The sequence below is a fragment of the Aeromonas sp. R4-2 genome (assembly GCF_040908295.1).
Classification (GTDB): domain Bacteria; phylum Pseudomonadota; class Gammaproteobacteria; order Enterobacterales; family Aeromonadaceae; genus Aeromonas; species Aeromonas veronii.
In genome coordinates, this window is the sequence record NZ_JBFODL010000004.1 from 1 (window position 1) to 56,346 (window position 56,346).

The window sequence follows — 56,346 nt, forward strand, 5'->3', positions numbered from 1 at the left end:
TGGCGGTGAGGGAGGGATTCGAACCCTCGATACGTTGCCGTATACACACTTTCCAGGCGTGCTCCTTCAGCCACTCGGACACCTCACCAAATTTTTGCTCACTGCTTTATGTGCTTGAGCTGCACATTCGCTTGCGAACCATGCCGCGTCGACGGGGCGTAATGTAAGGGATACGATGGCTTTTGGTCAATGCAATTTTTTACTTTTTGCGTTCGTTTGCTCAATATCCGAACCAAGTGACCAAAAATATGCCATTTCGTATCCCTTTCAATCAATTTACTGCCGCTTCGTGCAAATGTTCACCTTTGAGCGCCTCTTCCAGCGAGCCGTAGAATTCCAGCTTGCCGGGCTGCGGCCGCACCTTGGCGCGTGCCAGAGTCTTGAGCGGTTGGAACTGCAACTCGGCCACCCGCAACTCGACCCCGGCTTTGGCCATCTGCTTGCCAAAGTGGAGGAAGGCAGACAGGCCGCCCGCATCGAGGATGGAGACCGCCTCCATCTGCAACACCAGCACCTTGTGCCCTTTCACTTGCGCTTCCAGCTCGGCAAAGACCCGTTCGGCCGCAGCGAAGAAGAGCGGGCCGTTGATCTTGTAGAGCAGGCAATTGTTCGGCACCTCATGGGCATAGCGTTTGTGCTCGGCCAAGTCGTGCAGTTTGGTCATCTTGGCGATTTCGCGCATAAAGAGCAGGGATGCCAGGATCACCCCGAAGGTGATGGCGATGACCATGTCGAAGATAACGGTGAGCGACAGGCAGACCAGCAGCACCAGCACATCGGATTTGGGCGCGCGGCGGATCAGCTCCACCACCTTGTGCGCTTCACTCATGTTCCAGGCCACGATGAGCAGCAAGGCAGCCATGGCCGAGAGCGGCAACCAGGAGAGCCAAGGGGCCAGCACCAGAATGGCGGCCAGCACCACCAGCGCATGGACGATCCCCGAGACGGGGGACGTAGCGCCGGCACGCACGTTGGCGGCAGAGCGGGCGATGGCGGCGGTAGCGGTAATGCCGCCAAAGAAAGGAGCGAAGATGTTGCCAAGCCCCTGCCCCACCAGTTCGGCGTTGGAGCTGTGTTTGCGACCGGTCATGCCATCGAGCACCACAGCGCAGAGCAGCGACTCGATCGCCCCCAGCATCGCCATGGAGAAGGCGGCAGGCAGCAGCCGCTCAACAGCCGCCAGGTTCCATTCAACTGGCAAGCCATCAGGTCCGGGCAAGGCCCAGGGCATCACCAGGGTCGGTGCGATGGGCGGGATCCCCATCCCCTGGGTGCCATCGGCCAGGGTATAGCTGAATTTGCTGCCGATGGTGGCCACATCCACCCCAAAGTAATGGAGGCCAAAACCCAGACCCACCCCGACCAGCACCGCGGGCAGGTGGCCGGGCACCGGCAGACGCAGGCGCGGCCAGAGCAGCAGCACGGCCAGTGTTGCGACCCCCACCAGGGTATCGCCCCACTGCCAGCTTGGCAGGGCGGCGGCCAGCGCTTCGACCTTGCCCAGATAGGTTTCCGGCATCTCGGGCACGCTCAGTCCAAAGAAGTCCTTGATCTGCAAGGTGGCGATCACGATGGCGATACCACCGGTAAAGCCCAGCGTCACTGACGGGGGAATGTACTCGATAAGGCGGCCAAGACGGGCCATCCCCATCGCCACCAGAAAGAGGCCGGAGATGAGCGTTGCCATCAACAGACCACCGACCCCGAACTGCTGGGCGACCGGATAGAGGATCACTACAAAGGCAGCGGTCGGGCCGGAGATGGAGTAACGGGAACCACCGGTCACGGCGATCACGATACCGGCGATGATGGCGGTATAGAGACCGTGTTGCGGCGGTACACCGCTGGCAATGGCCAGCGCCATGGCGAGCGGGATGGCGATGATGCCCACCGTCACACCGGCAATAAGATCACGGCCGAAGCGGGCCATGCTATAGGGTTCATCAATACAGGACTGGCGTAAGGCTATGGCGAGCTTCACGCTATTTAAAGAGGCTTGCTTGTGCATGTATATCGTAATACCAGAAGAGGGAGATAAAGGCCGGAGAGATCCGGCGCCCGATCATCATCAAGGGCCGGCAGGGCTGTCGACGCGGCGATGGTATCCTGCGTAACCTTACTCCAGACGGGCCATTTTTTCGATGGGCAGGATCAATGAAACGCGCGCTCACCCATTATTTGGCCTATTTGCCGCCAAATCGCCGATCTTGACTCCAGCTCTCCCCCTTTTAGCCACAAAGATTACCATTTGAGCCTCACCAGATTGCCAGCACGTTCGCGACATCATGCTGGCATCATCAGGTTGATGCGAACCGAACCAATGCCCCCTGGGCCGGTTGGGGGCGGTGATGGCAAGAGACTGATTGTGCTGAAAATAAACCGCAAAGCGCAACTTTTGGGCAAACAGTCCGAAAATCCGGTTTTCGGGGAGTTCGCGGGTTGACACCCGCCGCCCTGGTCATTAATATTCGCCCCGTCTTAACGAGACAGGCAATTCCTCCTTAGTTCAGTCGGTAGAACGGCGGACTGTTAATCCGTATGTCACTGGTTCAAGTCCAGTAGGAGGAGCCAATTCCCTCGTAGTTCAGTCGGTAGAACGGCGGACTGTTAATCCGTATGTCACAGGTTCAAGTCCTGTCGAGGGAGCCAAATTCTAAAGCCCAGCCTTTTGGCTGGGCTTTTTCGTATCTGCTGTTCGCCTCCTTCCCTGTCACGCGCGCCCTTCAAATGCCCTCTGTCATAACGCCTCTTGCCTGCATGTGATGACCAACCTGCATACAGCTTGAATTGTCTATTGAGCGCCATCCCATAAACAAAGAGCTGGATTGACCAGCCCCTTTGTATGCACCTCATCTCACCGCCGGATGCCGGGATCAGAAACGGTAGAGTAGACCCGTGGTGATGCTGGTGGCGCGAATATCGTAAAAGTCGATCCCGGAGTCTGCATTGGCGTAGCTGGCGCTCAGGAGTGCAGAGAGCGGCGCAATGCCAAACAGCTGGTGCCAGAAGAGGGTGGCATCGATAGCCATGTCGCGGCTGTCGGCACGCAGGCCAAACAGCGGATTGGCCTCGTCATAGTCGCGCTTGCCCAGATAGAGGTTGCTGACGAACGACCAGCGAGGTGAGGTTTTGGCGTAGGTGAGCTGCAACCCCTTGCTCACATAAGACTCGGCGCTACCTGCCAGATCAGCCTTCTCATAGCGCAATGCTGGCTCGAGGAACTGATCGTCTGTTAGCCGGAACTGGTAGGAGACCTCGGCGGAGTTGACCCGGCCATTGCGATCCAGCATATCCATCACAGCGCGACCATATTGCTCGCCGCTGGACTCCCCATCCACCTTGACGTCGCGGCTGGTGATGCTGCCACTGAGCGCACTGCCCCAGATGTTGTCCCACGCCAGACGGGCGCCGCGGGATCGCACGTCACTCTGCTCGCGTTCCACACCCACAGCAAAGGGATCGCGCCAGACCTTGACCGGGGTGGCATTGAACACCAGCGAACCGGCCACGATCCCCTTGTCCCCCAGCTGCTGGCGCAGCCCGAACTGCTGGGTACCGTCGCCACGAATGGCATCCTGAATGAGGTTGCCCAGGAACAACTGGCTACCGGTGGAGGCAAAGGTGTAGCGCAGATCGCCGTTGATCACCGGATCAAGGTGGCGCTGCTGCGCCGCAGCACCCAAAGTGTCAATCCGCTCGCTACCTGCACTCCCCGTTGCAAAATTGGACTTGGTCTCGCCAACGCTGGCCCCCGCCAGCACACTGCCGGAAAAACCAGACTCCCCGGGAATGGCCCCCAGCTCTTGTGCCTGAACCCCGCTTGCAACCAGCATCCCCATACTCAACAGCAGACCAATACGCATCGCAACACTCCTGGCAAGCGGCCACAAGAGTGGGCCGAGCCTGATAAATAGGAGGGAGGCAGTCGCCCCCCAGTATCGAGAAGCGGCATGTTACGGCAGGGAAAAATCACAAATAAGACAGCGGGATGCGGTTTTATTTTTTATGATGGCTTTTTATTTTTTTATAGGCGCAAGCAGGGGGCGACCCGGCATAATCAGTCCCTACAGTCGTGCACGCTGTGGGCTGCTCGCGCCATACTCACTCTATTTACCCCTGTTCCCAACATCGGAGTTCTCATGCGTCGATTCAATTTCATGCTCAATGGCAGCAGATTGATGATGTTCCCATTCTACATTGGCATCCTCATCTGCGTGGTATTGCTGATGGTGAAGTTTGCTATGCAGCTCTATCAGCTTTCTGTAAACATTTTCGAGATCCCCTATCTGGACCTCATTACCGGCGTGCTGACCCTGGTGGACTTTATACTGGTGGCCCAGATGCTGATCCTGGTTGCTATCTGTGGCTATGTGCAATTTATTCAGACGGAAGAGCAGCGCGCCTCCCTGAGCAGCAACTGGCTTAGCAAGATCAACTTTGCCTCCCTCAAGCTCATCGTCATCAACTCGCTGGTGACTATTGCCGGAGTGGAGGTACTCAAAGCCTTCCTCGAAGATGGCATCATCAATGAAGTCGATATGAAGTGGTCCGTGGTGGTATTTCTCGCCTTCTCGCTGGCCGCGCTCATCTATGCGGTGACCGAGCGGATGGCGGAGCATAAATAGTCGAGCCTGATCACTGTGCTTGTTCAGCCTTGATTCACCAGCAATACAATTGATAACACTTTTCATTATTTTTACTGCGTTATAAACTTGCTCCCCCCGGGCTGCCCGCCCGGGTGCTGGAGCCTTTATGACAAGCCTTTCTCTCTCACCCCGACAATTCTGGCAGTGGCTGGCCTACCACCATCAGGCCGCCGAGGGCACCCTCTATCTGATGTTCTTCTCCGGCCTGCTGCTGTGGGAGCCGCTGACCCCGCTCTGGTCGCTGGCACGCTGGAATCTGTTTTTCCATGTGATGCTCTCGCTCACCCTGTTCCCGCTGCTGTTTGGCGCCTTCTGGCTCTCCCATCGCAGCTTGTTGAACCGCAGCAACAAACCCTTTTTACGCACCACGGGGCGGATTATCGAAGCCCTGCTGCTGATCTGTCTGGCCAGCGGCCTGCTGCTGGTGCTGCACGGCACTCCGGGCGATGCCACGGGCAACCTCGCCAGCTGGGCCCACTGGCTGAGCGCATTGGCGTTAACTCCTCTGGTGCTGCGCCACGCCTGGCGCTGGACCATCTTGAAATGGCGCTCCTGATCCCATGTTGAAGTCATCTCTTTGTGCATGTTTGTCACCCCTGTTGGCACTCGTCCTGCTGCTGGCCAGCCCCTTCGCGTTTGCCCAGCAGATGAGTTCAGGGATGCTCGCCTATGAGGAGGGAAGCGCCCCGCGCCTCGTCACCGCCAACCTGAGCGCAGGCTCGGTCACCCTGCTTGAGCGCGATAGCGGCAAGCGGCTCAAAGAGGTGCCGCTGGGCGGCGATCTGCGCCAGCTGGCCCGCGCCGATGATGGCACTCTGCTGGTCACCGACTACAGCGGCGATCGCCTGCTGCTGCTGGATGATGATCTCGATCTGGAAAAGGCGATCCCCACCGGCCATAGACCCTATGGGGTCATCTTCGATGCCAAACGGCAGTGGTTCTGGGTCACGCTGTTCGAATCCGCTCGCCTGCAAGCCTACGACACCGCGGGCAACCTCCAGCTGGATGCAGAAACCGCCGAGACTCCCCGCGGGCTGGCATTGACCAACGACGATCGCCTGCTGCTCACCCACGCCATGACCGGCCAGCTCGCCATCTATGATCTCGCCAAGCTTGGCAATGGCGCCAAGGGAGCTTCGCTTCCCAAGCCCAAGCTCATCACCCTGGCCGAGACCCATAGCGACACGCCGAGCGACTCTCAGGGATTGCCGCGCCTGCTCGATGGCATCGCCCTCTCCCCCGATGGCAGCGAGGCCTGGCTGCCCCATGTGCTGTGGAGCTTCAGCCACCCCTTCCAGTTTCAGAGCACCGTCTTTCCGGCCGTCTCCATCATCGATCTCGATGAGGAGAAAGAGCGGGTCGATGAAAGAAAACAGCTCTTTTTGCAGATCAACCTGCCAAGCGTCGGCAACCGCAGCCAGATCGTCTCCAACCCGTTTGCTGCGCGCTTCGCCGCCGACGGCAAGCGGGTCTACCTGACGCTGGCGGGCTCGGAAGATCTGCTGGTGTTCGACCTGTCGCGCAGCGGCAAATCCAACAACAACCGCCACCGCCGCAAGAAGTTTCAGGGGGGCGCCAAGGCGACCCAGCTATTGCGTCACCTGCCGGGCCAGAATCCGCGGGATCTGCTGATCGACGGTGACCATATTCTAGTGCACAACGCCATGGGGCAGGATCTTACCCGCCTCAATAGTGGCGGCAGCGGCCCGTTTGCCCGAGTCACCGTCGATGTGCCCCACTTTGCCAGGCTGGTAGAGACGGATCCGCGCCCCGAGCCGCTTCAGCGCGGCGAGCGGCTGTTCAACCTTGGTAACACAGCGTCCAACTCACGCTTCCCCATGGCGGGGGACAACTGGATGAGCTGCAACTCCTGCCATCTGGACGGGTTCAACTTCACCAACCGCTATCTGATGGCGGCCCATCGCCAGAAGAGCGGCGACAACGCCATAAACGGCCACGCCAACCTCACCAACATGGTGGCGGGGGATTTTGTCGGCGAATACCTGCGCATGACCCAGCAGACCCAGGGCGGCATGGGGCACGACCCCCGCGATGGGGCCGAGGCAGTTGACCCCGCGAGGCCCCAGCCGGAAGTGAAAGCGATGATGGAAGATCTGCACGCCTTCGTCACCGCCGATGGCAACCTCCCCTATCTCGCCAACTGGCTGCGGCTCGATGCCCCGCGCCCTGACCTTGACAATCAGCCCGCCAAGGCGCCGACCTCCCACCCCAGGGAGTGGCTCAACTCCGCCTCCTGCCAGAACTGCCACAGCCAAGCGTTCAAGGATTGGAGCGAGAGCAACCACCGGCTGATGGGCAACTCCCACCCCTACTACAAGGTGGTGCAGGCGCTGGCCCGCGAAACCGAGGGGGAAGCGTTCGGCCAGTGGTGCCAAGGCTGCCATATGCCCCAGCAGGTGATGACCGGCCAGATGGAACTGCCCAAGGGCTCCCACATGTTCGAGCAGGGCGGCGCCACGCTGATTGCCGCCCACAAGACGGGCGAGCCGGTGGTTGAGGAAGGTACCGGCTGTGTGCTCTGCCATCGCATCACCAAGCTCGAGGATGCGGGCGGTAACAGCGCCTTTACGGTGAATTTGAAAGACCGCGAGAGCTATGTGTTCGAGGATGCCCCGGGTGGCAGCCTCCAGCACTGGCTGGCGGAGCGGCAGATCAACGCCCGTCCGGCGGCCCACAAAGCCTCCTATCAGAAGGATTTCTACCGCGACGCGGCCCTGTGCAAGTCGTGCCACAACGAGTTTGCCCCGGGCACAGGTGCCAATATCGTCAACACCTGGGACGAGTGGGAAAAATCCAGCTTCGCGAACGCGGAGGATCCCGCCAAGCGGCGCACCTGTATCGACTGCCATATGAACCCGGAGCCGGGCAATGGCGGTGCGCCGGTGGCGGGCCAGTCCACCGAAAACGGCACCATGAAAGCGCGGCTCTATCGCCACAACTTTACCGGCGCCCAGCACCAACTGGTGGGGCTGCGCAATCCTGAACTCGAGCAGGAAAGTCTGGCCCTGCTGCGCTCCGGCGCTACCCTCTCCGCCCGTATCGAACAGACTGCCGATAGTCAGCGGTTGGTGGTGCGGGTCGCCAATACCGGCGCGGGCCATGCCCTGCCCACCGGGGTGGCCGATTTTCGTGAACTCTGGCTGGAGCTGACCGTCACCGACGCCAGCGGCAAGCTGGTGCTTGCCAGCGGCCAACCGGTGGATGGTGCTGTCCCTGAGGATGCGCGACTGTTCAGAAAAGTATTCGGCGATGCCGAGGGCAAGCCGGTGGGGCTCAAGTTCTGGCGCTACGCCAAGCTCTTGGAAGATACCCGCATTCCGGCCGATGGCTGGCGCGATGAAGCCTGGCCGCTACCCGCAGATGCCCAAGGGCCCTTCAAGGCCGATATCAAACTCAATTTCCGCACCTACCCCAAGTGGGTCAATGATGCGGTGCGCGCCGCCGAGCCGAGCTTGCCGGAGCCACCCATAGTGCAGCTAAATCGGTTGCAACTTGCCTTGCAGCCTCTCCCCGTCACGCCCGCTACGGAGCCTCAATCCTGATGTTTGCAAGTTTTCTCATTACCCTGCGCGAGGGGCTGGAAGCCTTCCTGCTGGTCGGCATCTGCCTCTCCTACCTCGCCAAGCTGGGGGCGAGCCGCTACAACAAATTCATCTATCTGGGGGTGGGGCTCGGCCTTATCGCCTCCCTGATCGTCGCCTTCCTGTTCCAGGTGGTGGTGAGCCAGTTCGAGAGCGAGCGTTACAACCACCTCTTGATGGCGGGGATCCTCATCTTCGCCACTCTGGTGCTCACCTATATGGCGATCTGGATGCAAAAGCAGGCAAAATCCCAGGTGGGGGCCATGACAGCGCGCATCGATGCGGCCATCGATGGCGGCAACCTGTTTGGTCTGGTGCTGCTCGCCTTCCTCGCGGTGATGCGCGAAGGGTTTGAAACCGTGCTCTTCTTCTCCGCCCTGCTCTATTCGGGGCAAGGGGTGGATCTGCAATCTGGCCTGATGGGCGCGCTGGCGGGGCTGCTGGTATCCATCGCGCTGGTATGGGGGCTGCTGCGCTCCACCCGCAAGGTGGCGCTGGCCCCCTTCTTCCGCTGGACTGGCCTGCTCATCATCATCATCGCCGCAGGCTTGCTCTCGTCTGCCGTCAACATGTTGCAGGCGGCAGATATCATCACCTTCTGGACCACGCCGGTGTTCGACATCAGCCACATTCTCGACGATCAGGGGGTATTTGGTACCTTCCTGCGCGCCCTGTTTGGCTACAATGCCTCACCCGCTGGCTTGCAGCTGCTGACCTGGGCCCTCTATCTGGCGATCTTCGTTACCCTCTGGCAGCGCAGCTATCGCCCGCAGGTAAGTGCCGCGACTGGCAAGGGCTGAGCCAACACGCCCTGTGGTAGCAAGGCTACGGGGTAACAACACCATTCGGGAGCCGCGCCTTGGCGCGGTTTCCTTATCTATCAAGCAGTTTCGGAATAGGTCATGAGCGATAACAACAAGAAAAGCATTGCAGTGCTGGGCGCTGGCCCCGCCGGTTTGATGGCGGCCTGGCGCCTGCGCTGCGCCGGTTTTGCAGTCACCCTGTTCGAGCAGGAGCCGGTGGTCGGCGGCATGTGTGCCACCCAGACCTTCCAGGGGCGCGATGGTGAGTATCGCTTCGACTACGGCGGCCACCGCTTTATCACCAAGAACCCCGAGCTGCTCGCCTTTATCGACGAGCTGATGGGGGACGATCTGCTCCACGCCGAGCGCAAGAGCGTGATCCGCTTTGGCGGGCGCACCTATGACTACCCATTGAACCTGCCCAACCTGCTCAAGACGGCTCCGTTGGCCCTGATGGCCGGGGCGGTGAAAGACTTGCTGCTGTTGCCATTTAGCAAGAAGCCGGACGATTTTACCAAGGCAAGCTTTGCCGAGTGGATCCAGAGCCACTTTGGTCGCACCCTCTACCGCCAGTTCTTCGAGGGCTACACCGGCAAACTGTGGGGCATCAACCCGGACAAGCTCTCCGCCGACTGGGCCGGTCAGCGCATCAGCCTGATCGATTTGAAAGACGTGGCGCGCCGTCTGCTGCCAAGACGCAACGGCAGTATCTCGGTACGCACCTATGCCCGCAAATACCGCTACCCCAAATACGGCTTCGGCCAGATCTTCACCACTCTGGGGGAGCGGCTGGTGGCCGAAGGGGTGGAGCTGAAAACCGGCGCCACCATCACCCGCCTTGAGCAGGCCGATGGCCGCATCGAACAGGTTTATTGGAAACAAGATGACGTTGAGCAGAGTGCCGCCTTCGATCAGGTGATCTCCACCCTGCCGCTGCCGCTCACCTGCCAGCATCTGGGCTTACCGTGCGATCTGCACTACCGGTCGCTTCGCTTCGTCAATATGCCGCTCAAACAGGAGAACCTGTCGGATAACACCTGGCAGTACCTCTCCGACCCCCATATTCTGGCCACCCGTCTGCAGGAGCCGCGCCGCCGCAGCCCCTTTATGGCGCCCCAGGGCCAGACCTCGGTGATGCTGGAGATCCCCTGCAATCCGGGGGATGCCACCTGGCAGGCACCGCTCTCTGATCTGCGCGGTCGGGTCACCGCTGATCTGGCGAGCCTTGGCGTCGATACCGCCAAGCTTGGCGATGAAACTTTTGAAGCCCGCAGCGAATACGCCTATCCGCTGATGGATCTCGGCTATCAGGCGCGCCGCAACGAAGCCATCAAGGCACTGATGCCCATCACCAACCTCATCATGACCGGCCGACAGGGGACATTCCGTTATATCTTCACCGACACCGCCATGGAGATGGGGATGATGGCTGCCGACATGGTGATCGACGGGGTGGACAGACGCCACGCCATCTTTAACCATCGCAACGAAAACACCGTGATCGAAACCCAGAGCGTGGCGTGAGGCTTGTCGGTGTCCAACAGGTAGACAGACGCCGCAACACCTTTAACCATCGCAACGAAAATACCGTGATTGAAACCCAGAGCGTGGCCTGAGTGCCGCGCCATTGGCATAAGTAAGGAGAACAGGATGACCATCCGCCCGGGTTTACTCGCCCTCACCCTGCTGCTGACCCTGAGCGGGCAGGCGCAGGCTTACTCCTACGCCGCCGCCGGCAAGGAGCCGCTGATCGACGCCCGCGAAGCGCTGCTTGGCGCCGCCACTGGCGGCAAGGATGCCAGCACCACCTTGAGCGAGATTGCCGACGAACTGACCTATCTGGAGCAGCACCACAAGGTGGAGCTGCAAGGGCCGCTGGCCGCCGCCATCAAAGCCAAAGACGCAGCAGCCACCGCGGCCCTGCTCAACCGCGCCTACAAGGCGGAGATCGAGCGCCGCCTCGAAGGGGCCTGCCAGAATCTTGGCGACTACCAGACCGCCAAGGTGCTGGTGGTCAAGAGCAAGCGCTTCCTCGATCTGATCCTCCCCTCCCTTAGCGAGGGGGATCGCAAGGCAGCGGAACAGGCGCTGGCCAAGGTGCTGGATGCCATCGGCAACCCGGGGGTATTCGGGGTGGGCGCCAAGCCCGCCGATGCCGCAGCCTTTAGCGATGCAGAAAAAGCGCTGATGGCCGTGCTGGCGCCGCTTTGATGGCCTCTCATTGATGATGACAGCCCCCCTCATCCCCAACCCTTCTCCCGCAAGGGGAGAAGGGGGGCGTCACCACGGCCGATTACGCTTCGCTAATCGACGCTACTTGCTGATCCTGCTGCAACTGGCCTGGCTTGGCTGGCTGCTGGCCTTCCCGGTGGCGCTCGATTCCGACGATGCCCTCAATTTCGCCCACGGGGTGACGCGCTTTAGCGTGCTGGAGTTCTCCCCCCACTTTCCGGGCTACCCCGCATTTATCTGGCTGGCGCGGCTCATCAATCTGCTGGTGGACGACCCGGCCCGTGCGGTGCAGTGGGCAAGCCTGTTGGGCACAGCCCTGCTGGCGCCGCTCGCCGCCTTGCTGGCGGTCAGATTGTGGCAACGGCCAAACCTGCTCGCCCCCGTCTGGCTGCTGGTATTGGCACTGCCGCTCACCCCGACGCTGGCGCTCTCCAGCCTCTCGGACGGGCCGGCGCTCGCCGCCTGGCTTGGAACGCTCTTGGCCTTGCAGCCGCGCAGAATTGCGCTGGCGGGTCTACTGCTAGGCCTCATGCTGGCGCTGCGACCCTCCTATTTTGTGTTGGCGCTGCTGCCCCTTTGGCTCGGGATGGCGCAGCAGGGCACCCGCATCAGGTTTGTGCTCCCCATCATGCTGGTGGGGCTTATCAGCCTGCTGTTTGTCTGGCAAGCCGATGGCTGGGCCTATTTCAGCGAGGGGCGCCGCTTTACCGACGGCCACTTTACCCTGTGGGGCAACACGGCGGCAGCCCATGGCGATCGACTGCTGAGCTGGGCGCGCACCTTCAACGATCAGCTCACCCCGCTTTGGCCCTTGGCTGTTGGGGCGCTGCTGGTACTGCCGCTTTGGCAAAGAGCAAAAAACCACCCTGCCGCCCTCTCCCCACTCTGGACACTCTACTGGCTCGCCCTGCTGCTCTGGACCCTGTTTGGCCAGAACCCTGACAATCCCCGCCATCTGACCCCCGTCACCCTGCTCGGTATTGTGCTGCTGGCAGGCTGGCTGCCACGTCGTGGCGAGTGGGTGGTCGCGGTGGCCGGATTGCTGCTGCTCGGCGCGACCTTCACCCTGCCCCGTCCGCCCGCCATGATGCAGGCGGCAAGGCTCGCAGAAAAAGCGTGTCCGGCATTGGTAACCCAGTGGGGCGTGCGGCTGCTGCGGGAGAACACGGCACTGCCGGTGACCGATGGCTGGTACAAGGGAGATGCGGCGCTGGCGCTCTCTCGGGGAGCCTGTCGCCTCAGTCGCCGCCCCATCGCTGCGAGCGAGATGCCCACTGCAGTGCGCCAGCACTGGTTTGCCCCGCGCTTTGCCGCCGAGCCCGGCCTCTGGCTCGCCATTCCCTCGCTGCAGACAACCCATGAGAAAGTGACAAAAAACACAGAAAGAACACAAAAAACCGCCAAGGCAACTAAAAAAGAGGGGAACAACTCGGGTACACTCACTGCGCATCCATAACAGACGAGTCTCCTTATGCGTGTAACCAGAGAGTGGCTGTGGGTTTTGTCGGTGCTGACCGGTGCCTGTGTCCTCCTGTTGCTGCCATTCTGGCTGCGCGGCGGTAGCCAAGGCCATGATCTGTTTCACCACCTGCTCTCCGGTCACTTCTTTGCCGTGCAACTGTGGCAAGGTGAGCTCTATCCGCGCTGGTTGATGGAGATGAACGGCGCCTTTGGCAGCCCGGTCTTTTTCTTCTATCCCCCCCTGCCCTACTATGTGAGCGCCCTGTTCGCCGGCCCTACCCCACTGGCCCACGAGGCGATGACGCCGCTGCTCTGGAGCAGCAGCGTGGCACTCTGGCTCTCCGGCCTGTTTGCCTATCTCTGGTTGCGCCCCTTTGCCGGCCACGGACGGGCGCTGGCGGCCAGTCTGCTCTATATGGCCCTGCCCTATCATCTGGCCATCGATATCTACGCCCGCTTTGCCCTGGCAGAGAGCTGGGCCTTCGTCTGGGCGCCGCTGGCACTGCTGGCTCAGGATCGCCTCTGCCGCGGCGCCCCCTTTGCGCTACTGCTGCTCGCACTGGCCGTCTCCATGCTGACGCTTTCCCATCTACCAAGCACCCTGCTCATTCTGGGCTTGCTCACCCTGCGCAGCCTGCTGCTGGTCTGGCGCTACAAGGGGAGCACAGCGCTTGTCAGTGTCCCTATCACCGCCTCCCCGCTTATCGGCACCCTGCTGGGCCAGCTCTGGGGGTTGGCGATGGCCAGCCTGTTGCTGCTGCCCGCTCTGCTGGATCAGGGGGGGATCTCCATGGAGCAGATGCGCACCGGCATGTTCGAATTTCAGCGCAACTTTCTCGATCGTTTGCCCCAAAGCCGTGATGACTGGCGCTTTCGCGGCCATCTCACCTGGCTGACGCTGCTCACCCTGGCTCTGCTACTGGTAGCTTGGGCGGCTGCCCGCGAGCCGCGCCATCCCGAGTTGCTGCTCTGGGGGGTCATTGGCACCCTGAGCTTTCTGATGATGCTGCCACCAAGCGAGCCCCTGTGGCGCCTGCTCACTCCGTTGCAACTGGTGCAATTTCCCTGGCGCCTAAATCTGCTGCTGGTCATCGCTACCGTCGCCGTGGTGGCGCTGGGTACCCCCACCTATCGCCCGTGGCAGTGGGTCTGGTGGCTACTGCTTGCCCTCACCCTGCTCTCGCAGGGACTCTATGTACGCGAGGCGCCGCTCACCCAGGCTCCCGTAAAGAGTCAGCTCGACGGGGAGTTCGACAGCAAGCGCAGCGCCCGCGAATACCGACCAAAGCAGGTGCCACGCGGCATGTTTGCCCCCACCCTGCTGGCCTGGAAAGAGGAATTCCAGCCCGCCATCACCAGCGACCATCAGGGGGTGAACTGGCAGATCCAGCGCTGGCAGCCGCGTCATATCGAATTGACGGTGGATGCCCCGGCACCCGCCAAGCTGGTCCTGCACCAGTTTGATTACCCGGGCTGGCAGGCAAGGCTCGACCAGCGCCTGCCGCTGAGCGTCAGCAGCACCCGCAACGGCCTGGTGCAGGTCTGGGTGCCTGCCGGACAACACAGCCTCACCTTTACCCTCACCGCCCGCTGGCCGGAGCGGCTCGGGTACGCCATCTCGTCGCTGGCCTGGCTGCTCTGGCTGGGGGGGGTGATCCGCGCAGCGCGCCCGCATGACCGCAAGCGTGATTCCCAAGGTGCCTGAGCGGCCGGGCACCTCCCCCTTTTGAGGGGGCAGGAACGTCATGCCGAGCGGGGGCAAACCTGATAGACTCGCCCTTCTCCCTTTTTCAACCAAGGTTCACCAGCGGATACCCTATGCCCCAATCGCCAACAGCTCAGGCTGCCGCCCTCTCCCCCCGTTTCCTGTTTATCCTGCTGGGCGCCCTGGCGGGTTTGACCCCGCTGGCGGTGGATATGTATCTGCCCGCCATTCCGGCCATCGCCCGGGATCTGGCCACCAGCATCGACGGCGCCCAGCTCACCATCAGCGCCTTTCTGGGCGGCTTTGCCATCGGCCAACTCTTCTACGGCCCGCTGGCCGACAGCTATGGCCGCAAGCCGGTGATCCTGGCGGGGCTGGTGATGTTTGCCATCGCCTCGGTGGGCTGCGCCATGGCGGACTCCCTGCCCGAATTGCTGGCCTATCGGATGTTGCAGGCGGCAGGCGGCGCGGCGGGTTCTGTGGTGGTCAATGCCCTGCTGCGCGATCTGTTCGAGAAGGATGCATTTTCTCGCGCCATGTCGTTCGTCATTCTGGTGATGACGCTCGCGCCGCTGGTAGCGCCGGTGGTGGGCGGCTATATCAGTGCCCACGCCGACTGGCGGGTGATCTTCTGGCTGCTGGTGGGGATCAGCCTGCTGATCTGTCTGGTGATGCAGTGGAAAATTCAGGAAACCCTGAAACCGGAGCACCGTCAGCCGCTCAAGATCGGCCAGATCCTCAAGAACTACTGGGGGGTGCTCTCCCATCGCGGCGCCATGGGTTATGTGCTGTGCGGCTCCCTCTCCAGCTCCGGCATGTTCGCTTTCTTAAGCGGATCCCCTTACGTCTATATCGAGTATTTCAAGGTGCCGACCGAGCACTACGGCTGGCTGTTTGGCCTCAATATTCTGCTGATGATGGTGGTCACCTTCGTCAACAGCCGACTGGTGAAAGGGGTGGGCGCCGAGCGGATGCTGCAATATGGTCTGCTGGTGCTGCCCTGCGCGGGCGCCCTGCTGGTCTATAACGCCTGGAGCCAGACCGGCGGCCTGTGGGGTATCGTCATTCCGGTGGTACTGTTTGTCGGCCATATCAGTCTGGTGGGCGCCAACGCCATGACCGGCCTGATGGGCCACTTCCCGCAATCTGCGGGCACTGCATCGGCACTGGCGGGCACCCTGCGCTTTGGCATCGGCGCCCTGGTCGGCATTCTGGTCAACCTCAATCCGCCCCACTCGCCACTGCCGATGGCCATCGCCATCGCCTGCTGCGGCGTAGGCTCCACCCTGAGTTACTGGCTGCTGACCGGCAAGCGAGGCGATTGATCCCCCTCCCTCCTGTCAGGAAAACGAAAGAGGCTTCCGTCAACGGAAGCCTCTTTTCGTACTGGCGCCCAGACGTTCAGAACTGGGCACTGTTGAGCCAGAGGTGCGCCCCTATGCTCACCAGATAACCGAGCAAGATGGCTGGCAGCCACTTCAGGTGGCCAAAAAAGGTATACATGCCGTGGGCCTGTCCCATCAGGGCCACCCCGGCCGCAGAGCCGATGGAGAGCAGGCTGCCACCCACTCCGGCGGTCAGGGTCACCAGCAGCCACTGCCCCAGCGCCATGTCCGGGTTCATCGACAGCACGGCAAACATCACAGGAATGTTGTCGATGACGGAGGACAAGACCCCGATAAAAACGTTGGCCATGGTGGGATCCGTACCGTCATACAACCAGTGTGATACCAGCTCCAGATACCCCATAAAGCCCAGCCCACCGACACACATCACCACCCCGTAGAAGAAGAGCAGGGTATCCCACTCCGCCTTGGCCACCTTGTTGAACACGTCAAATGGCACCACAGAACCCAGACTGCGCAACCGCACCTCATCGCCATTGCGTTCATAGAGCGCACGCTTGCGGGCAAGGGATCGCGGCAGCGATTTGCGCAGATAAAACCCGAAAAACTGCAGATAACCGAGCCCCAGCATCATGCCCAGTACGGGTGGCAGATGGAGGAAACTGTGGCATAGCACCGCCGTGATGATGGTCAGCAAGAACAGCGCGACGATGCGGCGGGCCCCCCGCTTGAGATCGACCACCTCGTTATCAGCCTCCGGCACATGACGCGGCACCATCAGGCTCATCAGGATGGCCGGGACCAGAAAATTGAGCAGAGAGGGAATAAGCAGGGTGAAGAACTGGCCAAATTGCACCTTGCCCGCCTGCCACACCATCAGGGTGGTGATATCGCCAAAGGGACTGAACGCCCCTCCGGCGTTGGCGGCGATCACTATGTTGATGCAGGCAAGATTGACAAAACGCCGATCACCGTTGGCCACCTTCAACACCACGGCGCACATCAAGAGCGCTGTGGTCAGGTTGTCTGCCACTGGCGAGATACAAAAAGCAAGCCCGCCGGTCAACCAGAACAGGGTGCGTAAGTGAAAGCCGGATCGCACCAGCCAGGCGCGCAGGGCATCGAACAGCCGCCGATCCTCCATGGCGTTGATATAGGTCATCGCCACCAGCAGGAACAGCATCAGCTCGGCATATTCCAGCAAGGTATGGCGGAAGGCCTGCTCGGCGACAGGGCTCATCCCCTGCTGTGCATAGGCGATACCGATCAGGATCCAGATCACCCCGGCGGCCACCAGCACGGGTTTGGACTTGCGCAGTTGCAGATACTCTTCAGCCATCACCAGGGCGTAGGCCAACACAAACAATCCGACACAAAAAAGTCCGACTGAAGAGGATGTCAACAGAACAGGGCCACTACTGGCATGGGCGGAAGGGATAAACAGGGACAGCAGCAAAATAACAGGGGTGAGCGCAGACATGGTCTCTTCCTTTTAGAACCGTCTGGCAATCATGCTAGCACCTGGATGAAAAGAAAAATTCATCCAGGTCAATTAACGCTTAATTGGTTTGCTGTCGAAACGCGGGATTATTTCTTGCCGAAACCCGACCGCTTGAGGGTATAGCCTGCGCTGTTTTGCCAGGCATCCAGACCGCTGCGGTTATTGCCCGCCACCAGACTGGCGGCCAGACTCGGGCTGTTGAACAGCTGATCGGCGGTAAAGACAAAGCCGCCCTGACTGCGGGGCACTATGACCCCCTTCTCCAGCAGTTCGTGACGCAGCTCGATCACCGCTTCGCGCAGAGAGGCTGCATCCTCGCCATTGGCAGTGGAACCGGCCAGCACCATAAAGCCCGGATTTTGCCGCTTGCCCACCGGATAACCGTGGGCCTCGGCCCCTTTGCCGTTGAAGTGGTAGAGCTCGCGCTCCCCCGGCCGGTTGTCGGAGAGTGCCTTTTGCAGGGTCATCAGCTCGTTGTAGATCTCGATGGGGACGACGGCAGCCTGCTTGTTGCCCTTGCTATCGATGATAAAACTGACTTGCTTGTGTAACATCCTTGCTCATCCTGTGACCCATGGAAGCCCCTATTCTAACCACCTCGGGCAAGCGGGATCCAGCGAGGATCCACTGCTCTTTTGCCGCCTTGATCACTAACTGGCACTCTTGATCAACCGTAAGGGGTGTTGATCAATGCTGGCCGTGCTAGCGTACCAAGCATGATGAAAGCCATTGACCATCAAACGGTTATCCCATGCTGACCCTGCGCAACCTCTGCAAGAGCTTCGATAACGGCAGTGAACGACTGCCGCTGTTCCACCATCTCGATCTCGCCCTCCCCGCTGGCGAGATCACCCTGCTGCTGGGCCAAAGCGGCTGCGGCAAATCCACCCTGCTTAATCTGATCGCCGGGCTGATTGCACCGGACGAAGGGGAGATCTGGCTGGGGGAGACCCGGATCGACACCCGATCCCCCGACGAGCGGGCGCGCCTGCGGGGCCGCCATTTCGGCATCGTCTATCAGGATTTCAACCTGCTGCCGACCCTGACGGTGGCCGAGAATCTGGCCCTGCCGCTGGCCATCAACGGGCTGCCACCGGATGAGACAAAGATTGACCAGTTGCTGCACCGGCTCGATATGAGCCACAAGCGCCATGCCTGGCCGGAGCAGCTCTCCGGCGGTCAGCGACAGCGGGTGGCGCTGGCCCGCGCCCTTATCCATCAACCCCAGTGGCTGCTCGCTGACGAACCCACCGGCAGCCTCGATGAGCACAATGCCGAACAGGTGATGGCGTTGATGGTGGCGGCAGTGCGGGACACAGGCGCAGGCTTGCTGCTGGTGAGCCACAACCCCGCCTATGCCGAGCTGGCCGACAGGGTGCTGCGCCTCGAAGGGGGTCAACTTATCGAGCTCAAGGGGCCCCGTCATGACTAAACGGCGACTGCGTCTGTCGGGGGCTCGCTGATGCTGCCACTCAAAGCGCTGCTGCGTCTCTATCGCAGCCACCCCTGGTTGCTGCTGATGAGTCTGGCCGGGCTGGTATTGGGGGTATCGCTGGTGGTGGCCATCGAGCTGCTCAATCACAGTGCCCGCACCAATTTTGTCGCCGCCCGCAGCCAGCTGGCAGGGGAAGCCAACTACCGGCTGGCCCCCACTGGCGGGCTGGATGAGCAGCTTTACGTGCAGTTGGTCACCAGCCAGCCCGCCCTCGATGCCATGCCCCAGCTCCATGGCTGGCTCAAAGATGAGCAGGGGCGCAGCTTTCAACTGCTGGGAATGGATCTCTTCAACCCCGGCCCGCTGCGCCAGCTGTTTGGCGCCCAACCCGCAAGCGAGCCCGCCTTTTCCTTGAACCGTGCCGACAGCATCTGGCTGGCGGCCCCCGAAGCGGAGCGCCTTGGCTGGCAAGCGGGCCAGAGCCGCCGCTTTGTATTGGGCGGCAGCGATGGCGTCAGCGCCCGCCCCCTGATCCTGACGCTGGCGGGCACCTTCGAGCCGGGCGCCGTGCCCATGGAGCGACTGCTGATAACCGACATCGGCCTCGCCCAGCCCTTGCTGGGCAAAGCGGGTCGGCTCGATCGCATCGTCTTCAAGCTAAGCGAATCAGAAGCTCGCACCCTGCAGGCCACCCTGCAAACCGATTACCCGAACCGGCCCTTGTGGCTTGAGCCCATCAGCCCGGCGCTCGATGCCAGCCAGCTTGGCGATGCGCTGGCCCTTAACCTGACGGCGCTGTCATTGCTCGCCATGGCGGTAGGATTGTTTCTGGTGTTCAACGCCCAGCGCTTCGTGCAGAGCGTGCGTCGCCCCCAGCTGGCCCAGTTGATCATTCTGGGAATGGGGCCGAGTCGGATGCTCCGCTGGCTCATTCTGGAGCTGCTTATTCTCGCCACCATCGGCACCCTGCTCGGGGTGCTGCTCGGCAGCCTGTTGGCCCTCGCCCTGATGGGACAACTGACCCAGGCGCTGGCCGATCTCTATGGGCCCAACCCCATCGATCTTCTTCGCCTCTCCCCTGTGAGCCTGCTCAAGGCACTGTTGATCGGGCTGTTCGGCACGCTGGCCGCCAACCTGCCCGGCTGGTGGCAACTGCTGCGCCAATCCCCCCTCGAACTGCGCGCCGGCAGCAGCCGTCCCCCCGCTCACCCGTGGCGACGGCGCGTGCTGGCCATCGCCATCTTGCTGCTGTGCGTCCTCTGCCTGTGGCTGCCACAAACCGGTTTGACCGGCTCCCTCTTTATCGCCGGCGGCTGGCTGCTGGCCATGGCGCTCTGGCTGCCCGATGCCCTGCGCGGCCTGCTTGGCTGGTTGAGACGGCGCGCGGGCGGCCCCCTCACCGCCCGGCTCGGGGTGGCCGAGACTCTCTATCACCTCGATCGCACCGCCATCGCTGTGATGGCGTTGCAGCTGGCCATCGCGGCGGCCATCGGCATCGGGGTCATGGTGTCGAGTTTTCGCTCCAGCGTGGAGATCTGGCTCGGCCAGCGTCTGGCCGCCGATCTCTATGTCACCGCCCCCAAGGGGGTGGCGGGCAACAAGGACACTTTGAGCGACACAACCCTTAAGACCCTGCTCGCCAATCCGCTGGTAAGCGCCGCCTCGCGCCGCTCGGTTCACCCAGCCCGCTGGCAGGGGCAGCCCATCGAGTGGGCGCAGATGGACTTGATCCCCCAGCTTAAAGCGGCCTATCCGCTGCTGGCCGGACGCTGGCCGACCCGCCCAGACGAAGTGCTGGCGAGCGAGCCGCTGACGGTGCGCCTCGGGGTCAAGGTGGGCCAGACATTGGCGATCAGCGGCGAGCAGGGGCCAAGGCAGTTCACCGTCACCGGCGTCTATCAGGATTACGGCAGCGACAAGGGGCAGATCCTGCACGCCTTCGAGGCTGGGGCGGTGCAATCCCTCGCCCTCTTTGGCAACCATCCCGAGCAGCTGGCCGACCACCTGCGCGAGCGCTTTGGCGAGCAGCTCAATCTGCTCTCCGCCCCCGCCATTCACAGCGCGGCCCTCAAGGTGTTTGACCAGACCTTTGTGGTGACCGAGCTATTGAAACTGCTGATCCTCGGCATCGCCTTTGTCGGCATAGGCTCGGCCTTTATGGTGCTGGGGCTGGCGCGCCGTGGCGAGCTGCAGATCTTGCAGAGTCTGGGCTTGAGCCCCCGCCACTGCCGCCAGCTGCTGGTGTGGCAAGGGGCTGGATTGGGGCTGCTTACCGCCCTGCTGGCTCTGCCGGTGGGGTATGGCCTCGCCTGGGTGCTGATCGAGGTGGTCAACCCTCGCGCCTTTGGCTGGCGCCTCGCCTTCGAGGCCGCCCCCCTTCATGCGGTCACCGCCCTGTTGCTGGCGCCGGTCTGTGGCGCACTGGCATCCTGGTATGCAGCAAGGAGAGTGGTATGAGCCAACAACCGCGAGATACGCCAGCATGCTGGCTCTCACACCTGATACGCGGCGCACTGGCATCCTGGTATGCGGCAAGGAGAGTGGTATGAAACAGATCAAAGGGTGGCCGCTGGCGCTGGGTATGCTCTGGACGCTCTATAGCGGAGCTATCGCTGCCAGCGATCTGGGCGCCCTGCTCGGCGGCGGCAACGACAGCTTTAAAAAGGTGCTGCCGGGGCAAACCATCACACTGCCGGAGGATCACGCCGCTCACCCCGATTACCGCTCCGAGTGGTGGTATCTCACCGGCAATCTCAAGGATGAGCAGGGGCGCGAATATGGCATGCAGTGGACCCTGTTTCGCCAAGGGATCGAGCAAGAACTCCGCACCGGCAACCCCTGGCTCACGCCCCAACTCTGGCTGGCCCAGTTTGCCATCACGGATCTCGACCGTGGCAGCCACCAGCAAGATGAACGGGCCAGTCGGCAGGGGCCGGGACTGGCGGGGGCCAGCGGCGGTCAATATTGGCTCAGGGAGTGGCGGCTTGCCTCGCAAGGGGCAGCGCTGTTCCCCGCAACCCTCAAGGTACAGAGCAAGATTGGCGAGCTGAACCTCACCGTCACTGCCGCCAAGCCGCTAGTGCTGCAAGGCAAGGCCGGTTACAGCGAGAAGAGCCCGGGCAACGCCTCCTTTTACTACTCCTACCCGCGCCTGCAGCTGAGCGGCACCCTGACTCGTGATGGTGAGACCCGCACCGTCACCGGCCAAGGCTGGTTTGATCACGAGTGGAGCAGCTCGGTATTGGCCGAATGGCAATCGGGTTGGGACTGGTTTTCCCTGCAACTGGCCGATGGCCGCGAACTGATGCTGTTTCGCCTGCGCACCAAGCCGGGCCGCGCAGAGCCTGAGAACCGCTACGGCATCCTGATTGAGCGGGACGGCAGCAGCCGGGTGCTCGCCCCCGACGCGATTCGCCTTACCCCGGGCAACACCTGGCGCGGCCCCAAGGGGCAGGATTACCCCGTTGAGTGGCAGCTAAATGCCGCCGGAATGAACCTCACCATCAAAGCTCGTCAGCCCAATCAGGCCATGACAGGTCGCTTTGAATACTGGGAGGGGGCGGTCTCTGTCTCGGGGGATGCCAAGGGGGTCGGCTATCTGGAGATGACCGGCTACTGAACCCCCTCGACAAACGTGGCAGGTCTGCTCGATGACCCGAAACCCATAGCCCTTATAACAGGGCATCACAGTGATATTGCCCAGACACTTCTGTCAGTTGGCGCCAGTAGCCAAGGATGCCTTATCTGTTTATTTATCAAACACCCTCACCCACTCACCCCGCTGCCAACTTGGCTCAAGCCTGATCCCAGTCAAAAAACCTTTCAAAATCCGAGCGATAACTAACTTTTTGCTCACTTTAATTGGTCGGTGTTTGATACCTTACTCATCCGGCCCTCACAGCCCCAAAAGCAGCCGAGGTCAGCCCATGATTTACCCATTTTCAATCTGGTTAAAAGCAGCACTCGGGGAGCTGTAACCCCGTGCGGTAGCTATCTTTTTTAAAAAAATATATACACAAATAAACTAGGTTTATAAATAGCCTATATATTATCCACATATGGTAACTAACGTGATAATACTATGGAACTAAGACTAATCCCTGCAAGTATAATATTCACTGGTTCATATTTACCTTTGAGCATGATTCTTTTATCTCAAGATTTTAAATATGATATGATGAAAACCAACTTTTGTTCGCAACCCATCACTCAGATTAGCAAGTGTGAAATCCCATTTTCTAACCCAACTTTATCAATCGGTTTTTTCCTCATATGTTTAATTTGCTTCATCATAACGGTTATCACGTTAAAGATTAAAACTCCATCACAAAAAATTCTAATTAAAGAAGTAAAGCACATACCAACTGATCTAATGAACTATGTATTACCGTACATCGTCTCTTTCATGAGCATTCAATATTCAGAGACAAGTAAGTTTATTGGATTTCTTATATTCCTTATCTGGCTTTTCTGGTTATCATACAAGTCAGGCCAAATAATACTCAACCCAATACTGATTGCACTTGGATGGAAGCTATACGAAGTAAAATACAGCTTCATAGGTAGTTCTAACGACTTAGTAGGTAAGGCCCTAGGGTGTGTAGAATTTGAAACAAATAAGATCAGTGAAATAGAAACAATTCAAGACATAATTATCAAAAAGGTATAGCCCGTGGCAAATATTAATGATTTTCATAGTTTTGACATTCAAAACTCTCAAGTCAATTTATGGGTTTTCAAAAAATCAACTACTGGACAGCCCCCTCAAATAAAACTCAGTAGTTACTGGGTTAGTTTAAGCGACAATGTTATCACCAAATTAAAAGATACAGCTAATATTTGTCGCCAGGCCATCACTGAAACTATAGAATATAGTTTGCTGGCTCAAAACAATGAGGGCAGCGCTTTACGAATTCCGACTATCGAAACACATGCGGATATAATTATCTCAGAGTCGTTGGATCAAACACCAGCAAAGCAAGTTACAAACATTAAAAAAATGCAAAATGCAGCTTTTTATGCAGTAAAGTTTTCTTGTCCGACCGGCAATCTCTACTGTGTAAAGAAATCTGATGACAGCTGGAAAACAAAGAAACGCAGTGGAGCAATTAACACCCTTTTCAGGTCTAATATTTTAGAAATTGATGATTCGCCAACTTTTAATTTGGCAAAAAACTTTGACTTTTTCATTTGTAACGACCATCTTTTTATCTCTAATAAACGTCATTTTGAGTCTATAGTTAATTACAAGGCTGCGCATACAGCTGATTTTTCAGACCTACTTTCAGAGTCGACATTTAGTGATATTTTCACTAGCGTGGATATATTAAAAACATACGTCGGAAATAATGCTATTCAACTTCGCCGGGCATCTGCAATTCGACAAAAACAAAACTATTTAGACCCTGTTTTTATGAATAATCTAAGGGCGGAATATTCAAACTTCGGATTGAACATAAATATTGATAGTAACGGCAAAATTACACCGACTATCGAAACATGCCCCGATATATTTAAAGCCTTACTCGACCACAGATTAAAATCTCACTTTTCAGGTAGAATTTACGATGTCCAGAGCACGGAAAGCATAACTACATCTCCCTAGAAAAGTAATCATTATTAAATTGATAAGTTATTACTGATGACAAGTGAAATTTCAACATTTTTATAAGTATATGATAAAGGCATCATAAAGCAATTACTGTCGTCATTGGAATGATGTATACATTGGCTAACATCTAGTTTAGAAGCAGTGTATACCCACCTATTTATTATCAACGACTGAACAATTACTTACCCATTTATATATCACATAACAACATTTGGAAAAATATGTCCACTACTACATTTTTTGAAGATGATTTTTATCCTGCTAATGACGACGGCCGAGCAGATAAATCCAAACCACAAACAAGTCTAGAACTATTTCGTACAAATTACTTTGGTGACGATCAAATATTTCTAAGAATAGAACTCCAAGAAGGTCATAAAAATACAATCCATTTAACTAAACAACAAGCCAAAGAATTGGCTGAAGCATTATTGAATGTAGTTTCATATATTGGTTATGATAATCGATAGTTAGATAAAAAAACAAATAGCACCTTGATTTTTTATCATAAAATAAGTCCCCAGTACAATTCACACCTTTGGGGACTTATTTAGTCTGCCCCCCAAGGAATCATAGAAATAGATTATTTCTTCACACCCAGCGATTGAATAAACGCCAGCGTACGACGATTAAACTGCTCCGGCTGCTCCACATTGCAGACATGCCCACACTGTTCGATCACCGCCAGTGAGGAGCTGGCATCGCGGGCCACCTGTTCGCGCACTGGCGCCAGAAACATATGATCCTCCTCCCCCATCACATAGAGGGTGGGAATGGGCAGGGAGCGTTCGCGAAAATAACGCATCAGCGGGTTAACCTCGGTGGCGAGGCGGAACCAGCGTTTGAACTCCTTCTGGCAGAGCTTGCGGGCTTCGCGCACAAAGAGGTTGCGTGACTCCTGATGGTGCTGGCGCGGCATGATGATGAAGGCAAACAGCCGGTAGAGCCACATATAGGGCAGGAAGTGCTGGCCGAGTCGGCCCAGCTGCACAAGCACCCGCGAGCGGATATCGAGCCGCAAAATGGCGCCCCCCAGTACCATGCTTTTTACCCGCTCCGGGCAGAGCTCGGCCAGATGGCGAATAAGGATGGTGCCAAGGGAGATGCCGACAAAGTGGGCACGGCGGATATCGAGATGATCGAGCAGCCGAACGATATCTTCGGTCACTTCCCGAAAGCTGTAGTGACCCTTGACCACCTGTTGCAGCTGGTGGGACTGGCCGTGGCCGCGCAAGTCCAGCAGCAGCACATTGAAGTGCTCGCGATAGGCGCGCAGCTGCTTGAACCAGATGGAGGAGCTGCCACCGGCGCCGTGGACAAACACCACCCAATCCCGCTCGGGACCCAGTTCGAAAGTCTTGTGATACAACATCCAATAGGCTCCCTTGGTGATGGGGGGTATACTCGGCTGCGCGCATATTAACAGAACAGGCCCGCCGATAGATATGCGCCTGACATGACCCGGATCACCCCTTGCGCGAGAACTTTCCATGGATTTGACCCGTTTGCGCCACTTTCTGCTGACCCTGCCGGGCGCCACCGAAGATACCCCGTTTGGCCCGGAGATCCTGGTCTACCGCATCGCGGGCAAGATGTTCGCGCTGGTGGATTGGCAGGCCGAGCCGCTCACCATCAACCTCAAATGCGAGCCTGAACTGGCGTTGCTGCTGCGCGAGATCCACCCCGAGGTCAAACCGGGCTGGCATATGAACAAGTTACATTGTCAATAATACGCGAGAAGGATCTCACCTCTCGAATCATTCGCCATTTAGAGGAAAATAGTGTAGAAAGTGCGACACTGTCTATCCATACAGGTTTCTTAGTTCGATGCCAAATCGTCACCAGTCCACATCAATCTCAGCCGAATCACTATCCAATCGAGTCGATGATATCCGACTTAAAGCGAATCCCCTACTCGACGAGTCTACTAGAGGAGAGAAAGGGCAGTTCATGACCCCTGCCTCCGTGGCTCGTCTTCTGGCATCGATGTTTTCTAACCTAGATGGTGAGCTACACGTCTTAGACGCTGGAGCTGGCGTCGGCTCACTTAGTGCCGCGCTGATCGAACGTGCTATCGAAAAATTTCAACCGTCTTCAATTACCACACATGCTTGGGAAATTGAAGACGTTTTAGTTGAACATCAAAAGCTTTCTATCTCTGAATGTGCTAGTGATTGTCAAAATCAAAACGTAGAACTGGATTGGCTAATTCATAAAGAAGACTTTATCTCTGCTGCGGTGAGCATAATCAATGCAAGATCACGAGGACAGGATACGCCTAAATTTAACAAAGCGATCCTCAACCCCCCGTACCTCAAAATTGCTGCAAATAGTGACGAAAGAGCGGCATTGCGAAATGTTGGTGTTGAGACAGGAAATCTCTACTCATGCTTTGTGAGCTTGGCATTAATGCTTTTGGACGATGGTGGAGAGCTGGTTGCGATTACGCCAAGAAGTTTTTGTAATGGCCCATACTTTAAAGATTTCAGGCGAGTGCTTTTAGATGGCAACGCACTTTGCAAAATTCACGTCTTTGACAGCAGAAACAAAGCATTCAAAGGTGATAAAGTTCTTCAAGAAAATGTGATTTTTCACATTAAAAAAGGTCAACCGCAACAGAGCGTTGATATCTCGTCAAGTTCTTGTGCTGATGATGATAACATTAGAGTCAGAACCGCTTCTTTTGATGAAGTTGTACAGCCAGAGAACCCTGAACGGTTCATTCATATCGTGACAAGCGATGATGAAGCTGAAATAGCGAAGTTCATCGGTAACATGCCATGTTCATTGGATGACCTTGAAATACAAGTAAGCACAGGTAAGGTTGTAGATTTCAGAACTAAAGAAAACCTTAGAATGGAATTGGACAGTGATTCAGTACCATTGATCTACCCTATGCACTTCAATAACTCAGCGATCGAATTCCCGATTTCTGATAGTAAAAAGCCAAATGCTATCGCTTTAAATGATTCAACTATGTCTCTGATGGTTCCCAATGGGACATATGTTTTAACAAAACGCCTTACAGCTAAAGAAGAAAATAGAAGAGTCGTTGCATCCTTATATACAGATAAGATCGCAAAAACTGCCTATGTCGGATTTGAAAATAAAACAAACTATTTTCATAAAGGTGGAAATCCTTTAGATACTAACTTAGCGAAAGGCCTACTTGCATATCTGAATAGCGGTGTTGTAGATCAATACTTTAGACAATTCAATGGCCATACCCAAGTAAACGCTACCGATCTAAGAAGCCTGCGTTACCCAAGTTGTGAGACATTGATAACTATGGGTGCATCTTTAATTGAAGGCAGTTCTCAGAACTTCGATGACCTTTTAGAAAAAAGCATGTAAAAAAAGCGGCTTCTAGCCGCTTTTTTTTACCCTCCTATGAAGATGTTTTTTGAAGCATCTTCGAGAATCCAAAGATATGATCCGACAGCGAGGTTTTTATTTTTACTCTGTCTTTCATATACCTTTTTCCATGTAGGATAAGTAGTAGTGAAACCTATAGAAGACTTTTTATTTCTGACAGCAAAGGCCTTTAGCGATTCCATTTTATGAAGATCAACTTCGCCATCGCTTGTAACTGCCTCGATTACCCATAAAGAATCATCTTCTGGCTTCCATAACAAAACATCAGGCATAGAATCCTCTAACGTGATCGCTAAACCTGCTTTCTCTAACGTCTCAAGCTGTTCCTGAGAGATCCGATCTCCATCGCCGTCATCTATGTATACAACCTGATATCCTCGAAGGAAACGCTTTGCATAGACGCGGTAACTAGCTTCAATCAAGTTACTGTGATCAGTTTGAAAACCATCACCAACTTGCTCTGCTTGAAAGGCTAAACGCTCACGACACTTATCTTCACTTACCCATTCATCTAACTTACGCTGCCACTCTCCATCGCTAGACTTTAAGATATCAATGAAGTCATCGGCCAACCGATAACCACACGCGCTAGACTTCGGCTTATGTCCATATTGAAAAGACTTCAAAGCAGATTCATAAGTCACTTTTTGGACTGCACCAATCTGCCATAGGGGTTTGAGCCAATAATCTCTCCCCTCACGATCTAACTTAATATCGCGCCCACGCTGCAAGATACCGATATGAGCACCGATTTGTGCCGTCGTTGCACCATCTCTAAACTTATAACCTTGTTTCGCTGCTGACTTAGACCAATGAGGTTCGTCACATAACATGGCAAAAACAGCGTCAATAATATTTTCTTTACCTTGGTCTATTCGAGCCAAAACAGATAGAATTTTTTGCTTTGTGACCCCGTCGTAGTGTTCCGGTAAGACAGGCACTCCGGCCTCTAATGCAGCTTTTTTTCTCTCAATAGCGTACTGATCGATATTCACAGAGATCCTCATCACAGCTTGAAAGCATCAGATGAGGATGCCAGAAAGATGGAAGTCCGTCCAGAAACGTATCTTTCAGAAATGAGGCATTGATAGATTATGACCCATAAGGTGAGACAGTTGTCTCGACTACACGATCACGGCCTCTTTCATCGTCCCAGATCAACTTGATTGTAACAGCAGATGGTGCTCCCATTGATGTTGCAACGAGCAGATCAAAGTTCCCACCTGGGTGGATTACATCTAGAGGCAATGCATCATCTATGATCGAAAACTCCCTCACAGTAGGACACGTTAACCTAATATTTTTAGCTGCTGATTTACCTTTATTATAGATCTTCAAACGATGTCCGTTGCCTATTTTGACAACACGAGCATTAAGATCTGCACTGATAGCACTAACAGCGTCATCCTTTTCTTTTCGCAATAAAAGTTTGTTCAAATGATCTGTGGTATTGGCAAATTCATTCTGGCGTCGATTAAACTCAATGGTCTTGTATATCGAGTATGCAGAAAGAATTAATGCTAAAAGAGCGATAGCATCAGTAAGTGACATTATTTAAATCCTTTTAATATTTTTTTGAAATCTTTTTCTATATCAGCAAGAAGCTCTTTTTTAAGGTCTTCGACCATTGCCTCAGTAGACTCCGTATTTTGAGATATCAGTGATTCTTTATCAAACTCAGCTTGACAGTCGGAGCAACTATAACGGCTATCCGATATCGTCGCGAACTGAGAGTTTCCACACACTGGGCAGAGTAATGTAACTTGTCTCGAATAGTCATTTTTCATAGTTATCTCGCTTTATTAAACAGATTTTTTCATTTTCAATGCAAACAGTTCATTTATTTCTTTCTTTTTAGTAAGCTGCTTTTCTGTTAACTTGCGCTTATTCATGACATCCAAGTAAAAGTCTTTTTCCCATTCAGTGATCCAGCGCTTTGAGTAACCATGTTCAATAGCCACCTCATTAAGTGACTTAGTTGAATCTTTCCGCACACGTTTTACAGCCTGAAAAATCTTGTCTGAAGGTAGTTCCATGAACTTCTTCACACAACAGTTTCCAACATCTGCACAAATGCCATTGATCTTATTTTTGATAGAGCAAATTTCAATAATAGGGAAATGACCACATAGACAAGTCATGGGCTCGTCTACTTCGTATACTTGGTCAAGAGACCATTCCTGCTTTGCAGAAGCCCACTGATTTGCGACCGAAAGCTCAATTATCGCCTTCGTTAATTTATACTCAGACATTTCTGACCTCAACAAGATGGGGCTCTAAAGAGCCCCTTTTCAATCAACGATCTTTATCGCTCTGCGAAACGATAGACCCAGCAAAGGTCTTAGTCAGGTCACTGTACTTGTCGCTTTGTAGCGCCGCCCCCGCTTTCGCTTCCATTTCAGCGCTGGGCTGCTTACCAGTTCGAGCCTGAGCAAGTACAGAGCCTGCAAAGGATTTCTGGATATCAGATGCGTGAGGATCGTTCAAAACCTGAGCCGCTTGGCTGGCTACAGAGGGTGAGGTTTGCTTCTTGTTTGTCATAATCAATCAACCTTGTGTTGGGTCTGCAATGAACACTACATATAGTGCTAGTCGTGAGACTAACTACAATATATTGTGCAAAAAAGCCCTTTTCAAGTCCTTCTGTTTAAAATCTCAATAGCAATTGATCTTGATCCAATTGATCCCCATGTAACTTTGTTGTCTATCAAGGCGTCACAGACTGCCGCTTTCAGAAATCGTTTTTATGGTCTCGATTGGTGCATTGATGATAAAGTGCCCTTTTTGCCTGCTTTATCATCGATAACAAGGAGCACGGTTTGAGCAAGAAAGCCGCGAAAGTTGGGGATATTGGGACAGATCATGATGGGTTTCATCCCACTGCCATCATTGCTGGTTCGCCGGATGTATTCATAGACGGTATCCCCGCTGCCCGTGTTGGTGATCCCCTCGCCCCACATGACAAACCAAACAACCCACCGCATCCCAGATCGATTGCATCAGGTTCTTCTACTGTCTTTATCAATGGAAAACCCGCTGCATTAACTGGCGGTGCTGTTGATTGTGGCGGTGTGATCATCGGCTCTGGAACTGTAGTGATTGGGGATCAAGCACCAGCAGCAAGATCGGCAGCTGCACCAATGCAACAACCTGCTGCTCCTGTAGAAATCCCTGCTAAGAATGCCTATTGGCCTCCCTATGACTTCGCCCAGGGCAAAACGCTAGAGGTCGTATACACAACAGCACCAACTGATATTGCTGTCTTGTCACTGGAAGAAGCTAAAGAGCTGCTACAGACGCTTTATACCGAGATGGGTGGCAAAGATGCAGTCGGTACGACTAAGAGCTACCACGACTTGGTAGACGGCGTTAAAACAGCGGCACAGACAGCTAAAGGACTAGGTGGATTTGGTGTTATGTCTTACACCAAGAACATCAAGGGTATCGATTATGTGATCATCAAGAACTATCGCCGTCATGCTCAGACCTTGATGAAAGGGAACAAATGGAAGGCGAGTAATCCACGAGTAGTTCAAATCGGTATTGGTTTGAATGATGTCAAAGGGGCGGCTCGATGGGTCAAGGTAAATGCGGGGATCGAGGTGGCCTTTGCTGTCGGGGTCAATGCTGCTGATTACATCTTGCGTGATGAAGCGACTTTAGCCGAGTTCGTGGGCAATAGCTCTGGCGACATTATCAAAGGTATGACGACACTTGTAACCATGTCTCTAGTCGTTGCGACACTACCTGTATCAGGGATTTTGGCAACTGGCGCACTGTTTGCGTTTGGTTCCTTCTTCATGGGACGTGAGCTTGACGCATTAGACGAACGTTATGGATTCTCAGATGAAATCGGCAACTCGCTTAAAAGGTTGGTTGAATGATCCATTTCGTCAGACTAATCATTGCGGTAGCTTTTATCTGGTTCGGTTTTGAACAGGTATCAGAGGATTTGCACGCAACATTATCTAATGGTGCTGAGTCATTTCGGATTAGTGGCATTGCCAACATTTGGGCGTCTTACTGTGCTCCTTTAGTTGGTTCTGTGTTGATCATTCATGTATTAATGTCTTTAGCAAAGGTTGGAAATCCAGATAAGATTTTTCAACGCGGCGTTTTGATTGTTATTTTCGCCATAGCACCTGTCTTAACCTTTGCCACTAAAATGAAGTTAAATGCTAAATCTGAAAATTATGTAGAGTGTCAGGATCTAAAGCGGGTGTCTCGTTGGAACTCTTATCAAGTCTATGCCATATCAATTGATGAATGTCTGCTCTTGAAAGATAAAAAGGACTCGAAATAAAAAAGGCCAGCATGATGCTGGCCTTTTCACTTATCAATTCCGTTTAAAAGCACCATTGAATGCTTGCGACATAGCTGAAATTGTAGCTGTTGTTGGGAACGGAGAAGGTGTCGGTGAACTGTTACCTTTATTGACAACATTAGTTGTATTCACACTGTTTCCAACTGTTTGCCCTACCATAGCGGCCTGCTTTTGCATGTCTCTTTCTTTTGCTTCTGCCACTGCTTGCTTTGCTTGTTGTTCGATTTCTTCTAGTTTCTTACTTTCGTATGGATTAGCGGCTTTAAACTCAAGTGGCTTACCTAGTCCAGCTCGTCCTGCGGCTTCGCTATCAGTTCCCAATTTCTCGTCTATCCACTTCGCTGGATCAAGTTTGATACCGAGCATATCGAACCCAAGTTCAATAGCGTCTTTCACTAACAACAAAGCCGCGACGATCTCACCAACTGGCCCGCCAGCAGCACCAGCAACGACTCTTCCACCCGCTTTAGAAGCCATTCGTTTAAGCAATTGATCTTTGCCCACCTTCTCGGCTGCTACTTCACCACCCTCTGCCACGACTGCTTTAGTCGTCATCTTTTCGAATGAACTCTTTTCAACATTCCGTTCAACGGTATTAACTGCTTTTGTTTCAAACTTCGGCTTACCGTCTTTATCTAACACCGGTTTACCGTCTTTGTCTAATACCGGTTTTTTCGTTTCAGCAGGATTGATTTTCGCTTTTGATTTCGGACTGGCTGTTTCGACTTTCGGCTTATCAGGGAACATCTTCTTCCAGCCGTCTTTTATTGAATCAACTGTTTTTGTGAATGTTTCTTTGATACCGGACGTGATACTTGTAAAGGCCGATTTGATCCCCTTTAATGACGCTTCACCGAACTTAACGGCCCAGTTCTTCATACCTAGAAAGAAAGCGGTGATTAATCCACCTTTAGCAAACATGCCTGCAAATCTGCCAATTGCACCGCCGAATGATCCAAAGTCAGGAACAAGCGACTTCAACAAGTTCACGATCATCATGTTTCTCATTAGATCGTGAATATCATCGACTTTTTTATAAAGTTTATGATCTGCATGTTCCCGCTTTCTTTCAACAATCTTTTCTCTCAGCTCTTTTACCTTCTCAAGCTTTTCTGTTTTCTCAATAGCAGCTTGTGGAATAATACCAGTCCGCTTTTCTTTCTTCTCTTCTGCCTTTCGTTCAAAACGGGACTTAACTATCTTGCCTGCTTCAATAGCACCACCAGTAACTTTGCTCGCGGCTGCTTTCATATCGCTATAGAACGGAAGTAGTTCTGAGCCGATTTGATCCGTCATGCTCTTACCGAAATCAGCACCAGCTTGATAAACGGAGGCAGCAAATGTCTTACCTGCATTAGCAATCGACATTCCAAAAGAGTCTTCTTTTCTCTTAATCTTCGGCTCAATCTTCGGCTGTTTTTCACCTAACTCAGGCTTATTGATCGGTGTATCGGGATTTGAAACTGGTGCATTAGTCGGCTCAATTACACTCCGAACACTCTGTACTTGCTCTGGCTTGTCTTCTGAGAATCGGTGAACAGGCATGTTCATATCAGCCAATCGTTTCTCCAATTGCTGCATACGCTCGGTATTTCGATCGGTAGTAAGAGTGTTCTTTTCTACCGAGTTTTTTAACTCCTCGCTCGTTTCTGCCACTAGCTCTAATGCTGCGGTATTGTCTTCTAATCTGTCGTCTTTCGGACGAACTTTATTAACTGACTCTTTCATTTCTTGTTCCCTAGGAAATAGTTACGGGACGTCTCCCACCGATTATTTACTGTCTGAAAAAGTATTGTTTTCAGTGTTTGTTAAATAAGCTAATAACTACGGAGAAAAAGAAATGAAATACCTAGATAAGCTGGTAAAAGAAAGCGTGGATATTGAAACTGGACGAGACGAGCTGGTGTCTATCTCCGCAAAAGTAAGTAGTAAGATTTATAAAAAGCTGGTATGTGAACAGCCAACAACTCAGCCAATTGCTACTGTATTTGGCATCAAGCAGAAAGTAGCAGGTAAAGATCCGTTTGTTGTGCATATGCAAGAACATATTGAAGGTGCAATTGATTTAGCACCAAATGCTACTTTTATGACGGGTGATAAGATCAAAGACGCAAGCGGTATTGTTGTTGAGGCACTTGTGCCGTTCAGTTCTGAAAATACGGATATGTCTAGTGTGTGGAGTATGCTACTTGCTGGAAAAGTACGTGTTCTGAATGAAATGCCTGAACAAGCAGTTATTCAAGAAAGCGATATTGAGATTAGTCGGTGGCGAACTAAAGTCGGATCAAGATTGATTCGTTTTGACGCTTCTATGGAAATGCTACAGGACTTGGAGTCTCAGTTTAAGGACAGTAAAGACGTTGTTTATAACGTAATCGGAAATGTGGTATCTGAACAAGTAAACAGTGAGATCATTCTCAAACTGATTTCATTAGCCAAGAAAGAAAAAGATTTGAGCCTGATTAACTATGAAACTTCATACTATCGGGGCCGTGAACTGATAATCAAAGCCGCTGAACTTGTAGCAGATATCAAAAAGAACAATGCTACGCCTACATTTTTACTTTGCACACCGAAAGTTGAGGCACAACTAAAAGCCAGTGGACAAGTAACAGGTAATGTAATCGACGGCCTAGATCTTGATATCGTTGTTGACGTAAAAACACCGGCTGATTATATGCTTGTTGGCTGTGCTTCCGACGAACGTCTAACGCCCTGCTCGCTGTATTACAGTCCGCTGGTGGAAGAAGAACAGGACATCACAATGCTATTCACTCGCGAAATGTTGAACATGCAGCCGTCTTATGGCGCTAATGTTCGCTATGCTCTATCGGCAATCGATCTTGATAGCGTGGACGGTGGCAAAGTAGTCGAAACTGATTGGAATAAACTGGCTAATAGCAGTCGTTATACTTCCTTGAGTCGTGTCATTATGGAATAAAAAAAGCCGGATCATTTGATCCGGCTTTTTTACATCTGGAATTCCTGCGTCTCTTCATCAAAAAGAACTGTTTCTTTACCGTTGAATAAAAAACTGTCATCCGATACCTGTTCATACGTGCCAGTAATATCAGGATCATGCTTAGTCGCAAAAGCATTCATTTGTGCGTTTGCTGATACCTCGGCATCATATTGTGAATAGCCGTTAGACAGGTACAAACTGATTAGCTTTGCTTTATAACTTTCGATATCAGACACACACGATTTAGTATCAATAACAGTTGGCTCGTCTACACAACTATCTGGTGCATGTTCAACAAGAATACCACCTTCGTAATACTTTGTGCCGTCTATACCGCTGGCTGTATGAATGCGATCACCGATATAGTATGGCTCAGGTGTTTCAACAGGCTTTGTACTCTCAGTGGTAAAACTCATCATTGAGGCGGCCAGTGCGATACTTTGATCGTCTTGTTTAACTGATATAGCACTTAACTTTTTATTCTCAACTACCACTTGGGCAGGAATTAGCAGGTGAACGTCTTTCTGTTTCCAATGCTTTCTAGCATCCTGAAAGAAATCGACTCCGTTTAGTGTAACGTGGCTAAAGTCCGAGTTATAACTCAGGCTTTCAATATGTTCATTGTCAATCTTGGCAAGCAAAGTCTTCAACGCTTTATAGCAGTTACCTCTGTCTTTGCTTGTTTGCTGTGCAATCTGGATAGCATGTTCGTTCAAGTTCATAGTGTGATCTCCGGTGTGAGCTGACGTGTGAACTTATTTAGATCACACCTGAGATCACACGTCAGCTCACACAAGCGATGGGACGCTCTAGGCCGCATTTCTCAAGGTATAGCAGTACGTCATGTCATGTTCAGGTAGTAATGCGTGAGATCGCTTCCTGCTTCGTCTCCGTAGATAGTCGTCAGACTGCGGCATAGCCGCTCACTTATTGAACAAAGATAAAATAAAATCTCTTATATATCTTATATGAGAATCTAAATTGTCTTCTTATTATATATCAATGAGTTAGCTTCGCAGTCGCTAACGCGACATTTTATTTGATCATTAATGTTTATCGGTATGTTACCGAATAGTATAATGAATTTGTGCGTTAGCACTTTGCCGTAAGGCAATAAGTATTACCAATAAAAAAGCGACTCACCAAAAATGATAAGTCGCTTTTACTTACTTCGATCCAATTCTTCCACTAAGTCCGATAATACTATCTGTAAGCTTCTCGATATTACCATCGATCTTCTCCATACGAGGCACAATCGTTTGAATCAGTGTGTCTTGTTGAGCCACTTTCGTTTCAAGCACCTGAACTTTAGCAGCCAGCTCTCTTGATAACGTATTCGTTTCATCAATCCTGTTCCACGTTACTCCAATGTTTAACAGTAGAGCACCGACCAAAATAGCCGTTTGTATTGACATACCGAACACATTGATCTTATTGGTATTATTATTGTTATTATCGCCCATAAGAATCATGGACTCATTTACTTCACTCATACTTACCCTATGGCATTACTGCCTCCTCTTATAGTCGCAACATGCGGCTATTACTTAAATGCTTTCAGCATAGCTTTACTCCTGTTTACCACGCTTTCAATGTTACTAATAACATTGCCTGACTTGCCGTTATACTTCGCTTGAGTAACAGTGCTCAACGCAAACTCCACTTCGAAAGTAGCGATCTGATTATTGCTTTCAAAATCCAATTGAACATCGCTAACGTTGATAGGAACACATCCGTCACAATGAACAATTGTTCGAACATCACCTCTTCTATCTAATACCGCAACATCAATCATTTTGGCATATGTATCATGAAACCCAAAGGTGTTTGTATTCGGATCATGAATGTCACGCATCCACCGCAAAAACCACTCTCGTTCTTGATAGCTGGGAGTACAATAAAAAGTCATTTTCAAATTACTGAAACTTCTTCCCTGAACTTCAACAAATGGCTTTCTATTATAAGTGTTTTTCTGAATATCAAAGCTAGTACCTGGAAGATTGACGTTCTTCACCATAATCGCTAAGTCTTTATTCGGATCATAGTTTGTATCAAGTAGTCCGTCTAAAAACTCTCCCGCACCTGGGATCATTCTAACAAGCGTTGGATCAAGAATGCCGATTGCATTAGTAACATTAGGAATATATTTCCTCGCCTGATTATAGGCAATATCTTGCGCTCGGTGCCAGTTAACATTGTTACTTATGCCACCAAATAACGCTTTCCCCATTCCCATAAATCCGTCTGCATTGCTCACGTCATTCATAATCTTCCCAGCAGGCCCAATAATTCCGTCAAAGTTAATAGCGCTTCTGAAATCCTGAAAGCGAACTAAGAACATGTTAGAACGAGCTAGATCCTGAGTTTCAACTACTCGCATGAAACGAGCGTAATCAGGAGTTGTAAACTCATCTGCCGCTAATGCCGAATCAACAGCATTAACAACACCTGTTTTTATTTTATCTGTTATGTTATCAAACGGCGCTAACTCTTTAGCACCGTTGATTAAGCTGTCATAAAACGCCATTAGTTATCTCCAAAAATGTCTGAACCATTGATATCCAAATGTTTCCAGCTTCCGTCTTTATTTGCATTCTCGAAAAGCTGTGCTGTAGGCAATGTAATCTCTTTAAGTGTGATTTCAAGATCTCGGGTAAGCGCGTCACCAGCAGTTCCAGCAAAAGTGGCATGTCCGTTTTCACCTACTGACGAAATGCGCAAGTTAGAAATATGACACCAGCCACTAACAAGTCTGTTTGTGTGTCGGATTACATCTTCTTTTGTGCCAAGTATTCGTTCTTCAACTCGCACCATCATTGGTATTCGCATCTCGGTATAGTTTTGGGGATTACCCTCAACACTGATATTCGCGGCTTTAAGAAGAAACTTTTCAATGTCTCCATATTCTTTTAACTCGGCATTGTTTCTAGGTGTGATTCTCCAAATAAATGTCCAACTGCGAGGCTGTACACCGTTAAAGCCATGCACACCTTTGTTTGAAGAAATAGTGGTATTTGAACCCAAGTTAGTTGCGTATGCCCCACCCTTTTTAGATAGATTCAAATCAAACTCGTTAATACCAGCTTGAACACCACCTTTAACTGCACCAACGATACCACCGCTGTTATAGCCACCAATAGCACCACGTAAAAACTCTTCTAGAAAGCCATCGTCTGCACCAGCAATATCAAATTGCAAATTGTCAGTTATGCCATTATCCGGCATACGCATGAAAAGCAGTCCTTCAGTTTTAAAGTTCATTTTCGACATTGTTTCAGCCGATTTCTGCAAAGCAGACGGCGTAAACTTGCCAGTTTTGAAAAAAGTGAATGCCAAACATGGCGCAGTCTTCCACGTGCCGTCCAGATTCTTCATTGATATTGGATAAGTCATAACTGGAATACCGTTGTCTTGTTTCTGGACATCTTTTGGCATGAACTTACCGATAACGTTTTTAGCGTTCTCCATAAACGTGGTAGCCATATTACACCCCGATTTTGATATTGAATCGTTTGATTACATCTGCAATTGGCATTCCGTAATAGTTAAACAACTCGTCAAGACTGTTATGAAAATACTCCGACATAACATCTCTTTTATCTTCTTCTGAAAGCTCGTTATACCAATCGCCAAATGTCTCAGGTTCAGGCTTAATCTCAGGCATCAACTCTTCGATTTCTTGAGAGATAGCACTAGCCGCTTCTGACTGTGTTCCTTCGCGTCGCATGAGTTCAACGGGAGTCATGTACTCGCTACCGCCATCAGATTCAGGAGGCATCGATTCAAGCGTTTTGGCGTCACATTTGGCAAGTAGCATATCGATATCAAAGCCTTGCTTAATCGCGGTAGTCATTGCCGCAATGACTGTCTGTGTTACCACTTGCTCAACGATACGCCCGCGCATGTCTTGCGGAATCTTTGCACCGAGCAACTCGTTACTGCCACCAACGAAAGCACTTACAAGTGCGTCCGCATGATCCGCGAAAGCATGACGATAAGCGTTGCGGAGTAGTTTGTTCTGGCGTCTCACTTCACCACTTTTCTTACCTGCATCGGAGGCTGTCTGGCTATTAAAACTTGTTTTATTCGCGTTCATCTTCTAACTCCATAATCCGACTAGCTGTTAACTGTGATACTGGCTCAAGAACAAATGTGTCCATAAGCGGGTTACTATGTTTTTCGATAAAGTTAAAATCTGCTTCTGGCAAAATCTCGATATCGAGGAATGATTGATACATGCCAACGAGGCCATGATTTTCTGGCAACAAGAAAACTTTTCCGTTGTTACTGTTCACCAAGCAATCGCGAACGTCGATTAGCGATTCTTTATAAGACTGAATCAAATCCTTTTCTTCCTGTTGCTTGCGCTTGATCTGCTCTTGTTTCTCATTACGTTGCTCCGTAGCTTCATGGGCTGCTGTAGCAATATCTATTTGCTCTTCCGTGCAAGTGTCACCAGATCCAATAATGCTACCGTAAAAGGCGTTATGTTTCGGCTCGATAGCTAGTTTAAAAATCTCGATCACCCGAGACGTTTGATAAATCTTTGTCTTGCCGTCAATAGCAACAACGGCACTTTGATAATAAGGCTTCATTTATTACTCCAATTAATAGTTAAGGAATTGGCTGGCAGCGATTGCCATTTCACACGCTTCTGTTACTCGCTCTGGCTCTTTCACCGGCTTTTTGCCAATAGCCATGATCTGTTCTAAGTCTTCTTCGATTTCCCAATAGGGAGTATCATCACACGGCTCAAGTAATAGATATTCGTGATCATCAATGTGATATTCTTCATCAATTTCAAGCTCGTCCGTTGCTTCGTTATACATACCAACAACTTTGCGCTTATAGACAACAGGACGCTTTGTCTTAACTGGTGCGGGGTCTGTAACACTGTTATTCGGTAGATCCGTGCTAATATTGGCTTCGTTCATGCTATCAACATCAAACACTTCTGATTCGGTAATGCTCTTTGCCGCAGACTGCTGACAAACAAAGTAGTTACCGCTTGGCAGCTTTGCGAAACTCGGCTTAAAGCCAGCGGCTACCAATGCTTTCATTTTATCAACTTCCGGTGCCACACATTGCAGAACAGCCAGTTCCGATTCATCTTTACTCATGATAGCGATTGCTAAAGTCATATCTTTACGGCTTGCGGCTTCGCTGTTAATGAACACAATGCCACCATGACGGGACTGGCTTAACTGTTTTACAATTTTCATTTCTTCTTCCTATAAAAAAGGCCCCCGTCATTGGGAGCCCGTTAAAATTTTGCGCTTTGCATATCCCTTAGATCCCGTGCTCTTCGGATCTTATTAGCCATGATAGTGAGTTCATCGAGTATGACGGCATTACAGTCTGCTCTGGTAATACCAAGAATCTTATTCACATGAATGATTCCGGTTGGATTTTGCAATTTCTCAATCCAATCCAAATCTTCATATCCAGCTTCAAAAGCTACTTTAGTTAGTTCTCTCAAAACTCGTTCAATGCTCGGATTTACGTTTCCTTTATTTGGCATCAACGGCATTAAAACTGTTCCTTTCTTTTCTGGATCTCTAAACGTGCGTCTTTATAAGCACTCAGAATAGCCAGTTTAAGATCTTTATTTGGGAACAGTTGATTGGTAGTCGCCTCCGATTCATCACTTGGCTGATATACGATTGACACTTTATGGTGCAATGTAAACACACTTAGTCCATTTTCTTGAATGTAGTAGAACGGAGCTTCCGATTTGTTGCCACTTTTCATAAGTGGAATGCCAAGTGCTTCGCTCAACTCTTTTACAAACTTGTATGCATCTGTTTCTTTGGTGGCTTTGTCGCTAACGTTGCCACGATATTGAATTTCTTTAACTTCATTCATTTTATTTCTCCAGTTTGTTTATGGCTTTTTACAGAAGCCGTAACTGTGTCTAACTTATCTCTCTGTTGACAAGTTACTTTTTATAGCTATCGATTACGGCCTGTGCTTTAGCGATACGCTCTTTTGTAGTCAGTCCCAAATCGGCAATATAACGTTCCAATGTTTTCTTAACTCGTTCATCTTGGAATGTTTCCAGCTTTGCCAGAAAGCGCATGAACAGAGCCCAAAGCACTTTATTCTGATAAAGTTCAGGCATTGTCTGTTGCTCTTTCAGAATGCCGCTGAACATGAATTGGCTGTAGCCTTTGACGAAATCAACTCGATTAAGTCCAAGCTTGTTTACTGTCTCGGTAGTAATGCGATTAAAAGCGGCTCTGTTGCCTGCTTTGATTGCGTTTTCGCTATCTGCTTCCCACTGTGCAAAGCTTTTCAAAGCCGATTTCTCTGAATAACGTTGTTTTGCTTTTTCTAGAATACGTTCGCGATTTGCTTCATAGTATCTCTGATTGATTTCTTGTCTGGACATAGTGTTCTCCTGAATCTGTTCTGAATGTATTTAGTGAGTCTGAAAAATCGATTTTTCAGACGGTACAAAATAAAAGCCAGAAACACTGGCTTTCATTGAATAATGTGGAGCTGGAGTAGCACATGAACAAGTGCAGAATCCACACTCCTGTTACCGGCGATTTTGAGCAAGCGGATAACAAAGTCTTTAGCAAAACGCTTCCGGTACATCTCTGCCAGAATCAGAGAAGTCCCGCATACTAATCCACGTACATATGAGGAATATGTACCGGAAGTGTTTTATAAAGCGCGGAGAACCACTTCCACGCTTTTTATTAATGTCTAATCGAAACAACCCAATACATTCTTTGTTGATTACAAATGTATTTAGTGTGTCTGAAACGAGATTTTTTCAGTGCTTTTTATCAGTCAAAGCGAATGAATTGGAACTCGTCTTCTTCAATCGAGTTACGAACTTCCACCAGCGCTACCATTCGACGCATAGCGATTTTTTGCTTCTCGTTCTTCGCGTCTAGTTCTTCGTTATAACTGGGCTGGTGCTTCCACTTCTGTCCTGTATGTTCTTCGAGTTCTTCCAACATAGTAGCTGGATTAACTCTATCGCTCACGATAATGTAAGCGTTTGAAAAGCTCATATCCGGTAATACGAATGCACCGAAATAAACTCGTTGTTTAGCTGTTTTCATTTCTGTTCCTCCGAAAGCTTTTTGATAGTCAGGCTTTTTAATAACTCATCTTGCTTTTTGCGTTCAGACTTGGCACCGCGATAGTGTCCAAATGAATAGATTACGAAAACGATAAAGCCGAGTACCCAAGGAATGTATTCTTCACTCATTTATCACCTCCAACTCCAACATAGTTAGAAACGATTTTGATCTGTTCTTTCTTTTGATCCATACGGCCTTTAATGTAGCCGAGAATGTAAAGTGCGGCACCAAAAGCACCAGTTAGAATGTATGTAGTCATTTTTATTTCTCCAGTTTAGATAGTTGATAGAACGGCATTACTAAAAACATGCCAGCAAGCAATGATTGGATCAGATATTCAAATCCGTATGTCATTATCTCTTGCATGATAGTGCTCCTAGTTGAACAACAAAAGGCGGCTCTTGTTTCAGCGTTAAGCGTTCATCGGTAATACTATCTTCTAGCCATTCTATAAGTGGAACAAACTGTTTCTTTACTGGGTGCCAAACATGGCTTTTCAATGTGTTCATTTTATTTCTCCGAGTTAAAACTATTAGCAGTTGCTCTCTGCTTACATAGCTATTTAGTGAGTCTGAAAAATCGATTTTTCAGACGGTGTAAAAGAAAGCCACCAGCTGGTGGCTTCACTTGTCTTTGGCTTTCTTCTCTTCTTTCGGCTTAGGCTTAGCGTCAGACACTATTGGGCGCGGTGAGCCGTCACTGAACAACTCAAGATTGGTGATCCATTCTTGCTTGGTAATCTGGTGAATAACAGATCCGATAAGCCACTTTGAACTGTTCTTAGACTGTCCACCATTGCCATCGAATGTAATATCGATCACTTCCCCTACCGTCATATCTGAGTCTGCACCTACCTGCATTAAAGCGCGTTTCTCTTTAATCCTAGACTTGTTCATTTCCCTGATCGCAATCGTGTTACCGTTGGCACCTAAGTTTTGAAACTTATACATCTGATCCTCAGACGCGATAACTATCCGATTGCTAGGACTGTATTCAATGTTAGTAGCCGGTTGCTCGTTCAGCTTTGAATAAACACCGTCAATCGTCGTTGGAGTCATTTTGGTATGATTAATGCTCTTATCTATCAGGCTATGAGAAACAACAGTTAGCCCATAAGCACCATCGCTTGCCTGGCTTTCAATGTTAAATCCACTATCTAATGTGAAACTGATAGCAACGTTTTGATTTTGGCCTGTAGCGTCTAATCCCACAGCATACTTGGCAATTGGGGCTTTGCTGATTAGCGCCGAACGACTGACAAAGTTAACTTTATCTCTTGACTCGAATATATAGAAAGCACTGTCCCCTTTATGCTTTGTCTCGCCGGAAACAGAATGACTTTTGAGAAAATCGATTGCGTCAAGTGGTGTAATATTTGGAATAACAATGTCTCTGTTATACATTGTCGGCTCAATATTCATTTCTTTTTCTTCATAGCCGATTAGTTTAAGCATGTCTGATACAATGATATGAGTACCAACGTTTTTATACGATTTTGATACCCGCTTGAAATTGTTATTCACTGCACCAATAGATTTGAAAAGCAATTGAGCGTAGCCAGTTGCGCTTTGGTGGCTGAATGTGTCGCTATAGTGGTAAACCCTAAACACTCGCTCAAATGTCTTACCTTCTGATTTGTGCTTGCTGGTGGACTTCATTTTGATCCGCAAGATATTATCATTTCCCATAATGTCGCGTTGATCAAAGAATCCAACTTTGTTACCGATAATTAGGGAGCCCATCATCATTCCGTCTAGGCTTTCTGTTATAGTAAGACTTTCTAAAATGTCTTCAATCTGGTAATACTTCGTTCCGGCTTCTAATGAAATGTGATCAATAATGAATGATTCGGATTGTTTGTTACCCTCTCGTTTAATTGGCATGTTATCTCTCCTATGATAAGCGGCTTATAGCCGCTCTATCTCTTTATCAAAATCAAACGGAATGTTTTTCAATGCTTCAAGATCTAACATTGCTTCTTGTTTTGCAGTAGCGACTGGACGAGAGAAAATACTTCCTGTGCGCGGCTGCATAGCTTTAATCAACTCTTGGGTTGGGTTCATAGCTGCTTTCAGTTGTGCAAGCTCGGCCTTCATAGTTTCAAACTCAGCCAGTTTAGCTTTCATTGCTTCAAACTCGGCTTGTTGATCATTAACGATCTCAACAACTTCGTTAAATTTCTCGATATGCTCAACAGTAGCAGAGTTGTTTTCTTCCAAAGTAGAGTTAACGGTAATAACTGCTTCAACTTTGCGAGCTTTACGGCCACGAGTTTCAATTTTGTTCATGTGTTCAATGTGGTGTGTCATGTTGTTTCCTTTAGCGAATGGGTTAGATCGGCCTTCTCTGCCATTATTATCACAGATAAGTTCTTGGTAAATGTCACAAGTAGAACGTGCGTCTTTTTCTTCTTTACAAACAATGCAAGTAACGGTGCCTACAACGCTGTCAATAAAGCAGTTTGCATACTGATTTTTATAATCAACATCGATAATCCAGATCTTTACGATACCGCCAGTAGCATCAACAAACGCATAAGCAGAATCTTTTTCTTTTAGATCTGTAGCATTCTGGCTGTATGCGTCGCGGATAAAGTTCATGTCAAAAACTTTTTTAACGGCAGTACGCATAGCTTTACCAAAAGCGTTAACAACGCCATCTTTACGAATAGGGTAGTCAGCGGCAGTCAGCAACTTACCAATTTGTTTTTCTGTGAGTTTGGATTTTAAGTTAGAAATAACACCGTCTACGTTGTTTTTAACGGAAACACTGTTAATAGAATGTGTATGGATACTTTTACCACTTACTTCGGTAACATTGTGTTTAGCGTTAACGAAAAGAGTAAAGTTTTTGAAATGAGCCTTCATGGCTTTAGTGTTATTCATTATTATTATTCCTATAATGAGAGTTGATTACCACTCAACGTTTGCCGCGTTGTCAGATCGCTTTAGGGTGTGTTCATCGCGGCAACAATGAACACGAAACAACTCATTAAGGATTTCGGTATGAATGAAAGCACACCCTAAAGCGATCTGTATTGTGGCGAGAGATAACGATATCTCTCTTTCTTACATATGTATTTAGTGATCAAAAATAAATAAAAAGACTCTATTTTATCAGTCAACTTGTTTACTTTTACGGCCAACGTTCTCTTTAGAACCGGAGCCGCGTTTATCCAATCGTTTATCGAGTTGAATGTTTTGCCTAGTAGCGTAGTTATGCATGGCTTCTAATTGGCAATAAAAAATTTGGGATTTAGCTCTTTCGCCGCTACTAAAGTCCATATGTAGAATAGCCATAACGTTTCCGTGTGTCGGTGTTTCAAAGATCATTACATATAGCTCTTGACTACCAACAACGAAATCACCACAAGCAATTATCATTCGTTCTTTTTCTTTGTTGATCTTGTAAAGTTTACGCGCGTCAATAAGTGCTTGGCGACGTTTAGCAATCTTTTTTGCTTGTTCTTCACTAACTCCGGTTTCAGTCTTTTTTGAGTAGCGATCCCACATACGTTTAGCAGGCTGTGGCTTTAGCTCGACTTGTTTACCACGGATATTCAGTGAGTAGCTGTTACCGTGCTTTTGAAAAGTGCCGCGTTCGGCACTCTCAGTTAATTGGAAAATATCTTCTTCACCATAATGAAAAGGCTTAGACGCAAGAAAAGCCAGTGTTTCAGAAAGTAGATTGGAAGTTTCGATTGTTTGATTGTTCATTTTGTTTCTCCAGGTATTGATTAGCGATTAGCAGTGCTCTCTGCTTACATAGCTATTTAGTGAGAAATAAAAAGACGCTATTACAACGATCCGGCGAAACGAGTAGCTACAGACGCGCTGGCGCGCTCATGGCTCGTTTCTGGGTGTCAACGAGTAGGCAAGTAGCGTAGGCAGGTAAGTATCGCTGGTGGCTCGTCCTAGCTCGTTTCTGGCAGGTAGCAGTGATAAGGCTTATTCGTAAACGGTCTGGTGAGCAGAGCTGGTAAGTAGCAATATTGTTCGACGCTGGCGCGTCTCACGAATGGCCAGAAAGTAGTCGGTAGAGATAAAATAAAATCTCTTATAATACTATAATGAAGATCTAAGTTATCTTTCGCGCCTTCGGCGCCGTGAACAAGCGACGAGCCGTAGGCGAGGAGTGAAGTTCACTATCACCCTGTACTCGTTTCTATAACTTACCTTATCAAGTAGCAATGTTATGTGGCTACGCCACAACTCGCTACGCTCGTTTCCGGTATTTCTATCATTGATCTTTAATCGCTATCTAAAATAAACGCAAGACGCGCCAGCGTCTGTGAGCGTAGCGAACTATTACCTTGCTACTCGTTTCTATAACTTACCTTCAAGTAGCAATGAGTTAGCGGCTGACGCCGCGACGCTGGCGCGTCTTCTTCGTTTTGTTATCTGCCTTTTTCGTATCGCTACTTACAAACAGCCTTTCTACTCGCGAACAAGCCACGACTCCTATTAGGATTATTAGCGTGGAAGTCGCGTGCCTATTGAGCTGCACCACGAAATAACAGTAACTTTTTGGAAATAACAGTAACTTTTTCGAAACTCGCGAACTGGCTACGAATCGGAGCGCGACTGTATTGTTTTATTATAGTGCGACTCAATAGCCACACGCTTCTCCAATGAAATAGTTTCGCATTTGTTTACTCTACTGCCACCAGCTATATAATATATGTATCCTATATTGAGAAACGAAATGTTGTTGCCGCGACATTTCGAAAGATTTTTAAAGCCGTGTACTTAATCGTTCACGGCTTTTTTCTTTTCCAATGTTTACTGCCACCAGACACATGATATCTTATAAGCACTTCACTCTTACCCAGCCGGTACTTTAACTTTCAATACCGGCTTTTTTGATCATCTAAATAGCTATGTGAAATGAATACTCCAATAGTTGTTTCCGGACGATAAGTTAAAACGGCTTTAGCAAGGGCTCCTCTTAATGAATCGTAAAAAAGCCACCGCACAGGGTGGCTTTTTTGATCATCTAAATAATCATATGAATACGGTGACAGTGATACTCACTCCTAGCTTTTATTGTATTCTCCTTGGAAAAATCGAATACCGCCCACTAACAATCGTGTGTGTCTGATTACTTCTATATCTGGTATTCGATCAAACTAGGCACCTTCGGGTGCCTTTTTTGTTTCCGTCTGAAAACAAAACTTTTTCAGTGCTTGTTAAATAGAGATAAGGATAAGCCTGAACTGGAGAAATAAAATGAAAGAAGATTTAAAAGCGGTGCTAATGGCATCGATTAAGAAAAAGGTAGTTACCCTTTCAGACGGCAAGAAAGTGACAGTACGTCCTATGCTAATGAAAGAGATTAAGATCATCATGAATGCCAAGGAGAATAAGAAAGAGCCGGAAGAGTTCTTGGCGGAAATCATTAAGAGCTGTATAGAAGAAAAGATCAATATTGATACCCTTACTATTTTCGACTTTGAAAAACTTAGTTTCGAGATCTGGAAGCTTGCAAGAACTGATCCAAATATCAGTGTTTCGTTTGTGTGTAAGAACGATATAGACGGTAAAGAGTGCGGAACAGATATCAAGGTGGACTGTAACTTGAACAATGTTGCTTTAAGCCGTGAGCCAGAGACGTTGATTAAGCTGAATAGCAATATCTCCGTTAAAATGCGCTATCCAAACAAGACTGAACAAGCTTTCTTTGATCTCACTAATGAGGCAGATTTCTTTGATCTATGCTGGCGTCTCGTTGAGGAAGTGCATTTCAATAATCAGGTAATGAAAGTCGGTATTGATATCAAACTTGAGGAATTGCTTGAGCTGAATGAATATGTTTCATCAGAGGAAATAACACCTATGTTTGAGTTTGTGAATAACATGCCACATCTTGTTATGGACGTGGCAGTTAAATGTCCGTGCTGCGGACACCATGAGGCTGTTCGCTTAAACGGCATTGACGAAATCTGTTTTGGCTAAGAATGAAAAACATAGAAGATTGGAAACTAGATTACGAACATGACGACTTTTGTGGCTCTGAGTTTAAGACACCTAAAAACGGTGTCTTAACTGTTGTTGGGATAGCTGGTAAAACTAGACGCGGCAATAATCTTTACGCTTGCCACTGTTCGATTTGTCACGCTGATAGTGAAATGTTTCCTGACTTAGAAACAATAACTCAACGTCATTTAGTTAGGGGACAGTGTCCGTGTGCTTGTTCTAACAACTATCGTTGGAATGATCGTCAATATCGTTTACGATTAAAGAGAAAGAGTGCCGATTATGAAGTTATCAGCAAAGAGCCAATTATCAACGCTTTACAGAAAGTTAGGCTGCTATGTGAAAAAGATTGGCATGAGTGGACATCTAATGTTAACAACTTGCTTAGGGGTAGTGGCTGTCCGGAATGTGCTCTTAGAAGATCATCCGAACAGAAGAGAAATAAAGATCCAATAACACCAGTTGTTAAACGCTGTTCGGAGCTGGGCATTAAGTTTCATGGCTTTGTCGGACATGGATATATAAACAGAAGCTCACGGCTATATCTTGAGTGTCACTGTGGCACTAACTGGACACCCACGTTTTTAAACTTTATCAATCACCGAACTGGCTGTCCTGAATGTGCCGAACGCGGCTATAACAAAGAAAAAGCCGGTGTGTTCTACGTTGTTCACTGGCATAAACACGATAAAGAGTTTTTGAAATATGGGATCACGAATAAGGGGGAGTCTCGCATAACAAAGCAAATGGACAACACCTATTTCACGCCGACTATTCTCTACTTTCCTGAGTTCAATAACGGTAACGTGGCAGCTGAATTAGAAAAGAAATGTCACGCTAGACGCAAACAACTGTATGGACGTAGACGTAATATCGTTGTTTCAAAATCGGAGTTTGAAGACGGCTATACCGAGACTATGAAAGCAGATCAGTGGGATTGGATTAACAATCTCGTTTTTGAAAACACAATGACAAAATTAAAGCCAATAAAAAAGCCGGATCGATATTGATCCGGCTTTTTGCTTACTATGGAGGTAGATAACTCTAGTTACCCGTTATTTAGTTGCTACCATGCGGCCGTTATCTCTCACCTATCACTGAAAAACGCTAAACAGGACTGCCGTTACCTGTCAACTCTTACACATTTCATACGTCATACACAAATCAAACGTCTCTCGGCATTTGTTGAAACGTTATGGCCTCCTGTTACCATGTTCTTATTGAGTAAGAAATAGAACGGATTAACTTGACAATGAAATATGTTATCTATCACCGAGTATCGACTAAGAAACAGGGTGAAAGCGGGCTCGGATTAGAAGCACAACAACGAGACACCGATTTGTTTCTGTCTCACTATGCAACTGATCCCGAAGTGCTTGAAACGTTCATTGACGTTCGTTCTGGCAAGGGCAGTCTAACTGATCGTCCCACTCTGAAAGCAGCCGTCGAACTGTGCAAACAAACTGGTGCAACTCTACTTGTTGCCAAAGTGGATCGTCTAAGTCGTGACGTTGAAACAGTCGCTCATATCATCAAGCTGGTGGACGTTCGGATTGCTTGTCTGCCGTTCGCTGATAAGTTTCAGATTCATCTATACGCTGCATTAGCAGAGCAAGAACGGGAGTTCATATCGCAACGCACCAAAGCAGCGTTACAAGCAGCCAAAGCGCGTGGCGTTAAACTGGGCGGTATTCGTGACAACGTTCAAACAGACGGCATCAAGAAAGCCGCAGACGATAGAGCAGAGAGTTTAAGAGCAGAGTTTCAAGAAATGCGACGCAACGGCTACACACTCAAGCGCATGGCCGAGAGTCTGAATGCTCGTGGTATCAAGACGGCTAGAGGATCAGAATTCAGCATCACAACATGCCAACGAGTTGTTCAGCGTCTCGGGCTATAACCCCGTTAAATCCCGTTTCCTCGAAATTAAACGGAATTATCTTATTACATATAACAAAAACCGACACTATGGTCGGTTTCTTTTCACTCGTTTATATTCACGCTGACTCAGGAAGATCTGTTATGTCAACGGGGGATGTTGATTCGCCAACTCTTGCTTTTACTTCTTCTGACGCGGCTTCACCTCGAGCTTTCATTTCTTCTTTTGTCTGACCAGAAGCCATCGCTCGACTCATTTCATCAGACGCTTTTCCCTTAGAACCGCGCTTGATGCCGTACGTCTTACCATTGAGTTCGTAAATGTATAGAGCGCGTTCTGGGGCTGACTTAGTTGCATTCCCCTTCTCTGCCTTACCAGATTTCACTTTAGGAGAAAACAACTCTTTTACTTGATCCAAGCTCATATTGTTTTCTTTAGCGAACAATTCAAGCTTTTTAATCAGATTCGCGTTTCTTGTTGCTTCTGCTTCTTTGTAAGCTTCATTTACGGTACTGAGAAAGTTAGCTAACGTATCGTTTGACTCGCAGAAATGAGTAACCAAATCATCTTTAGTAATCAGCATTTCACTTAACACTTTTTGTTCCATGATAAACTCCTTTGACTTTTTCAATATGGATACTAACAGGAGCCAAGTTTCTGTAAAGCAAAAAGGCACTCTTTCGAATGCCTTTTAACTGTTAACGCTTATACTTCTTCGCCATCTTCATTTCCATCGTTTTGGCTAGCATTCGTTTTTCTGCTTCCGCGTCATGGATATCACAGACAATCAACTGGCCATTTGACGCAGCGAATACCAGTTCTTTTTTGCTATCGGTATCGTTTACCATTCTTACGGCTTCAATGTGAATTGTATTACCGGTAACAGTTATGTGAACTTCTTCTTTACCATTTAATATATCCACCCCTTCAACTACTGCCGTTGTTTTAACAACAAAGCAGGCTGAATTTTCATCTTTGAAATCGTGGACTTTTGCATTATTCATTTTTATTCTCTAGCAGCCTGAAAGCGCGGCATACTACTCACTTAGGGTTATTACTCCAATCTATTTATTCATCGTCACAATAAACAGTATTGTCACCATCTGAAATGAGCATTTTAAGCTCATCTAAAAACGATTTCGTGTCTGTGATTGATGATATTTCATTCACCCCAGACTGCTTTTTAACCCCAATATTCCAACCAAATATTTTTATATGCCCGTTCGTTAGATACACTTTTACACTTGCATTATTTTCATTTCTGTTAACAACGACTCTATTAATAACCCGTTTCAACGCGACCCGTTGTTCATCAACAGTCCCAGAAAAAACTTCTTTTAGCTGCGTCGTCGGAACAACGGCGATTTTCTGTGCATTAGCAACCGCATCTTTTGCCTTAGCTATGTCTTTGTAAACGTCAACCAATGCATCCATAGCTCCCGCGGCCATAAGCGCATCTTTTACGCCTTCTAGCTTCGCTAGCCTTGCCTGTAGTTCCGGCAGTTCGTCCTTTTGCGTATCGCTACTCTCATACGTGATGCGGCCCAAGCAATCTATGAGCGTTTCATCAAAATTCCGAATAGCTACTTGATCACAGGCACCTACTTTCGCTCTTGAGCATTTCCGATAACGTTCGCCAGCAGAGCCAAGTTGAACTGACAGCCCAGCACCACATTTGCAGAAAAGCATGTTATGAAACGGACTTGATTGCCCCTTTCTACCCGGCTTCTCACCTTTGATTTGAATCTGCTGCCATGTCGTGAAATCACATAGCGAAGGGAAAACATCCGGCATACTGCTAACAAGCTGATTGTCCGTGACTCTGATTTCTTCGCCGTTGTCGTCGTATTGCTTGATTGTCTTCATTGAATAGAAGTCTTTCGTGCCATACAAAGCACTGTTAGACAGCACCACTCGGATCGACGTATGACCCCAATTCCCACCGCGAGAAGACTTGATGCCTCGTCTATTCAGCTCAGACGCAATTCCCAGAGCCCCTACCCCCTTCAATCGCAGTGCGATAATCAGCCTGATAGTCTCGGCATTCTCATTCAGAACAAATCCGCGATCAGTCTTGTCTATCCAGAAAGGCCAGCGACTCACATCACCACCTTGTCTCTTGCTCTTGTAAGCCGCAGAAACCAGATCTGATTTTCGCTGACTCTCCTTCTCGGCCATGTCTGCCGCGACCATCAGCAAGATGTTTTGAACAACATCATTCACGTTCTCTTTCGTGTAGACCTGTCCCTTGTCGAGGATCACTAACTTGCAGTCATAGACGCATGTGATTGTGCGTATAAGCTCTTGAGTGTGACGCCAACCCCGACGACTCAGACGGTCGGTACTCTCGAACAGCACATAGCTACCACGCGGAATCTTGCCCTCTGACATAGCTTTGATTAGCTGCTCGAACATCGGACGCTTGATTGACTTCCAACCACTGACACCTAGATCGCGAAAGCTCGTCTCTTGAAGCTCGACCCCGTTTGTACCGCACCATTGCTGGGCTGCTTTGACCTGGCGGTTTATACTGTCGCCATCCGCTTGCTGACTTGATGAAAATCGAGCGTAAAGCCATGCTTTCATTAGATTTTTACCTGAGAGAATCTGACTTGCAGATTGTACACATGAACAAGCAACACTGGAACACAGTGACCCTGAACAGCACCTTGCCAGATGATCTGTGGCAGGGCTGGGTGCACCACTCCTATGAGCGGGTTGTCGCGGGTCTGCCCAAAGCCAAACGGCCACAGGCGCCGCGCCCCCTCTCCCCCACTGACGACCCAACCTTATGACCCCAGCACTTAGTCCAGCACTTTGCATTGTCCCCCTTGGCGAGGCACATATCCCCGCTCTCGTGAGCCTGTTTGAGCAGGCGGTGCGACGCAGCGGCCCCGAGCACTACAGCGCCGAGCAGGTGGAGCAGTGGGCCCTCGGTTCACAACATCCGGGCTTTGTCAGCCAACTGCGCGAGCACCACGGCTGGGTAGCGGAGCAGGCAAATGTGCCCCTCGGGTTTGTCACCCTGAGCCCCGATGGCCATCTCAGTCTGCTCTATGTAAGCGCCGACCATCAGCGCCAGGGACTGGGCAATCTGCTGCTCACCACGGCGCTCGCGGGGGCCCGAGGGCTCGGTCTGACGCTCATCACCACCGAGGCCAGCGCCTTCAGTTATGAGCTATTTTTACGACATGGCTTTACGTTGACCGGGCTGGAGTGCGTGGAGCGGGGCGGAGTCAGTTTTACTCGCCATCGCCTGCACTGCTGCTTGCCAAGCTAGGGCAAGCCACTAAAATACGCTTAATTATCGTATTGTTACTGTATTGAGGCAGCAACCATGGTGGTAGAAAGTGAAGGCTATATCTCGCTGATCGAGTATCTGGTGGAGAGTTTGGGATTGTTTGAATCCCAGCAGCAGAACGATGGTGAAGAGACCATCGAAGATCTGGTCAGTGGCCGTGTTGCCAGCAACCTGATGGCCATTTGCGAGCAAAACCCCCAGCTCGATCCCAAGGTGCGTTTCGCCATCATGCAGGAAGCCGACGCCGTGGTCGCCGATCTGGAAGAGGTGCTCTCTGCCGTCTGGCTGCGCGCCCCGACCCCGGAACAGAAAACCTTCCTCATCGAGTTTATCGATCTCATCAAGAACCTGTTCGACAGCGCCATCGGCTGATCTGCCGTCCGGCTCTCCCGCCCAACGCAAGTTTCAGAACAGCAGATAAGGAAAAGGGCCGCCTTGGTGGGCAGCCCTGCTTGCTATCATTTTCAACCCGCCAGTGCGTTCATTCATCAGGCGGTTATCAAGGCAAGAAATGTGTCTGGACTTTGCATCCGATCCCTGGACGCTACCTAGTTAGTCCCGACTGGTCGCAATAAGTTCCCTCCTCCGACCATTTATTTTCACTTTTATTAAGAAATCGACTACAAACCTGTTCAGCGGTTCAGGCTGGGCGGCAAACAGACTCCAATGCCACCCAATCCGCAGTAGCCATCCGGGTTTTTCTCCAGATATTGCTGATGGTAATCCTCGGCGTAGTAGAAGGGCGCCAGCGGCAGAATGCGGGTGGTGATTGTACGGCTGTCGCCGCTTGCCGCCATCGCCTGCTGGTAGGCCGCCATGCTCTGCTGGGCAATGATCTGCTGGCTCTCGTCGCCATAGAAGATCACCGAGCGATACTGGGTGCCAATGTCCCCGCCCTGACGCATCCCCTGCGCCGGGTCGTGTTGCTCCCAGAACAGTCTGAGCAGATCGCCATAGCTGATCACCGCCGGCTCAAACACCACCTGCACCGTCTCGGCATGGCCGGTCAGCCCGCTGCACACCTCTTTGTAGGTGGGGTTCTGGGTCACGCCGCCCTGATAACCTGCCGCGGTGGAATAGACGCCCGGCTGCTGCCAGAACAGGCGCTCAACGCCCCAGAAACAGCCCATGCCAAACCAGGCGATCTCCATGTTCTCGGGCCAGGGACCCTGGGTCGGGTTGCCATTCACCGCATGCTGCTGACCAATCACCATCGCTTCGCGTCGTCCCAGCAGGGCATCTGCCGGTGAAATAATCTGTTCCATGAATTCTGTCCTTGTATAAAACCCTGTGAAATCACACAGCTGACGAAAAGGAGCATCGAAGATAGCAGTTTATCGCGCCGGATCAACCGGCGGGCCCCTCCCCGCTCGCCCCGGCGGCCGTCTGCACCGTTCGTCACCCTTTCCCGATCCGCACGGCCAAGCCGCTCCTCGTAGACCAGAAACGGCCAAAATCAATATTTAGTCTTGATTTGTGAATTAATTTTCATATATTGAGCCAATCGCTGTTTTTTTATGGAAGAAATATCAAGTGCGTGAACGCGAACCCAGTCTGGTCAATGCCTTCCGGCAATCCACCCCCTATGTCAATGTGCATCGGGGTGCCACCTTTGTGCTGATGATGGGGGGAGAAGCCATCTGCCACCCCAACTTCGCCAATATCGTCAGCGATATCGCCCTGCTGCAGACACTGGGCATACGCCTGGTGCTGGTGTTTGGTTCACGTCCGCAAAATGATGAGGCGCTGGCCCGCGCCGGTATCGAGGCCCAGTATCACAAGCGGATCCGGGTCACCGATGACGAGAGTTTCACCATCATCAAACAGGTGTGTGGCGGCCTGCAATACGACATCACCGCCCAGCTCTCCATGGGGCTCGCCAACACCCCGATGCAGGGAGCGCGGATCAGCGTGGTGAGCGGCAACTTCGTCACTGCCCAGCCGCTGGGGGTGGATGATGGCATCGACTTTTGCCATAGCGGCCGGGTGCGCCGTATCGACGTGGAGGGGATCACCCGCCAGCTTGACCAGAAGAGTCTGGTGCTCATCTCCCCCATCGGCTGCTCGGTCACCGGTGAGAGCTTTAACCTGAGCTCCGAAGAGGTGGCCCGCCGGGTGGCGGTCGACCTCAAGGCAGACAAGCTTATCTGTTTCAGCAGCACCCAGGGGGTAATGGACAGACGCGGCGAAGCCATCTCCGAGCTCTTCCCCGAGCAGGCCGAAGAGCTGCTGGTGGAGCTGGAGCAGGCTGGCGAAGAGATGTCCGGCACCGCCCGCTACCTGCGTGCTGCCATTGCCTCTTGCCGTGGCGGCGTGCCCCGCTCCCATCTGGTGAGCTATCAGGATGATGGCGCCATGCTGCAGGAGCTGTTCAGCCGCGACGGCCTCGGCACCCAGATCGTGCGGGAAAGTGCCGAGCAGGCCCGCGCCGCTACCATCGAGGATATCGGCGGCATTCTGGATCTCATTCGCCCGCTGGAGGAGGAAGGCATTCTGGTGCGCCGTTCCCGCGAGCAGCTGGAGATGGAGATCGACAAGTTCACCATCATCGAGCGCGATGGCCTCATCATCGGCTGCGCGGCCCTCTACTGCTTTATGGAAGAGGCGATGGCGGAGATGGCCTGCGTCGCCATCCACCCCGATTATCGCAACTCCAACCGGGGGGATCAGCTGGTGGCCAAGGTGGCCGAGCGGGCCAAGCGGCTCGGGATCCGTCGCCTGTTTGTGCTCACCACCCGCTCCATCCACTGGTTCCGGGAGCGGGGCTTCGATCCGCTGGAAGTGGAAGATCTGCCGGTGGCGCGCCAGCGTCTCTACAACTGGCAGCGCCGTTCCAAGGTTTTGTCAAAGACCATTGCCTAAGTCATTGATCCTGCGTTGAGTTAGCCGACAGTTTGAACTTTTTCACAAACTCGATTGACAGTGCAATCCAACGCAGGGTATTTCTAAATGCACTCCACCGCCCTGGTGGAGCCAGAAGAGGAGCGCTGCCCAGGCAGCCCAAGGGAGGACGCCAGCGTCCGGTGAACTTGGGTCAGGGGGAGCAGCGCCGAGACGCGTGAGGAGACTGGTGACCTCAACGTCGGCTGCG

53 protein-coding genes, 3 tRNA genes, 4 pseudogenes and 1 riboswitch (1 of these 61 only partly in view) are annotated in these 56,346 nt (G+C 50.9%); of the genes and pseudogenes, 28 read left to right on the forward strand and 32 right to left on the reverse strand.

Going from position 1 to position 56,346, the window contains the following annotated elements; all coding sequences use genetic code 11:
• Both AB5Y99_RS00200 and dauA read right to left on the reverse strand, forming a co-directional pair.
• Nucleotides 1-88: transfer RNA gene (locus AB5Y99_RS00200), tRNA-Ser, on the reverse strand.
• 183 nt (nt 89-271) lie between these two features.
• Entirely contained in the window at nt 272-2,008 is a 1,737-nt protein-coding gene (gene dauA, locus AB5Y99_RS00205; protein ID WP_368208310.1) for a C4-dicarboxylic acid transporter DauA, read from the reverse strand.
• A gap of 487 nt (nt 2,009-2,495) precedes the next feature.
• Here dauA and AB5Y99_RS00210 point away from each other — a divergent pair.
• Nucleotides 2,496-2,571: transfer RNA gene (locus AB5Y99_RS00210), tRNA-Asn, on the forward strand.
• A gap of 2 nt (nt 2,572-2,573) precedes the next feature.
• Nucleotides 2,574-2,649: transfer RNA gene (locus tag AB5Y99_RS00215), tRNA-Asn, on the forward strand.
• Between the two features lie 224 nt (nt 2,650-2,873).
• Here the strand turns inward: AB5Y99_RS00215 and AB5Y99_RS00220 are convergent.
• Nucleotides 2,874-3,863, reverse strand: a complete 990-nt coding sequence (locus tag AB5Y99_RS00220) for a DUF2860 family protein (RefSeq protein WP_323893852.1) — start codon at nt 3,861-3,863, stop codon at nt 2,874-2,876.
• A gap of 276 nt (nt 3,864-4,139) precedes the next feature.
• Here AB5Y99_RS00220 and AB5Y99_RS00225 point away from each other — a divergent pair, with 276 nt between their 5' ends.
• From AB5Y99_RS00225 to AB5Y99_RS00265, 9 genes and pseudogenes are all read left to right on the forward strand, one after another.
• Entirely contained in the window at nt 4,140-4,625 is a 486-nt protein-coding gene (locus AB5Y99_RS00225) for a YqhA family protein (RefSeq protein WP_005333692.1), read from the forward strand.
• 127 nt (nt 4,626-4,752) lie between these two features.
• Complete coding sequence (locus tag AB5Y99_RS00230) at nt 4,753-5,202, forward strand: hypothetical protein (RefSeq protein ID WP_100653541.1); 450 nt, start codon at nt 4,753-4,755, stop codon at nt 5,200-5,202.
• A gap of 4 nt (nt 5,203-5,206) precedes the next feature.
• A complete protein-coding gene (locus AB5Y99_RS00235; RefSeq protein WP_368208312.1) occupies nt 5,207-8,209 on the forward strand; it encodes a YncE family protein in 3,003 nt (1,000 codons plus the stop codon).
• Nucleotides 8,209-9,048: an FTR1 family protein gene (locus AB5Y99_RS00240; protein ID WP_106842947.1), complete on the forward strand. Its 840-nt coding sequence runs from the start codon at nt 8,209-8,211 to the stop codon at nt 9,046-9,048. The genes AB5Y99_RS00235 and AB5Y99_RS00240 overlap by 1 nt, the downstream gene beginning before the upstream one ends.
• A 102-nt stretch (nt 9,049-9,150) precedes the next feature.
• On the forward strand, nt 9,151-10,575 hold the full coding sequence (locus tag AB5Y99_RS00245) for an NAD(P)/FAD-dependent oxidoreductase (RefSeq protein ID WP_368208314.1): 1,425 nt from the start codon (nt 9,151-9,153) through the stop codon (nt 10,573-10,575).
• 126 nt (nt 10,576-10,701) lie between these two features.
• The gene (locus AB5Y99_RS00250) at nt 10,702-11,262 is read left to right on the forward strand and encodes a hypothetical protein (RefSeq protein WP_323893843.1); all 561 of its coding nucleotides are present in this window, start codon (nt 10,702-10,704) and stop codon (nt 11,260-11,262) included.
• Nucleotides 11,263-11,368: 106 nt separating this feature from the next.
• Nucleotides 11,369-12,622 (forward strand): annotated as a pseudogene (locus AB5Y99_RS00255) (hypothetical protein); the annotation flags it as partial.
• A gap of 132 nt (nt 12,623-12,754) precedes the next feature.
• A complete protein-coding gene (locus AB5Y99_RS00260; protein ID WP_323893841.1) occupies nt 12,755-14,449 on the forward strand; it encodes a hypothetical protein in 1,695 nt (564 codons plus the stop codon).
• A 113-nt stretch (nt 14,450-14,562) separates the two neighbouring features.
• Nucleotides 14,563-15,774 carry a Bcr/CflA family multidrug efflux MFS transporter gene (locus AB5Y99_RS00265; protein WP_076491839.1) on the forward strand — a complete coding sequence of 404 codons (1,212 nt, stop codon included), beginning with the start codon at nt 14,563-14,565 and terminating at the stop codon, nt 15,772-15,774.
• A 76-nt stretch (nt 15,775-15,850) separates the two neighbouring features.
• On the opposite strand, the gene nhaD is transcribed toward AB5Y99_RS00265, so the two are convergent.
• Both nhaD and AB5Y99_RS00275 read right to left on the reverse strand, forming a co-directional pair.
• Nucleotides 15,851-17,275 carry a sodium:proton antiporter NhaD gene (nhaD, locus tag AB5Y99_RS00270; RefSeq protein WP_368208315.1) on the reverse strand — a complete coding sequence of 475 codons (1,425 nt, stop codon included), beginning with the start codon at nt 17,273-17,275 and terminating at the stop codon, nt 15,851-15,853.
• Between the two features lie 107 nt (nt 17,276-17,382).
• Complete coding sequence (locus AB5Y99_RS00275) at nt 17,383-17,850, reverse strand: DUF4357 domain-containing protein (protein WP_368208317.1); 468 nt, start codon at nt 17,848-17,850, stop codon at nt 17,383-17,385.
• 197 nt (nt 17,851-18,047) lie between these two features.
• Between AB5Y99_RS00275 and AB5Y99_RS00280 the strand changes: the two genes are divergently transcribed.
• The 5 genes from AB5Y99_RS00280 (at nt 18,048) to AB5Y99_RS00300 (ending at nt 24,812) form a co-directional block, all read left to right on the forward strand.
• The gene (locus tag AB5Y99_RS00280) at nt 18,048-18,728 is read left to right on the forward strand and encodes an ABC transporter ATP-binding protein (RefSeq protein WP_368208319.1); all 681 of its coding nucleotides are present in this window, start codon (nt 18,048-18,050) and stop codon (nt 18,726-18,728) included.
• Nucleotides 18,729-18,758: 30 nt separating this feature from the next.
• Nucleotides 18,759-21,188 (forward strand): FtsX-like permease family protein, encoded by a 2,430-nt coding sequence (locus AB5Y99_RS00285; RefSeq protein ID WP_368208320.1) that lies wholly within the window; start codon nt 18,759-18,761, stop codon nt 21,186-21,188.
• Nucleotides 21,189-21,276: 88 nt separating this feature from the next.
• Nucleotides 21,277-22,350, forward strand: coding sequence for a lipocalin-like domain-containing protein (locus AB5Y99_RS00290; RefSeq protein WP_368208321.1), 1,074 nt, complete (start codon nt 21,277-21,279; stop codon nt 22,348-22,350).
• A 1,053-nt stretch (nt 22,351-23,403) separates the two neighbouring features.
• Nucleotides 23,404-24,336 carry a Kiwa anti-phage protein KwaB-like domain-containing protein gene (locus AB5Y99_RS00295; protein ID WP_368208322.1) on the forward strand — a complete coding sequence of 311 codons (933 nt, stop codon included), beginning with the start codon at nt 23,404-23,406 and terminating at the stop codon, nt 24,334-24,336.
• A gap of 227 nt (nt 24,337-24,563) precedes the next feature.
• The gene (locus AB5Y99_RS00300) at nt 24,564-24,812 is read left to right on the forward strand and encodes a hypothetical protein (RefSeq protein ID WP_329268441.1); all 249 of its coding nucleotides are present in this window, start codon (nt 24,564-24,566) and stop codon (nt 24,810-24,812) included.
• Between the two features lie 113 nt (nt 24,813-24,925).
• On the opposite strand, the gene AB5Y99_RS00305 is transcribed toward AB5Y99_RS00300, so the two are convergent.
• On the reverse strand, nt 24,926-25,714 hold the full coding sequence (locus tag AB5Y99_RS00305; RefSeq protein ID WP_139739917.1) for an alpha/beta fold hydrolase: 789 nt from the start codon (nt 25,712-25,714) through the stop codon (nt 24,926-24,928).
• Nucleotides 25,715-25,832: 118 nt separating this feature from the next.
• Between AB5Y99_RS00305 and AB5Y99_RS00310 the strand changes: the two are divergent.
• Together AB5Y99_RS00310 and AB5Y99_RS00315 are read left to right on the forward strand one after the other, a co-directional pair.
• A pseudogene (locus tag AB5Y99_RS00310) lies at nt 25,833-26,057 on the forward strand (MmcQ/YjbR family DNA-binding protein); the annotation flags it as partial.
• Nucleotides 26,058-26,169: 112 nt separating this feature from the next.
• A complete protein-coding gene (locus tag AB5Y99_RS00315; protein WP_368208323.1) occupies nt 26,170-27,696 on the forward strand; it encodes an Eco57I restriction-modification methylase domain-containing protein in 1,527 nt (508 codons plus the stop codon).
• Nucleotides 27,697-27,722: 26 nt separating this feature from the next.
• Here the strand turns inward: AB5Y99_RS00315 and AB5Y99_RS00320 are convergent, their stop codons facing one another.
• The 5 genes from AB5Y99_RS00320 to AB5Y99_RS00340 form a co-directional block, all read right to left on the reverse strand.
• The gene (locus tag AB5Y99_RS00320) at nt 27,723-28,712 is read right to left on the reverse strand and encodes a BsuBI/PstI family type II restriction endonuclease (RefSeq protein ID WP_179903699.1); all 990 of its coding nucleotides are present in this window, start codon (nt 28,710-28,712) and stop codon (nt 27,723-27,725) included.
• Nucleotides 28,713-28,809: 97 nt separating this feature from the next.
• Nucleotides 28,810-29,268 (reverse strand): hypothetical protein, encoded by a 459-nt coding sequence (locus tag AB5Y99_RS00325; protein WP_179903698.1) that lies wholly within the window; start codon nt 29,266-29,268, stop codon nt 28,810-28,812.
• Entirely contained in the window at nt 29,268-29,504 is a 237-nt protein-coding gene (locus AB5Y99_RS00330; protein WP_179903697.1) for a hypothetical protein, read from the reverse strand. The genes AB5Y99_RS00325 and AB5Y99_RS00330 overlap by 1 nt, the downstream gene beginning before the upstream one ends.
• A gap of 15 nt (nt 29,505-29,519) precedes the next feature.
• A complete protein-coding gene (locus tag AB5Y99_RS00335) occupies nt 29,520-29,969 on the reverse strand; it encodes a hypothetical protein (RefSeq protein ID WP_179903696.1) in 450 nt (149 codons plus the stop codon).
• A gap of 43 nt (nt 29,970-30,012) precedes the next feature.
• The gene (locus AB5Y99_RS00340) at nt 30,013-30,258 is read right to left on the reverse strand and encodes a hypothetical protein (RefSeq protein ID WP_235675050.1); all 246 of its coding nucleotides are present in this window, start codon (nt 30,256-30,258) and stop codon (nt 30,013-30,015) included.
• 278 nt (nt 30,259-30,536) lie between these two features.
• On the opposite strand from AB5Y99_RS00340, the pseudogene AB5Y99_RS00345 reads away from it, so the two are divergent.
• Together AB5Y99_RS00345 and AB5Y99_RS00350 are read left to right on the forward strand one after the other, a co-directional pair.
• A pseudogene (locus AB5Y99_RS00345) lies at nt 30,537-30,821 on the forward strand (type VI secretion system PAAR protein); the annotation flags it as partial.
• 776 nt (nt 30,822-31,597) lie between these two features.
• The gene (locus AB5Y99_RS00350) at nt 31,598-32,020 is read left to right on the forward strand and encodes a DUF1420 family protein (protein WP_179903695.1); all 423 of its coding nucleotides are present in this window, start codon (nt 31,598-31,600) and stop codon (nt 32,018-32,020) included.
• 33 nt (nt 32,021-32,053) lie between these two features.
• On the opposite strand, the gene AB5Y99_RS00355 is transcribed toward AB5Y99_RS00350, so the two are convergent.
• On the reverse strand, nt 32,054-33,769 hold the full coding sequence (locus AB5Y99_RS00355; RefSeq protein ID WP_368208326.1) for a hypothetical protein: 1,716 nt from the start codon (nt 33,767-33,769) through the stop codon (nt 32,054-32,056).
• A gap of 112 nt (nt 33,770-33,881) precedes the next feature.
• Between AB5Y99_RS00355 and AB5Y99_RS00360 the strand changes: the two genes are divergently transcribed.
• Complete coding sequence (locus AB5Y99_RS00360; protein WP_368208328.1) at nt 33,882-34,982, forward strand: hypothetical protein; 1,101 nt, start codon at nt 33,882-33,884, stop codon at nt 34,980-34,982.
• A 29-nt stretch (nt 34,983-35,011) separates the two neighbouring features.
• Here the strand turns inward: AB5Y99_RS00360 and AB5Y99_RS00365 are convergent, their stop codons facing one another.
• The 16 genes from AB5Y99_RS00365 to AB5Y99_RS00440 all read right to left on the reverse strand — a co-directional run bounded on the left by AB5Y99_RS00365 (nt 35,012) and on the right by AB5Y99_RS00440 (nt 45,816).
• Nucleotides 35,012-35,725 (reverse strand): hypothetical protein, encoded by a 714-nt coding sequence (locus tag AB5Y99_RS00365; RefSeq protein WP_368208329.1) that lies wholly within the window; start codon nt 35,723-35,725, stop codon nt 35,012-35,014.
• A gap of 444 nt (nt 35,726-36,169) precedes the next feature.
• Entirely contained in the window at nt 36,170-36,496 is a 327-nt protein-coding gene (locus tag AB5Y99_RS00370) for a hypothetical protein (protein ID WP_241280587.1), read from the reverse strand.
• 50 nt (nt 36,497-36,546) lie between these two features.
• Nucleotides 36,547-37,530, reverse strand: coding sequence for a hypothetical protein (locus tag AB5Y99_RS00375; protein ID WP_368208331.1), 984 nt, complete (start codon nt 37,528-37,530; stop codon nt 36,547-36,549).
• On the reverse strand, nt 37,530-38,486 hold the full coding sequence (locus AB5Y99_RS00380; RefSeq protein WP_368208333.1) for a hypothetical protein: 957 nt from the start codon (nt 38,484-38,486) through the stop codon (nt 37,530-37,532). Before AB5Y99_RS00380 ends, AB5Y99_RS00375 begins: the two co-directional genes overlap by 1 nt.
• Before the next feature lies 1 nt (nt 38,487).
• Nucleotides 38,488-39,099 (reverse strand): hypothetical protein, encoded by a 612-nt coding sequence (locus AB5Y99_RS00385; RefSeq protein WP_368208335.1) that lies wholly within the window; start codon nt 39,097-39,099, stop codon nt 38,488-38,490.
• On the reverse strand, nt 39,086-39,598 hold the full coding sequence (locus AB5Y99_RS00390; protein WP_368208336.1) for a hypothetical protein: 513 nt from the start codon (nt 39,596-39,598) through the stop codon (nt 39,086-39,088). The genes AB5Y99_RS00385 and AB5Y99_RS00390 overlap by 14 nt, the downstream gene beginning before the upstream one ends.
• Nucleotides 39,599-39,610: 12 nt before the next feature.
• Nucleotides 39,611-40,225 (reverse strand): hypothetical protein, encoded by a 615-nt coding sequence (locus tag AB5Y99_RS00395; protein WP_368208338.1) that lies wholly within the window; start codon nt 40,223-40,225, stop codon nt 39,611-39,613.
• 41 nt (nt 40,226-40,266) lie between these two features.
• Nucleotides 40,267-40,533, reverse strand: a complete 267-nt coding sequence (locus AB5Y99_RS00400; RefSeq protein ID WP_368208339.1) for a hypothetical protein — start codon at nt 40,531-40,533, stop codon at nt 40,267-40,269.
• Nucleotides 40,533-40,868 (reverse strand): hypothetical protein, encoded by a 336-nt coding sequence (locus tag AB5Y99_RS00405; protein WP_368208341.1) that lies wholly within the window; start codon nt 40,866-40,868, stop codon nt 40,533-40,535. Before AB5Y99_RS00405 ends, AB5Y99_RS00400 begins: the two co-directional genes overlap by 1 nt.
• Before the next feature lie 73 nt (nt 40,869-40,941).
• Nucleotides 40,942-41,394, reverse strand: coding sequence for a hypothetical protein (locus AB5Y99_RS00410; RefSeq protein WP_368208343.1), 453 nt, complete (start codon nt 41,392-41,394; stop codon nt 40,942-40,944).
• 403 nt (nt 41,395-41,797) lie between these two features.
• On the reverse strand, nt 41,798-42,079 hold the full coding sequence (locus AB5Y99_RS00415; protein ID WP_368208345.1) for a hypothetical protein: 282 nt from the start codon (nt 42,077-42,079) through the stop codon (nt 41,798-41,800).
• Nucleotides 42,076-42,228, reverse strand: coding sequence for a hypothetical protein (locus tag AB5Y99_RS00420; protein ID WP_179903681.1), 153 nt, complete (start codon nt 42,226-42,228; stop codon nt 42,076-42,078). The genes AB5Y99_RS00415 and AB5Y99_RS00420 overlap by 4 nt, the downstream gene beginning before the upstream one ends.
• Entirely contained in the window at nt 42,225-42,359 is a 135-nt protein-coding gene (locus AB5Y99_RS00425) for a hypothetical protein (RefSeq protein ID WP_265324551.1), read from the reverse strand. The genes AB5Y99_RS00420 and AB5Y99_RS00425 overlap by 4 nt, the downstream gene beginning before the upstream one ends.
• Before the next feature lie 364 nt (nt 42,360-42,723).
• On the reverse strand, nt 42,724-43,983 hold the full coding sequence (locus AB5Y99_RS00430) for a hypothetical protein (protein WP_179903680.1): 1,260 nt from the start codon (nt 43,981-43,983) through the stop codon (nt 42,724-42,726).
• A 24-nt stretch (nt 43,984-44,007) separates the two neighbouring features.
• Complete coding sequence (locus AB5Y99_RS00435; RefSeq protein ID WP_368208348.1) at nt 44,008-44,985, reverse strand: hypothetical protein; 978 nt, start codon at nt 44,983-44,985, stop codon at nt 44,008-44,010.
• A 231-nt stretch (nt 44,986-45,216) separates the two neighbouring features.
• Entirely contained in the window at nt 45,217-45,816 is a 600-nt protein-coding gene (locus tag AB5Y99_RS00440; protein WP_368208349.1) for a hypothetical protein, read from the reverse strand.
• 1,512 nt (nt 45,817-47,328) lie between these two features.
• On the opposite strand from AB5Y99_RS00440, the gene AB5Y99_RS00445 reads away from it, so the two are divergent.
• From AB5Y99_RS00445 to AB5Y99_RS00455, 3 genes are all read left to right on the forward strand, one after another.
• Complete coding sequence (locus AB5Y99_RS00445; RefSeq protein ID WP_368208351.1) at nt 47,329-48,054, forward strand: hypothetical protein; 726 nt, start codon at nt 47,329-47,331, stop codon at nt 48,052-48,054.
• Nucleotides 48,055-48,056: 2 nt separating this feature from the next.
• Complete coding sequence (locus tag AB5Y99_RS00450; protein WP_368208352.1) at nt 48,057-49,085, forward strand: hypothetical protein; 1,029 nt, start codon at nt 48,057-48,059, stop codon at nt 49,083-49,085.
• Nucleotides 49,086-49,327: 242 nt separating this feature from the next.
• Entirely contained in the window at nt 49,328-49,975 is a 648-nt protein-coding gene (locus AB5Y99_RS00455; protein WP_368208354.1) for a recombinase family protein, read from the forward strand.
• Between the two features lie 97 nt (nt 49,976-50,072).
• On the opposite strand, the gene AB5Y99_RS00460 is transcribed toward AB5Y99_RS00455, so the two are convergent.
• The 3 genes from AB5Y99_RS00460 to AB5Y99_RS00470 form a co-directional block, all read right to left on the reverse strand.
• Nucleotides 50,073-50,561 (reverse strand): hypothetical protein, encoded by a 489-nt coding sequence (locus AB5Y99_RS00460; RefSeq protein ID WP_368208356.1) that lies wholly within the window; start codon nt 50,559-50,561, stop codon nt 50,073-50,075.
• 91 nt (nt 50,562-50,652) lie between these two features.
• On the reverse strand, nt 50,653-50,958 hold the full coding sequence (locus AB5Y99_RS00465; protein ID WP_368208358.1) for a hypothetical protein: 306 nt from the start codon (nt 50,956-50,958) through the stop codon (nt 50,653-50,655).
• A 64-nt stretch (nt 50,959-51,022) separates the two neighbouring features.
• On the reverse strand, nt 51,023-52,540 hold the full coding sequence (locus AB5Y99_RS00470; protein WP_368208360.1) for a recombinase family protein: 1,518 nt from the start codon (nt 52,538-52,540) through the stop codon (nt 51,023-51,025).
• Nucleotides 52,541-52,578: 38 nt separating this feature from the next.
• On the opposite strand from AB5Y99_RS00470, the pseudogene AB5Y99_RS00475 reads away from it, so the two are divergent.
• The 3 genes and pseudogenes from AB5Y99_RS00475 to AB5Y99_RS00485 form a co-directional block, all read left to right on the forward strand.
• Nucleotides 52,579-52,749 (forward strand): annotated as a pseudogene (locus tag AB5Y99_RS00475) (MmcQ/YjbR family DNA-binding protein); the annotation flags it as partial.
• Complete coding sequence (locus tag AB5Y99_RS00480; RefSeq protein WP_139464015.1) at nt 52,746-53,234, forward strand: GNAT family N-acetyltransferase; 489 nt, start codon at nt 52,746-52,748, stop codon at nt 53,232-53,234. The pseudogene AB5Y99_RS00475 and the gene AB5Y99_RS00480, both read left to right, overlap by 4 nt.
• A gap of 57 nt (nt 53,235-53,291) precedes the next feature.
• Nucleotides 53,292-53,627 carry a DUF3802 family protein gene (locus AB5Y99_RS00485; RefSeq protein WP_005333735.1) on the forward strand — a complete coding sequence of 112 codons (336 nt, stop codon included), beginning with the start codon at nt 53,292-53,294 and terminating at the stop codon, nt 53,625-53,627.
• Between the two features lie 260 nt (nt 53,628-53,887).
• Here AB5Y99_RS00485 and msrA read toward each other — a convergent pair whose 3' ends face one another.
• Entirely contained in the window at nt 53,888-54,520 is a 633-nt protein-coding gene (gene msrA, locus AB5Y99_RS00490; RefSeq protein WP_368208361.1) for a peptide-methionine (S)-S-oxide reductase MsrA, read from the reverse strand.
• 268 nt (nt 54,521-54,788) lie between these two features.
• Between msrA and argA the strand changes: the two genes are divergently transcribed.
• On the forward strand, nt 54,789-56,117 hold the full coding sequence (gene argA, locus AB5Y99_RS00495; RefSeq protein ID WP_005345063.1) for an amino-acid N-acetyltransferase: 1,329 nt from the start codon (nt 54,789-54,791) through the stop codon (nt 56,115-56,117).
• Between the two features lie 107 nt (nt 56,118-56,224).
• Nucleotides 56,225-56,346: riboswitch (Lysine riboswitch) on the forward strand; it runs 102 nt beyond the window's last position.

What these genes read in the sequence shown, in the direction of transcription:
- dauA (WP_368208310.1), bottom strand. Translation starts at nt 2,008, where the DNA reads ATGCACAAGCAAGCCTCTTTAAATAGCGTGAAGCTCGCCATAGCCTTA.
- AB5Y99_RS00220 (WP_323893852.1), bottom strand. Translation starts at nt 3,863, where the DNA reads ATGCGTATTGGTCTGCTGTTGAGTATGGGGATGCTGGTTGCAAGCGGG.
- AB5Y99_RS00225 (WP_005333692.1), top strand. Translation starts at nt 4,140, where the DNA reads ATGCGTCGATTCAATTTCATGCTCAATGGCAGCAGATTGATGATGTTC.
- AB5Y99_RS00230 (WP_100653541.1), top strand. Translation starts at nt 4,753, where the DNA reads ATGACAAGCCTTTCTCTCTCACCCCGACAATTCTGGCAGTGGCTGGCC.
- AB5Y99_RS00235 (WP_368208312.1), top strand. Translation starts at nt 5,207, where the DNA reads ATGTTGAAGTCATCTCTTTGTGCATGTTTGTCACCCCTGTTGGCACTC.
- AB5Y99_RS00240 (WP_106842947.1), top strand. Translation starts at nt 8,209, where the DNA reads ATGTTTGCAAGTTTTCTCATTACCCTGCGCGAGGGGCTGGAAGCCTTC.
- AB5Y99_RS00245 (WP_368208314.1), top strand. Translation starts at nt 9,151, where the DNA reads ATGAGCGATAACAACAAGAAAAGCATTGCAGTGCTGGGCGCTGGCCCC.
- AB5Y99_RS00250 (WP_323893843.1), top strand. Translation starts at nt 10,702, where the DNA reads ATGACCATCCGCCCGGGTTTACTCGCCCTCACCCTGCTGCTGACCCTG.
- AB5Y99_RS00260 (WP_323893841.1), top strand. Translation starts at nt 12,755, where the DNA reads ATGCGTGTAACCAGAGAGTGGCTGTGGGTTTTGTCGGTGCTGACCGGT.
- AB5Y99_RS00265 (WP_076491839.1), top strand. Translation starts at nt 14,563, where the DNA reads ATGCCCCAATCGCCAACAGCTCAGGCTGCCGCCCTCTCCCCCCGTTTC.
- nhaD (WP_368208315.1), bottom strand. Translation starts at nt 17,275, where the DNA reads ATGTCTGCGCTCACCCCTGTTATTTTGCTGCTGTCCCTGTTTATCCCT.
- AB5Y99_RS00275 (WP_368208317.1), bottom strand. Translation starts at nt 17,850, where the DNA reads ATGTTACACAAGCAAGTCAGTTTTATCATCGATAGCAAGGGCAACAAG.
- AB5Y99_RS00280 (WP_368208319.1), top strand. Translation starts at nt 18,048, where the DNA reads ATGCTGACCCTGCGCAACCTCTGCAAGAGCTTCGATAACGGCAGTGAA.
- AB5Y99_RS00285 (WP_368208320.1), top strand. Translation starts at nt 18,759, where the DNA reads ATGCTGCCACTCAAAGCGCTGCTGCGTCTCTATCGCAGCCACCCCTGG.
- AB5Y99_RS00290 (WP_368208321.1), top strand. Translation starts at nt 21,277, where the DNA reads ATGAAACAGATCAAAGGGTGGCCGCTGGCGCTGGGTATGCTCTGGACG.
- AB5Y99_RS00300 (WP_329268441.1), top strand. Translation starts at nt 24,564, where the DNA reads ATGTCCACTACTACATTTTTTGAAGATGATTTTTATCCTGCTAATGAC.
- AB5Y99_RS00305 (WP_139739917.1), bottom strand. Translation starts at nt 25,714, where the DNA reads ATGTTGTATCACAAGACTTTCGAACTGGGTCCCGAGCGGGATTGGGTG.
- AB5Y99_RS00315 (WP_368208323.1), top strand. Translation starts at nt 26,170, where the DNA reads ATGCCAAATCGTCACCAGTCCACATCAATCTCAGCCGAATCACTATCC.
- AB5Y99_RS00325 (WP_179903698.1), bottom strand. Translation starts at nt 29,268, where the DNA reads ATGTCACTTACTGATGCTATCGCTCTTTTAGCATTAATTCTTTCTGCA.
- AB5Y99_RS00330 (WP_179903697.1), bottom strand. Translation starts at nt 29,504, where the DNA reads ATGAAAAATGACTATTCGAGACAAGTTACATTACTCTGCCCAGTGTGT.
- AB5Y99_RS00335 (WP_179903696.1), bottom strand. Translation starts at nt 29,969, where the DNA reads ATGTCTGAGTATAAATTAACGAAGGCGATAATTGAGCTTTCGGTCGCA.
- AB5Y99_RS00340 (WP_235675050.1), bottom strand. Translation starts at nt 30,258, where the DNA reads ATGACAAACAAGAAGCAAACCTCACCCTCTGTAGCCAGCCAAGCGGCT.
- AB5Y99_RS00350 (WP_179903695.1), top strand. Translation starts at nt 31,598, where the DNA reads ATGATCCATTTCGTCAGACTAATCATTGCGGTAGCTTTTATCTGGTTC.
- AB5Y99_RS00355 (WP_368208326.1), bottom strand. Translation starts at nt 33,769, where the DNA reads ATGAAAGAGTCAGTTAATAAAGTTCGTCCGAAAGACGACAGATTAGAA.
- AB5Y99_RS00360 (WP_368208328.1), top strand. Translation starts at nt 33,882, where the DNA reads ATGAAATACCTAGATAAGCTGGTAAAAGAAAGCGTGGATATTGAAACT.
- AB5Y99_RS00365 (WP_368208329.1), bottom strand. Translation starts at nt 35,725, where the DNA reads ATGAACTTGAACGAACATGCTATCCAGATTGCACAGCAAACAAGCAAA.
- AB5Y99_RS00370 (WP_241280587.1), bottom strand. Translation starts at nt 36,496, where the DNA reads ATGAGTGAAGTAAATGAGTCCATGATTCTTATGGGCGATAATAACAAT.
- AB5Y99_RS00375 (WP_368208331.1), bottom strand. Translation starts at nt 37,530, where the DNA reads ATGGCGTTTTATGACAGCTTAATCAACGGTGCTAAAGAGTTAGCGCCG.
- AB5Y99_RS00380 (WP_368208333.1), bottom strand. Translation starts at nt 38,486, where the DNA reads ATGGCTACCACGTTTATGGAGAACGCTAAAAACGTTATCGGTAAGTTC.
- AB5Y99_RS00385 (WP_368208335.1), bottom strand. Translation starts at nt 39,099, where the DNA reads ATGAACGCGAATAAAACAAGTTTTAATAGCCAGACAGCCTCCGATGCA.
- AB5Y99_RS00390 (WP_368208336.1), bottom strand. Translation starts at nt 39,598, where the DNA reads ATGAAGCCTTATTATCAAAGTGCCGTTGTTGCTATTGACGGCAAGACA.
- AB5Y99_RS00395 (WP_368208338.1), bottom strand. Translation starts at nt 40,225, where the DNA reads ATGAAAATTGTAAAACAGTTAAGCCAGTCCCGTCATGGTGGCATTGTG.
- AB5Y99_RS00400 (WP_368208339.1), bottom strand. Translation starts at nt 40,533, where the DNA reads ATGCCGTTGATGCCAAATAAAGGAAACGTAAATCCGAGCATTGAACGA.
- AB5Y99_RS00405 (WP_368208341.1), bottom strand. Translation starts at nt 40,868, where the DNA reads ATGAATGAAGTTAAAGAAATTCAATATCGTGGCAACGTTAGCGACAAA.
- AB5Y99_RS00410 (WP_368208343.1), bottom strand. Translation starts at nt 41,394, where the DNA reads ATGTCCAGACAAGAAATCAATCAGAGATACTATGAAGCAAATCGCGAA.
- AB5Y99_RS00415 (WP_368208345.1), bottom strand. Translation starts at nt 42,079, where the DNA reads ATGAAAACAGCTAAACAACGAGTTTATTTCGGTGCATTCGTATTACCG.
- AB5Y99_RS00420 (WP_179903681.1), bottom strand. Translation starts at nt 42,228, where the DNA reads ATGAGTGAAGAATACATTCCTTGGGTACTCGGCTTTATCGTTTTCGTA.
- AB5Y99_RS00425 (WP_265324551.1), bottom strand. Translation starts at nt 42,359, where the DNA reads ATGACTACATACATTCTAACTGGTGCTTTTGGTGCCGCACTTTACATT.
- AB5Y99_RS00430 (WP_179903680.1), bottom strand. Translation starts at nt 43,983, where the DNA reads ATGCCAATTAAACGAGAGGGTAACAAACAATCCGAATCATTCATTATT.
- AB5Y99_RS00435 (WP_368208348.1), bottom strand. Translation starts at nt 44,985, where the DNA reads ATGAATAACACTAAAGCCATGAAGGCTCATTTCAAAAACTTTACTCTT.
- AB5Y99_RS00440 (WP_368208349.1), bottom strand. Translation starts at nt 45,816, where the DNA reads ATGAACAATCAAACAATCGAAACTTCCAATCTACTTTCTGAAACACTG.
- AB5Y99_RS00445 (WP_368208351.1), top strand. Translation starts at nt 47,329, where the DNA reads ATGAAAGAAGATTTAAAAGCGGTGCTAATGGCATCGATTAAGAAAAAG.
- AB5Y99_RS00450 (WP_368208352.1), top strand. Translation starts at nt 48,057, where the DNA reads ATGAAAAACATAGAAGATTGGAAACTAGATTACGAACATGACGACTTT.
- AB5Y99_RS00455 (WP_368208354.1), top strand. Translation starts at nt 49,328, where the DNA reads ATGAAATATGTTATCTATCACCGAGTATCGACTAAGAAACAGGGTGAA.
- AB5Y99_RS00460 (WP_368208356.1), bottom strand. Translation starts at nt 50,561, where the DNA reads ATGGAACAAAAAGTGTTAAGTGAAATGCTGATTACTAAAGATGATTTG.
- AB5Y99_RS00465 (WP_368208358.1), bottom strand. Translation starts at nt 50,958, where the DNA reads ATGAATAATGCAAAAGTCCACGATTTCAAAGATGAAAATTCAGCCTGC.
- AB5Y99_RS00470 (WP_368208360.1), bottom strand. Translation starts at nt 52,540, where the DNA reads ATGAAAGCATGGCTTTACGCTCGATTTTCATCAAGTCAGCAAGCGGAT.
- AB5Y99_RS00480 (WP_139464015.1), top strand. Translation starts at nt 52,746, where the DNA reads ATGACCCCAGCACTTAGTCCAGCACTTTGCATTGTCCCCCTTGGCGAG.
- AB5Y99_RS00485 (WP_005333735.1), top strand. Translation starts at nt 53,292, where the DNA reads ATGGTGGTAGAAAGTGAAGGCTATATCTCGCTGATCGAGTATCTGGTG.
- msrA (WP_368208361.1), bottom strand. Translation starts at nt 54,520, where the DNA reads ATGGAACAGATTATTTCACCGGCAGATGCCCTGCTGGGACGACGCGAA.